At 29.7% G+C, this 57671-nt stretch carries 52 protein-coding genes and 1 riboswitch (2 of these 53 cut by a window edge); of the genes, 26 read left to right on the forward strand and 26 right to left on the reverse strand.

The window, feature by feature from the left end; translation table 11 throughout:
- A protein-coding gene (locus MPF19_RS10380; RefSeq protein WP_203392317.1) for a DEAD/DEAH box helicase crosses the window boundary here: on the forward strand, nt 1–488 show its final stretch. It extends 1063 nt beyond the left edge of the window; only the last 488 of its 1551 coding nucleotides appear in the window; its start codon lies off the left edge, out of view; its stop codon occupies nt 486–488.
- A 224-nt stretch (nt 489–712) separates the two neighbouring features.
- Here MPF19_RS10380 and MPF19_RS10385 read toward each other — a convergent pair whose 3' ends face one another.
- Nucleotides 713–1543, reverse strand: a complete 831-nt coding sequence (locus MPF19_RS10385; RefSeq protein WP_249988185.1) for a hypothetical protein — start codon at nt 1541–1543, stop codon at nt 713–715.
- Nucleotides 1528–2256: a hypothetical protein gene (locus MPF19_RS10390; protein ID WP_249988186.1), complete on the reverse strand. Its 729-nt coding sequence runs from the start codon at nt 2254–2256 to the stop codon at nt 1528–1530. The genes MPF19_RS10385 and MPF19_RS10390 overlap by 16 nt, the downstream gene beginning before the upstream one ends.
- A gap of 937 nt (nt 2257–3193) precedes the next feature.
- On the opposite strand from MPF19_RS10390, the gene MPF19_RS10395 reads away from it, so the two are divergent.
- The 5 genes from MPF19_RS10395 (at nt 3194) to MPF19_RS10415 (ending at nt 8499) form a co-directional block, all read left to right on the forward strand.
- Complete coding sequence (locus tag MPF19_RS10395; RefSeq protein WP_203392319.1) at nt 3194–4585, forward strand: type III PLP-dependent enzyme domain-containing protein; 1392 nt, start codon at nt 3194–3196, stop codon at nt 4583–4585.
- A gap of 50 nt (nt 4586–4635) precedes the next feature.
- Complete coding sequence (gene speB, locus MPF19_RS10400) at nt 4636–5577, forward strand: agmatinase (RefSeq protein ID WP_203392320.1); 942 nt, start codon at nt 4636–4638, stop codon at nt 5575–5577.
- Between the two features lie 9 nt (nt 5578–5586).
- Nucleotides 5587–7119, forward strand: coding sequence for a bifunctional GNAT family N-acetyltransferase/carbon-nitrogen hydrolase family protein (locus tag MPF19_RS10405; protein WP_203392321.1), 1533 nt, complete (start codon nt 5587–5589; stop codon nt 7117–7119).
- Between the two features lie 66 nt (nt 7120–7185).
- Nucleotides 7186–8154, forward strand: coding sequence for a deoxyhypusine synthase family protein (locus MPF19_RS10410; protein ID WP_249988187.1), 969 nt, complete (start codon nt 7186–7188; stop codon nt 8152–8154).
- A gap of 66 nt (nt 8155–8220) precedes the next feature.
- Nucleotides 8221–8499, forward strand: coding sequence for a hypothetical protein (locus MPF19_RS10415; protein ID WP_203392323.1), 279 nt, complete (start codon nt 8221–8223; stop codon nt 8497–8499).
- A gap of 114 nt (nt 8500–8613) precedes the next feature.
- Here the strand turns inward: MPF19_RS10415 and MPF19_RS10420 are convergent, their stop codons facing one another.
- Both MPF19_RS10420 and MPF19_RS10425 read right to left on the reverse strand, forming a co-directional pair.
- The gene (locus MPF19_RS10420; RefSeq protein WP_249988188.1) at nt 8614–9270 is read right to left on the reverse strand and encodes an HAD family hydrolase; all 657 of its coding nucleotides are present in this window, start codon (nt 9268–9270) and stop codon (nt 8614–8616) included.
- 30 nt (nt 9271–9300) lie between these two features.
- The gene (locus MPF19_RS10425; protein ID WP_249988189.1) at nt 9301–9714 is read right to left on the reverse strand and encodes a thiol-disulfide oxidoreductase DCC family protein; all 414 of its coding nucleotides are present in this window, start codon (nt 9712–9714) and stop codon (nt 9301–9303) included.
- A 269-nt stretch (nt 9715–9983) separates the two neighbouring features.
- Between MPF19_RS10425 and MPF19_RS10430 the strand changes: the two genes are divergently transcribed.
- From MPF19_RS10430 to mqo, 5 genes are all read left to right on the forward strand, one after another.
- Nucleotides 9984–10676, forward strand: coding sequence for an ABC transporter ATP-binding protein (locus MPF19_RS10430; protein ID WP_249988190.1), 693 nt, complete (start codon nt 9984–9986; stop codon nt 10674–10676).
- Nucleotides 10677–10678: 2 nt separating this feature from the next.
- A complete protein-coding gene (locus MPF19_RS10435) occupies nt 10679–11908 on the forward strand; it encodes an ABC transporter permease (protein ID WP_249988191.1) in 1230 nt (409 codons plus the stop codon).
- A gap of 2 nt (nt 11909–11910) precedes the next feature.
- On the forward strand, nt 11911–13131 hold the full coding sequence (locus MPF19_RS10440; RefSeq protein WP_203392328.1) for an ABC transporter permease: 1221 nt from the start codon (nt 11911–11913) through the stop codon (nt 13129–13131).
- Between the two features lie 34 nt (nt 13132–13165).
- Nucleotides 13166–14272 (forward strand): efflux RND transporter periplasmic adaptor subunit, encoded by a 1107-nt coding sequence (locus tag MPF19_RS10445; protein ID WP_203392329.1) that lies wholly within the window; start codon nt 13166–13168, stop codon nt 14270–14272.
- A 123-nt stretch (nt 14273–14395) separates the two neighbouring features.
- Nucleotides 14396–15871 carry a malate dehydrogenase (quinone) gene (gene mqo, locus MPF19_RS10450; protein ID WP_249988192.1) on the forward strand — a complete coding sequence of 492 codons (1476 nt, stop codon included), beginning with the start codon at nt 14396–14398 and terminating at the stop codon, nt 15869–15871.
- On the opposite strand, the gene MPF19_RS10455 is transcribed toward mqo, so the two are convergent.
- Entirely contained in the window at nt 15868–16824 is a 957-nt protein-coding gene (locus MPF19_RS10455) for a hypothetical protein (protein ID WP_249988193.1), read from the reverse strand. The two genes, mqo and MPF19_RS10455, sit on opposite strands and share 4 nt — an antisense overlap.
- Before the next feature lie 450 nt (nt 16825–17274).
- Here MPF19_RS10455 and ald point away from each other — a divergent pair, with 450 nt between their 5' ends.
- The 6 genes from ald (at nt 17275) to MPF19_RS10485 (ending at nt 23562) form a co-directional block, all read left to right on the forward strand.
- On the forward strand, nt 17275–18375 hold the full coding sequence (gene ald, locus MPF19_RS10460) for an alanine dehydrogenase (protein WP_203392332.1): 1101 nt from the start codon (nt 17275–17277) through the stop codon (nt 18373–18375).
- A 290-nt stretch (nt 18376–18665) separates the two neighbouring features.
- Nucleotides 18666–19007, forward strand: coding sequence for a 30S ribosomal protein S6 (gene rpsF / locus MPF19_RS10465; RefSeq protein WP_068452449.1), 342 nt, complete (start codon nt 18666–18668; stop codon nt 19005–19007).
- Nucleotides 19008–19010: 3 nt separating this feature from the next.
- Nucleotides 19011–19307: a 30S ribosomal protein S18 gene (gene rpsR / locus MPF19_RS10470; RefSeq protein WP_068452452.1), complete on the forward strand. Its 297-nt coding sequence runs from the start codon at nt 19011–19013 to the stop codon at nt 19305–19307.
- Nucleotides 19308–19321: 14 nt separating this feature from the next.
- Complete coding sequence (rplI, locus tag MPF19_RS10475) at nt 19322–19768, forward strand: 50S ribosomal protein L9 (protein ID WP_249988194.1); 447 nt, start codon at nt 19322–19324, stop codon at nt 19766–19768.
- Nucleotides 19769–19867: 99 nt separating this feature from the next.
- Nucleotides 19868–23029: a TonB-dependent receptor gene (locus MPF19_RS10480; RefSeq protein ID WP_249988195.1), complete on the forward strand. Its 3162-nt coding sequence runs from the start codon at nt 19868–19870 to the stop codon at nt 23027–23029.
- A gap of 62 nt (nt 23030–23091) precedes the next feature.
- Nucleotides 23092–23562, forward strand: a complete 471-nt coding sequence (locus tag MPF19_RS10485; RefSeq protein WP_203392335.1) for a DUF6495 family protein — start codon at nt 23092–23094, stop codon at nt 23560–23562.
- Between the two features lie 186 nt (nt 23563–23748).
- Here MPF19_RS10485 and MPF19_RS10490 read toward each other — a convergent pair whose 3' ends face one another.
- Nucleotides 23749–24675, reverse strand: a complete 927-nt coding sequence (locus MPF19_RS10490) for a sterol desaturase family protein (RefSeq protein WP_203392336.1) — start codon at nt 24673–24675, stop codon at nt 23749–23751.
- A gap of 272 nt (nt 24676–24947) precedes the next feature.
- Between MPF19_RS10490 and MPF19_RS10495 the strand changes: the two genes are divergently transcribed.
- Nucleotides 24948–26744, forward strand: a complete 1797-nt coding sequence (locus MPF19_RS10495) for an AMP-dependent synthetase/ligase (RefSeq protein ID WP_203392337.1) — start codon at nt 24948–24950, stop codon at nt 26742–26744.
- Between the two features lie 205 nt (nt 26745–26949).
- On the opposite strand, the gene MPF19_RS10500 is transcribed toward MPF19_RS10495, so the two are convergent.
- The 9 genes from MPF19_RS10500 to lysA form a co-directional block, all read right to left on the reverse strand.
- Nucleotides 26950–29277 (reverse strand): type IA DNA topoisomerase, encoded by a 2328-nt coding sequence (locus MPF19_RS10500; protein WP_203392338.1) that lies wholly within the window; start codon nt 29275–29277, stop codon nt 26950–26952.
- Between the two features lie 249 nt (nt 29278–29526).
- Complete coding sequence (locus MPF19_RS10505; protein ID WP_203392339.1) at nt 29527–29829, reverse strand: type II toxin-antitoxin system RelE/ParE family toxin; 303 nt, start codon at nt 29827–29829, stop codon at nt 29527–29529.
- Complete coding sequence (locus tag MPF19_RS10510; RefSeq protein WP_203392340.1) at nt 29829–30197, reverse strand: hypothetical protein; 369 nt, start codon at nt 30195–30197, stop codon at nt 29829–29831. Before MPF19_RS10510 ends, MPF19_RS10505 begins: the two co-directional genes overlap by 1 nt.
- A gap of 196 nt (nt 30198–30393) precedes the next feature.
- Nucleotides 30394–30540, reverse strand: coding sequence for a hypothetical protein (locus MPF19_RS10515; RefSeq protein WP_203392341.1), 147 nt, complete (start codon nt 30538–30540; stop codon nt 30394–30396).
- Nucleotides 30541–30565: 25 nt separating this feature from the next.
- Entirely contained in the window at nt 30566–32689 is a 2124-nt protein-coding gene (locus tag MPF19_RS10520) for a Tex family protein (RefSeq protein ID WP_249988196.1), read from the reverse strand.
- A gap of 104 nt (nt 32690–32793) precedes the next feature.
- Nucleotides 32794–33363, reverse strand: coding sequence for a porin family protein (locus tag MPF19_RS10525; RefSeq protein WP_203392343.1), 570 nt, complete (start codon nt 33361–33363; stop codon nt 32794–32796).
- 289 nt (nt 33364–33652) lie between these two features.
- Nucleotides 33653–34165: a GNAT family N-acetyltransferase gene (locus tag MPF19_RS10530; RefSeq protein WP_249988197.1), complete on the reverse strand. Its 513-nt coding sequence runs from the start codon at nt 34163–34165 to the stop codon at nt 33653–33655.
- Between the two features lie 92 nt (nt 34166–34257).
- Nucleotides 34258–34869, reverse strand: a complete 612-nt coding sequence (locus MPF19_RS10535; RefSeq protein WP_249988198.1) for a fumarylacetoacetate hydrolase family protein — start codon at nt 34867–34869, stop codon at nt 34258–34260.
- 90 nt (nt 34870–34959) lie between these two features.
- On the reverse strand, nt 34960–36207 hold the full coding sequence (gene lysA, locus MPF19_RS10540) for a diaminopimelate decarboxylase (protein ID WP_203392346.1): 1248 nt from the start codon (nt 36205–36207) through the stop codon (nt 34960–34962).
- A gap of 302 nt (nt 36208–36509) precedes the next feature.
- On the opposite strand from lysA, the gene MPF19_RS10545 reads away from it, so the two are divergent.
- From MPF19_RS10545 to MPF19_RS10565, 5 genes are all read left to right on the forward strand, one after another.
- Entirely contained in the window at nt 36510–38378 is a 1869-nt protein-coding gene (locus MPF19_RS10545; protein WP_203392347.1) for a DNA topoisomerase IV subunit B, read from the forward strand.
- Nucleotides 38379–38746: 368 nt separating this feature from the next.
- Nucleotides 38747–39289: an ORF6N domain-containing protein gene (locus MPF19_RS10550; RefSeq protein WP_249988199.1), complete on the forward strand. Its 543-nt coding sequence runs from the start codon at nt 38747–38749 to the stop codon at nt 39287–39289.
- Nucleotides 39290–39434: 145 nt separating this feature from the next.
- The gene (locus MPF19_RS10555; protein ID WP_203392348.1) at nt 39435–42188 is read left to right on the forward strand and encodes a DNA gyrase/topoisomerase IV subunit A; all 2754 of its coding nucleotides are present in this window, start codon (nt 39435–39437) and stop codon (nt 42186–42188) included.
- A 45-nt stretch (nt 42189–42233) separates the two neighbouring features.
- Complete coding sequence (locus tag MPF19_RS10560; RefSeq protein ID WP_249988200.1) at nt 42234–42971, forward strand: aspartate/glutamate racemase family protein; 738 nt, start codon at nt 42234–42236, stop codon at nt 42969–42971.
- A gap of 15 nt (nt 42972–42986) precedes the next feature.
- Nucleotides 42987–44306, forward strand: a complete 1320-nt coding sequence (locus MPF19_RS10565; protein WP_249988201.1) for a LuxR C-terminal-related transcriptional regulator — start codon at nt 42987–42989, stop codon at nt 44304–44306.
- A gap of 147 nt (nt 44307–44453) precedes the next feature.
- Here MPF19_RS10565 and MPF19_RS10570 read toward each other — a convergent pair whose 3' ends face one another.
- The 8 genes from MPF19_RS10570 to MPF19_RS10605 form a co-directional block, all read right to left on the reverse strand.
- Nucleotides 44454–45584, reverse strand: a complete 1131-nt coding sequence (locus MPF19_RS10570; RefSeq protein WP_249988202.1) for an ABC transporter substrate-binding protein — start codon at nt 45582–45584, stop codon at nt 44454–44456.
- Entirely contained in the window at nt 45584–46621 is a 1038-nt protein-coding gene (locus MPF19_RS10575) for a GMP reductase (protein WP_249988203.1), read from the reverse strand. The genes MPF19_RS10570 and MPF19_RS10575 overlap by 1 nt, the downstream gene beginning before the upstream one ends.
- 112 nt (nt 46622–46733) lie before the next feature.
- The gene (locus tag MPF19_RS10580) at nt 46734–47294 is read right to left on the reverse strand and encodes a cobalamin adenosyltransferase family protein (protein ID WP_249988204.1); all 561 of its coding nucleotides are present in this window, start codon (nt 47292–47294) and stop codon (nt 46734–46736) included.
- A gap of 29 nt (nt 47295–47323) precedes the next feature.
- Nucleotides 47324–48436 carry an ABC transporter substrate-binding protein gene (locus MPF19_RS10585; RefSeq protein WP_249988205.1) on the reverse strand — a complete coding sequence of 371 codons (1113 nt, stop codon included), beginning with the start codon at nt 48434–48436 and terminating at the stop codon, nt 47324–47326.
- A 1-nt stretch (nt 48437) separates the two neighbouring features.
- On the reverse strand, nt 48438–48965 hold the full coding sequence (cobC, locus tag MPF19_RS10590; RefSeq protein WP_249988206.1) for an alpha-ribazole phosphatase: 528 nt from the start codon (nt 48963–48965) through the stop codon (nt 48438–48440).
- Nucleotides 48950–49717 (reverse strand): adenosylcobinamide-GDP ribazoletransferase, encoded by a 768-nt coding sequence (locus MPF19_RS10595; RefSeq protein WP_249988207.1) that lies wholly within the window; start codon nt 49715–49717, stop codon nt 48950–48952. The genes cobC and MPF19_RS10595 overlap by 16 nt, the downstream gene beginning before the upstream one ends.
- A 13-nt stretch (nt 49718–49730) precedes the next feature.
- Nucleotides 49731–50768 (reverse strand): nicotinate-nucleotide--dimethylbenzimidazole phosphoribosyltransferase, encoded by a 1038-nt coding sequence (gene cobT / locus MPF19_RS10600; protein WP_249988208.1) that lies wholly within the window; start codon nt 50766–50768, stop codon nt 49731–49733.
- A 3-nt stretch (nt 50769–50771) separates the two neighbouring features.
- Nucleotides 50772–51275 carry a bifunctional adenosylcobinamide kinase/adenosylcobinamide-phosphate guanylyltransferase gene (locus MPF19_RS10605; protein ID WP_249988209.1) on the reverse strand — a complete coding sequence of 168 codons (504 nt, stop codon included), beginning with the start codon at nt 51273–51275 and terminating at the stop codon, nt 50772–50774.
- A gap of 298 nt (nt 51276–51573) precedes the next feature.
- Nucleotides 51574–51793: riboswitch (cobalamin riboswitch) on the forward strand.
- A 30-nt stretch (nt 51794–51823) separates the two neighbouring features.
- Here MPF19_RS10605 and MPF19_RS10610 point away from each other — a divergent pair.
- Together MPF19_RS10610 and MPF19_RS10615 are read left to right on the forward strand one after the other, a co-directional pair.
- Nucleotides 51824–53701 carry a TonB-dependent receptor plug domain-containing protein gene (locus MPF19_RS10610; protein WP_249988210.1) on the forward strand — a complete coding sequence of 626 codons (1878 nt, stop codon included), beginning with the start codon at nt 51824–51826 and terminating at the stop codon, nt 53699–53701.
- 5 nt (nt 53702–53706) lie between these two features.
- Nucleotides 53707–54792: a YncE family protein gene (locus tag MPF19_RS10615; protein WP_249988211.1), complete on the forward strand. Its 1086-nt coding sequence runs from the start codon at nt 53707–53709 to the stop codon at nt 54790–54792.
- Between the two features lie 76 nt (nt 54793–54868).
- Here the strand turns inward: MPF19_RS10615 and MPF19_RS10620 are convergent, their stop codons facing one another.
- The 3 genes from MPF19_RS10620 to MPF19_RS10630 are packed head-to-tail and all read right to left on the reverse strand — an operon-like array spanning nt 54869 to nt 56720.
- Entirely contained in the window at nt 54869–55381 is a 513-nt protein-coding gene (locus MPF19_RS10620) for a DUF7935 family protein (RefSeq protein ID WP_249988212.1), read from the reverse strand.
- A gap of 3 nt (nt 55382–55384) precedes the next feature.
- Nucleotides 55385–56104 carry a DUF3307 domain-containing protein gene (locus MPF19_RS10625; RefSeq protein WP_249988213.1) on the reverse strand — a complete coding sequence of 240 codons (720 nt, stop codon included), beginning with the start codon at nt 56102–56104 and terminating at the stop codon, nt 55385–55387.
- Nucleotide 56105: 1 nt separating this feature from the next.
- Entirely contained in the window at nt 56106–56720 is a 615-nt protein-coding gene (locus MPF19_RS10630; RefSeq protein ID WP_203392363.1) for a SatD family protein, read from the reverse strand.
- Between the two features lie 238 nt (nt 56721–56958).
- Between MPF19_RS10630 and MPF19_RS10635 the strand changes: the two genes are divergently transcribed.
- On the forward strand, nt 56959–57671 hold the beginning of the coding sequence (locus MPF19_RS10635; RefSeq protein WP_249988214.1) for an ATP-dependent helicase. 1609 nt of this gene lie beyond the right edge of the window; 713 of the gene's 2322 nt are visible here — the first part of the coding sequence; the start codon lies at nt 56959–56961; the stop codon falls past the right edge of the window.

Here is a 57671-nt window from a genome sequence, read left to right on the forward strand (position 1 = left end):
TTCATAGATTTGGTCCTTGGGGAGCAGATTTAGATTGGGAAAAAATGTTTAGAGCACCAGACTATTATTTAAATGCAATTCTTTCTGATGAAGATATAGAAAGTACTTTTAGATATGAGTTAACTGCGGATGTAAAAAAAGAATTTGAAAAATCTACAGATACTTATTTCGACATGAAAAAAGTATATATAGATACTATTAGACAAGGAGAATCTTCTAAAAGGGTGTTAGAGAAATCTATTGTGCATCATGCAAAAATGTGTATAGAAAATAGTGAAGATGTTTTTGATGCATTAATTTTAGCAAAATTATTAGGTGAAGAAATTGATGATAGAATTAATAGATATGCAAAATGTATCTCTAAAAGTACACACAATTTTGTAACCTGGTTAAAAGATGATTATAGAAAGAAATTAAATGCTTATTTAAGAACTAATTTTGATGAAGATTACGAAGAAATTCATGGTCATCCGCCAATTGAAGAATAAAATATAAAACAAAAAAAGCTTGAATATTATTCAAGCTTTTTTTTTGCTTATTACTGAAGTAGTTTTTTTGCTTATTATGAGATTGAAAGATTAAATATACTTATTGTTTTACGGTTTTTAAAAATGATTTGGTTAATAAGTAGTAAATACTAAAATAACCATCATAAAAACCCAGATAGCTTTATAACTATCGGGGTTTTTGTATTTATGTTGTAGTCTATAATTTATAAACCAGGAGTAGTTGTTGTTGGTATTGCTCCATATGCATTACCAGTACAAGCTTCTGGAGTGTTGTGTAATATATTTCTTTGGTTAGATCCAAAACCTGTAGCGCTACCGTTTACTGTAATTACATAGTTACCGTTAGACGTGCTTCCGTCAGTATTATCAGATCTTAATCCCATAGAAGGACCATAATATTCGAAACCATTAGGCATTGCTATATCAGTTGGTCTTTTAACTTTTGTGTTCCATTCTGCACAAGGAATAAATGGTAAAAACGATTGCTTTAATTTCGCATTGGTAGGCTTATATATAGCAGTTACACCTGTAAAAGTAGAGTTAGAAAACTTTCCGTTTTTTAAACTACCAATTTGATCTGTTATATAGGTTTGTAAATTACCATTAACAGCCGCATCAGACAATCTTATAGCCCATTGAGTACCGTTAGCTCTTTTGTATTGTACACCTACAAATTTATTATTACTTCCGGTTCCTGTAATTTTACCTGCTATAAAGTTCTTAAATTGATTTCCTCCACTAGTAGTTAAAGCATACGTTTTATTTGTATCAAATACTTCTACAAAACCATGTTCTACTCTAACTGCAAAAGCACATCCTGTAGCTGTAATATTTTTTGCATTTATTTTTCCATTTTGTGTAAAGTGAGGAGAAAGCATTATAGGGCATATTCCTGAAGTACATTTAATTCCGTCTGCATAAATATTACTAAGTCCATATGCTTTTCCGCCACCTTTAACAGCATCTTTCATTGTTTTATCATCCGTTTCAAATCTAAGAGTAACACCACCTTTGCAGTTTAAGGTTTTAAACAAAACATTTTTGCAGAATAACCTTGTATTAAACCATAACCAGTATGAGAAATACCTGTTTGGTTAATTTTTTCGATAACGCCATCTTTAGGAAAAGGCTCATTATCTGAATTAGACTTAATATAGTTTAATAAGATAGAGGCTAAAGAGGTTCTTCTATCTTTTATATTAAAATTAGAAATTTTAAAATTAGATACACGTCCCATTTTTATAGCTGCAATATTCTTGTTTAAATTTGCATTTGCAGATAAGTCTATGGTAAATTTACCTCCAACACCAACAATACTTACATCTGTTACTCTAGCTCCATTACCAGAAGTACCAATACTAAAAATTCGTTTAACATTATTGTTTAAAGGTTTAATTGTAGTACCTTTTTCTATTTCTAATTGTATTTTAGATTTTAAAGTTATCTCACTCCAATTATACGTTTTTTTAGGAATATTAATAATAGCACCATTTGTTTGATTGTTGTTAATTAGGGTTTGTAATTGTGAACTTGTAGTACCTGTAAAGTTTTTTACTGGCAGCCCTGTGGGTTTGTTAAAATAGCTTGAAGAATCGTAGGCGGATCCGGAACGTCGTTCTTGCGCTATTTCTGTTTTTGTATCAGAAGATACGTTAGACTCTAGTTCTTGCTCTATCTCATCAGAACAACTAAAAGCTAAAGCTACTGTTAATAATAAACTAATTTTTCTTAAGGGTGTAGTCATCATTTTTAATTGTTTTTAGTTAAAATTAATATTAGTTATTTTTCAATTATAAAGAATTTTACTAGTATTTCTTTAAAATTTTATACTTAAAAGGAACTAAATAAAACGAAAGAAACTTAATTAAAATAAGCTTAAGTCTTTTTATATATTAAGTTATTCACTTTTAAAACCACAAATTAAATACAACATGTAACCACATTTTTATAGAATATTATCTTAAATGTGTTCTATATTATCTTAAAAGTATTCTATATTGTTTTATTAGTTTTCTTTCGGATGTTAAAAACTATAGAGGATCTGTTTCTGTAGAAAAAGAATATACAAAACAATTAAATAAAAAGAGTTTACAATAAATTGATTATATACCGTGTAAAAATGTGTGTTTACAATAGTGAAAACGTTTTAAAAGCTATTTTAGTAAATGCTTATTTATGCGGAGATGATTTAGTTTTTTTTAAGTAAATTAAATTTATCCTTTTGACCATTATAAGGTGATTTTAGACAACTTTATTTTTATATTTTTTTACTATTGTATAAAAATAAAAACTATTTTTTGATGTAAACAACTCTAAGACCAATGTTTATAAGGGTGGTTTAAATGAAAAAATAATTTCTTTTTTTTTTGATTTTTGTTTTTCATATTCAAAAAAAATATACATTTGCTTAACTTATTTAAGTAAAATGTTTAGTTTTTCTTATTTCGGAAATAACGTTCTATCGGAGAATGATCGTTATATCGCATTTTGGAAATGCAACGAAAAAATTAAGGTATCTCCATTTTCAATTCTTCAAGAATTGCAGCTTTTCTCAAAGTTGCATGTGGTTTACTTGCAAATATTACAGTGATAACATCCTTTTTTTTAAGGTTATAATTTCTATTCTAAAAGATTCATTTTTTTAGTTCAGACGGATTTATCATACAATTAATTTAAAAACACAAGTGAACACAAAATACATAGATTTAATCGAGCAAACGTTCGATTTCCCACAGGAAGAATTTAAAACTGAAAATAACAAATTGTTTTGGCACGGAATTAACTTAATGGAATTAATAGAACAATATGGTTCTCCATTAAAATTTACGTATTTGCCAAAAATCTCAGAAAACATCAACAAGGCAAAGGGGTGGTTTCAAAAGAGTATTGAAAAACATGACTATAAAGGGAAATACTTTTATAGCTACTGTACCAAAAGTTCTCATTTTAAACATATTTTACATGAAGCTTTAAAAAATGATATCCACATAGAAACATCTTCTGCTTTTGATATAGATATTGTAAACAACCTTAAAAAAGAAGGGAAAATAAAAGACAATACGTATGTTATTTGTAACGGATTTAAACGCGATCAATACATTAAAAATATTGCTGGTTTAATAAATTCTGGTCATAAAAATGTAATACCTATTATAGATAATTACGAGGAGATTAATCTTTTATTAGATGAAACTGACAAACAAATAAATGTTGGTATTAGAATTGCTTCTGAGGAAGAGCCAAAGTTTGAGTTTTACACTTCTCGCTTAGGTATTGGTTACAAAAATATTGTGGCTTTTTATGAGCGAGAAATTGCTAGTAATACGCAAGTAGATTTAAAAATGTTACATTTTTTTATCAATACAGGTATTAAAGACAATGCTTATTATTGGAACGAGTTGATGAAATGTTTAAACGTTTATATCAACCTAAAAAAAGTATGCCCAACTTTAGATTGTTTAAATATTGGTGGTGGTTTTCCTATAAAAAACTCATTGGCTTTTGATTATGATTATGAATACATGATTGACGAAATTATCAATCAAATAAATGAAGTTTGTAAAGAAGCAGGTGTAGATGTACCAAATATTTTTACAGAATTTGGAAGTTTTACGGTTGGAGAATCTGGAGCTGCTATCTATCAAGTTTTATATCAGAAAAAACAAAACGACAGAGAGCGTTGGAATATGATAAACTCTTCATTTATAACAACTTTACCAGATGCATGGGCAATTAATAAACGTTTTGTGATGTTGCCTATTAACAAATGGAACAAGCAGTATGAACGGGTTTTATTAGGTGGTTTAACCTGCGATAGCGATGATTATTACAATTCTGAACAACACATAAACGGAATTTATTTACCTGTTTATGAAAAAGACAATCCGTTGTATATAGGATTTTTTAACACAGGTGCTTATCAAGAATCTATTGGTGGTTTTGGAGGTTTACAGCATTGCTTAATTCCGCATCCAAAGCATCTAATTTTAGATAGAGACGAAGAAGGAAACCTAACTTCTAGAGTGTTTAAAGAACAACAAAAAAGTAGCGAATTATTATCAATTTTAGGATACTAAAAAAATAAACAACACAGCAAGAGAATAGGTCTTTTGTAAAATAAAATAAAATGAACACAAATAAAACATATGCAGGAATTTCACAAGAGTTTGGAAACCTGTCAACGTCAAAAATAGTAATTATCCCTGTTCCTTATGATGGAACTAGTACATGGCAAAAAGGAGCTGATAAAGGGCCACAAGCTTTTTTAGAAGCGTCTGAAAACATGGAATTGTATGATATAGAAACAGATTCTGAAGTGTATAAAGAAGGTGTTTATTTAGCAGATGCAGTTACAGAAAACGCTTCACCAGAAGCGATGGTTGAAGAAGTGCATCAAATTACTAAAAAGTACATCAACAGAAATAAGTTTGTAACTGTTTTTGGTGGAGAGCATTCGGTTTCTATTGGAACCATTAGAGCTTTTAACGAGTGCTTTAACAGTTTAACTGTTTTACATATTGATGCACATGCAGATTTAAGAAAAGAATATGACGGTTCTAAATGCAACCACGCTTGTGCTGTTTATGAAGCAAACCAAAACACTAATTTGGTACAAGTTGGTATTAGAAGTATGGATATTTCTGAAAAAAGAAATATGAATTTAGATAAAGTTTTCTTTGCACATGATATGGCTGTAAATGAAGATTGGGTAGAAGATGTAATAGATCAATTAACAGAAAACGTTTTTATTACGTTTGATTTAGACGCTTTAGATCCTTCGATTATGCCTTCTACTGGAACTCCAGAACCAGGTGGATTGTTTTATTATGAAACGTTAGAATTCTTAAAACAAGTTTTCGCGCAAAAGAATGTAGTTGGTTTTGATATGGTAGAATTATGTCCGAATGCCAATGAGAAATCATCAGATTTTTTAGCAGCAAAATTATTCTACAAAATGTTAAGTTATAAGTTTGCTTCTAATGATGATACTTATGATAATGAAGAAACGAAAGCAAATCCGTTTAGCAAATTATCAAAGTTTAAAGATGATGAGAACGACGATTTTTAGTCTTATAAAATGATACATAATATAGAAAATATCGAACTTCATTATTTAACTTTAACTGATTATAAACAGTTAAAACAAGCAATGATTGAAGCATATTCTAGTATGCCAGATTCTTATTGGAGAGAAAATCAAATTAAATCTTTAATAGATAAATTTCCAGAAGGGCAGGCGGTTATAAAAATTAATGGAGATTTAGCAGGTTGTGCGTTATCCATTAAATTAGATTATGATAGTTTTGATGATAATCACACCTATGAAGATATTACGGGTAATTATACCTTTGATACGCATGATGAAGATGGAGATGTTTTATACGGAATAGATGTTTTTATAAAAAAAGAGTACAGAGGTTTACGTTTAGGTAGAAGGTTGTATGATTATAGAAAAGAACTAGCTGAAAAACAAAATTTAAGAGGAATAGCGTTTGGAGGACGAATTCCTAATTATCATAAATATGCAGCTACTTTATCGCCTAAAGAATACATTGCCAAAGTAAAACGTAAAGAAATTCATGACCCCGTTTTAAACTTTCAAATTTCGAATGATTTTCACCCTTCAAAAATTTTAAAAGGATATTTAGAAGGTGATAAAAATTCTGGAGAGTTTGCTGTTTTATTAGAATGGGATAATATTTATTACGAGAAAAAGTCTAAAAAAGCAGCAACTAAGAAAAAAGTAGTGCGTTTAGGATTAATTCAGTGGCAAATGCGTTTGTATAAAGATTTGGACGAATTAATGCAGCAAGCAGAATATTTTGTAGATGCAGTTGCAGCTTACAGATCTGATTTTGCATTGTTTCCAGAGTTTTTTAATGCGCCTTTAATGGCTGATAATAACCATTTACCAGAGTCGGAAGCGATTAGAGAATTGGCAAAGTTTACACCAAAAATTGTACAAAAATTTTCTGAATTGGCAATAGCATACAATATCAATATTATTACGGGTAGTATGCCAGAAATGCGAGAAGGTTTGTTATATAATGTAGGTTATATCTGTAAAAGAGATGGTTCTTTAGATCGTTATGAGAAATTGCATGTAACACCAGATGAAGCAAAAGTTTGGGGAATGCAAGGAGGTAGCGAACTAAAAACATTTGATACAGATTGTGGTAAAATAGGGGTGCTAATTTGTTATGATTCTGAGTTTCCAGAACTAAGTAGAATTTTAGCAGAAGAAGGTATGGATATTTTGTTTGTTCCGTTTTTAACGGATACGCAAAACGGGTATTCTAGAGTCCGGTATTGTGCGCAAGCAAGAGCTATAGAAAACGAGTGTTATGTGGCAATTGCAGGTAGCGTAGGGAATTTACCTAAAGTAAATAATATGGATATTCAATATGCGCAATCTATGGTGTTTACACCTTGTGATTTTTCTTTTCCTGCAAACGGAATAAAAGCAGAAGCAACCACAAATACAGAAATGATTTTAATTGCGGATGTAGATCTAGATTTATTAAAGGATTTAAATAAGTTTGGTAGTGTACGGAACTTAAAAGACAGAAGAAAAGACATTTTTGAAGTTAGAAAACTTCCAAAAAAATAATTAAAAATTAACAAATATCTCGGTATATAATTTCTGAAAAATTGTATCGAGAACAATAATAATAAAATGAGCAAACCAATTACAAATTTTATAGAAAAATATTTTTTACACTTTAACGCTGCAGCTTTGGTAGATGCTGCAAAAGGGTACGAAGCACAATTAAACAAAGGATCTAAAATGTTAGTTTCTTTAGCAGGAGCAATGAGTACTGCTGAATTAGGAAAGATTTTTGCAGAAATGATTCGTCAAGATAAAGTGCAAATTGTTTCTTGTACAGGCGCAAACTTAGAGGAAGATGTTATGAATTTAGTAGCACATTCTCACTATAAACGTGTACCTAATTATAGAGATTTAACGCCTCAAGATGAGTGGGATTTACTTGAAAAAGGGCTAAACCGTGTTACTGATACTTGTATACCAGAAGAAGAAGCTTTTAGAAGAATTCAAGAACATATTGTAAAAATTTGGAAAGAAGCAGAAGCTAACGGAGAGCGTTTTTTACCTCATGAATACATGTACAAATTATTGTTATCTGGAGTTTTGGAGCAATATTATGAAATAGACATTAAAGATTCTTGGATGTATGCAGCAGCAGAAAAAAACCTACCTATTATTTGTCCGGGTTGGGAAGATTCTACCATGGGTAATATTTTTGCTTCTTATGTTTTAAAAGGAGAGTTAAAAGCAAGCACTGTAAAATCAGGAATTGAATACATGACCTTTTTAGCAGATTGGTATACAAATAATTCTGAAAATGGAATTGGTTTCTTTCAAATAGGAGGAGGGATTGCAGGAGATTTCCCTATTTGTGTGGTGCCAATGTTGTACCAAGATATGGAAAAACCAGAAACACCATTTTGGAGTTATTTCTGTCAGATTTCAGATTCTACAACCAGTTATGGTTCGTATTCTGGAGCTGTGCCAAACGAAAAAATTACTTGGGGTAAATTAGATATTGACACTCCAAAGTTTATTATAGAAAGTGATGCAACGATTGTAGCACCATTAATTTTTGCTTATTTATTAGAAATGTAGCATCGCAGATGCTTTTATTATAAAAGCTGAATTGCTTATTTATAACTTATAATAAAAAATAAAAAAATGAAAAGAGTAATCGTAGAATACGCAAAATTAACTACGGACATATTAGATATGTTGGTAGAAAAATATCCTGACGGATATGATTATGAAGACATCATCTCGTTTAAAAATGCAAAAGGAGAAACTATAAAGGCAGTAGAGGTAAAAACAGAAGACACTGTCTATTTAGTGAAAATTAGCTCTAAATTAGAGCAAACAATGGAAGACTATGCTGAAGATGAAGATTCTTTTGATGAGGATGAAGATTTAGATGTTGATGATCTAGAAGATGAAATATAAGTAGTAAAACATAAAATAGCTTGGAGTTGTTCCAAGCTATTTTTATTTTTTACTTATGATTTGTTTTAGGTTAGTTGTAAAGTTAAGTCCTAATTAAGTAAATATCAATAATGGTTAGAGTAGTTTATGTAACCTTTTAAAATTATTGACAATAAAATCTGCATTTTCTAAAGATTGATCTTCTGCCATAGGGTTTTTATATCCAAAGACAAAAATGCCTGCATCATTGGCGGCTTTAACACCGTTATCAGAATCTTCGATAACTATACAATTTTCTTTAGGCGTATTTCCTAAAATGGCTGCTTTATTAAAAATTTCTGGGTTTGGTTTCGATTCTGTTAAATCTGCACCACTAATTTTAGCTGTAAAATATTGGTTTAAATCGAATCTATTAAAAACTCTATCGATATTTACCATCGCAGAAGAAGACGCTAAAATTAAGGTCAATCCTTTTTTATGACAATGTTTTATCAATTCTTCTACACCTTTTACTAAGTGCAAAGTAGGATCGTTTTCAAAGAAATTTACATACCTTTTTCTTTTATTTAAAACCAATTCTTCTGGGTCTAAATCTAAGTTAAAATGTGATACTAATTTCTGAAAAGCATTTATAGTAGAAGAACCTGTTAAGGTTTTATATAAATCATCAGAAACAGTAACTCCAATTGAATTAAAAGTTTCGTAATACGCTTTTTTATGGATTTCTTCAGAATCTATAATTACACCATCCATGTCAAAAATGACACATTTTATTTCTTTTGGTAATTTCATATATATAATTTTTCTCTATTCTTTATTTTATTATAAAAACTTCTTGTTTAATTCGGGCGTTGGTATCATGCAGTTTTCTTTTTTTCCAAACCATTTGTAGCGATTTTTAGCGATATAATCGTAGACATAATTTCTAAATCCTTCTGGTAAGAATAAAAAGATTCTACTCAGGTTCCAAATTCCACCAAAGTCACTCATTATTTTTAAAGCCGCTGTAGATTTTACTTCATAAGAAACACCAGGTTCATATAAAATAATAGAGTCAATTTTAGAAACATCAATACCTAATTGACAGATGATTTCTTTACCTTTATCAGACTGTAAGGCTGTAAATAAAAAGGTGTTTTTTGTGTCGTATTTAATTACTTTTAAAACAGAAGTATTGCACAAATTACAAACGCCATCAAATAAAATAATCTTTTTGTCTTTGGGTAAATCAATCATTCTAGTACTTCAAAAAAAGTTAAGGAACAAAGGTACTTTATCTTTTTTTCGAAACCGAAAGAAATCTACTTGGGTTTTTAAAGTAGTATCGTTTACGAGGTAAATCCTGCGAAAGCAGAAATATTTTAGAAAAATAATTATTTTATTGTAACATTTTTTTTAATTACTCGTCTTATGTTTGTATTCGAATAAAATGAATTTTGTTTTAACATAAAATTAGTAAAGGCAGGTCATCACTTTCAATATATTAGTTTAAAATTAACCAACCAATGATTAGAATAGAAAAACTACACAAATCTTACCCAATTGGTAAAGATTCTCTACATGTTTTAAAAGGTATAGATTTACATATAAAAGAAGGCGAGTTTGTTTCTATTATGGGGTCTTCTGGTTCGGGGAAATCTACATTATTAAATATTGTTGGTTTATTAGATGAACATGATGAAGGTGATTATTACCTAAATGGACAATTAATAAAGAACTTAAACGAGAAAAAAGCAGCTATTCTTAGAAATAAATTTTTAGGGTTTGTTTTTCAATCATTTAATCTTATTTCTTACAAAACAGCTTTAGAAAATGTAGCGCTTCCTTTGTATTATAAAGGAATTGCAAGAAAAGAACGCATGCAGATTGCTTTAGAGTATTTAGATAAAGTAGGTTTAAAAGATTGGGAAAACCATTTACCAAACGAACTTTCTGGAGGGCAAAAACAACGTGTTGCCATTGCAAGAGCTTTGGTTACAAAACCAAAAGTAGTTTTAGCAGATGAGCCAACCGGAGCATTAGATTCTACAACCACAGATTCTGTAATGCAATTATTAAAAGACATTAATAATGAAGGTATGACGGTGTTTGTTATTACGCATGAAGAGGAGGTTGCAGAACAAACCAAAAGAATTGTACGTTTAAAAGATGGTCTTATTATTAGTGATGAATATACAAATGCATCTAAAACTGTTTAATTATGTTTGATTTAGATCGTTGGAGAGAAATATTTCAAAGTATCAGTAAAAACAAGTTGCGTTCTGCATTATCTGGATTTACAGTTGCATTTGCTATCTTACTTTTTACCTTACTTTTTGGTATTGGTAATGGACTTCAAAATACCTTTAAAAATGAGTTTGCTAAAGACGCAATGAACTCTATTTATATTTGGACTAATAACACTACAAAAGCATATAAAGGAAATCAAATAGGTAGAAAAATTCAGTTTAAAAATGATGATTTCACCTTTATTAAAGACAATTTTGGAGATAAAATTCAAACGATAAGTCCTAGAATTCAAAGATCTGCAGATGTTGTTTATAAAGATGAAAAAGATACTTACACGGTAAGAGGTGTGTATCCAGAATATTATGTATTAGAATCTGCAGAAGTTACAGAAGGACGTTTTTTAAATTATAGAGATATACAAGAAAAAGGTAAAGTTGTAGTAATAGGTAGAATGGTAGAAAAAGATTTATTTGGTCAATTAAGTGCTTTTGGAAAACAATTGAATATTGGAGGAATCATGTATAAAGTAATAGGTGTTTTCTCTGATCCGGGAGGAGATAGTGATGAAAGATTTATTTATACGCCATTTACAACCATGCAAAAAATGTATGGCAATAATGATTATATAGATGATTTTGGTATTACCTATAATCCAGCTTTAAGTATTGATGAAGCCATTGCATTTAGTAGTAAAATGCACAGAGAATTAAAGAAAAAACATAATGTATCACCAAATGACCAAAGAGGAATTGGCTTAGATAATTACGCAACCAATAATAAAGAGGTATCTGGGATGATGTTTGGCTTAAGTATTTTAATTCTAGTAATAGGTTTAGGTACATTAATAGCAGGTGTTGTAGGTATAAGTAATATTATGGTTTACATAGTTAAAGAAAGAACTAAAGAATTAGGAATTAGAAAAGCAGTGGGTGCTACACCAAAAATGATTGTTGCTATGATTATGCAAGAAGCTGTTTTTATTACCGCAATTTCTGGTTATGTAGGTTTGTTAATAGGAATAGGTATTTTAGAAATTGCCGGACCTAGTTTAGAAAAATATTTTATTCTAAACCCAAGTGTTTCTCAACCTGTAGTTATTGGAGCAACATTAACACTAGTTTGTGCAGGTTTAATTGCAGGATATTTACCCGCCAAAAAAGCAGCAAGAATTAAACCAGTAGTAGCATTAAACTCAGATTAACTATGAGATTTTTATTTGAAAAAGATACTTGGCAAGAAATTTACGGTAGTATTCGAAAGAATAAAGGTAGAACTGCAATTACCATTTTTGGTGCATTTTGGGGAATACTTTTATTAGTAGGTTTATTAGGTGCAGCCAAGGGAATCGAAAACAGTTTTAACGGTATGTTTGGCGATTTTGCAACTAATAGTGTTTTTATGTCTGGTAGTAAAACTTCGATGCCTTTTAAAGGTTTTCAAGAAGGAAGGCAAATTAACTTAACGCTTAGCGATGTTGATAAAATTAGAACAGAAGTAGATGGTATTCAGTTTGTAGTGCCTAGAAATGCTACTGGAGGACAAGTAATACACGGTTTAAAAACAGGTAATTTTACCGTTTTTGGAGATTTTCCTTTAATAGACCAGGTTCAGAAAAAGAACTTAATAGAAGGTAGGTTTATCAACCAAAGTGACATGGATGAGAATAAAAAGATTTGTGTTATTAGTGAAGGAGTTTATAAAGAATTATACGACAAAAATGAAGAGTCTATAGGTACATACTTAAAAGTAAGTGGTATCAATTATAAAGTAGTTGGTGTTTATACAGCTGGTAGATTTGAAGGTAAAAATAACGTTCACATTCCTTTTAGTACATTTAAATTAGTTTATAATAAAGGCGATAAATTTGAATGGATGGTGGTTACTGGTAAAGATGGGGTTGATATTGTTCAGTTAGAGGCAGATGTAAAACTATTGCTTAAAAATTTACATAAAATTAACCCAGATGATAATAGAGCGTTTAGAGGCTTTAATTTAGGAGAACGAATTAAACAGGTTACAGGTTTTTTAACTGGTATGCAGTTTTTAACATGGTTTGTAGGTATAGCAACCTTAATTGCGGGTGTTTTTGCAATTGGTAATATTTTATTGATTACTGTAAAAGAACGTACAAAAGAAATAGGAATTAGAAGAGCTTTAGGAGCAACACCAAATAAGGTAAGACAACAAATTATATTAGAATCATTGTTTTTAACGTTGCTAGCTGGTTCTTTAGGAATTATTGGAGGCGGATTAATTTTAATGCTTCTAGATAATTTTGTAGACTTTCTTGTTAACCCAACCGTAGATATTCCAATTGTATTAATTGCGTATACAGTTTTAGTAGTTTTAGGAACATTAATAGGATTTATACCTGCATATATGGCAACAATTGTGAAACCAATAGACGCATTAAGAGAAGAATAAAAAAAATCAACTAACTAGAATAAATAGAAGATAAATGAAAAAAGTAATCATTTTTGGAGGAATAGCTGTTGCACTAATAGCAGTATTAATTTGGTTTGGTAAAAAGAACAGTGCGTCACCAATAGAATACAAAACAGAAAAAGCTTTTAAAGCAACAATCATTAGAAAAAGTGTTGCTACCGGTAAAGTAACCCCGTTAGAAGAAGTAGAGATAAAGCCACAAATAGCAGGTATTATAGATAAAATAGTTGTTGAGGAAGGTGCTATTGTAAAGGCAGGAGATTTGTTAGCTACTGTAAGAGTTGTACCTAATGAGCAATCTTTAACAAGTGCAAAAGGACGTATTAATTCTGTTCAAATTCAGTTAAATAATGCAAAAATACAATACAACAGAAATAAAAATTTATTTGATAAAGGCGTAATTTCTCGTCAAGAATTTGAAACCTTAGAGCTTTCTTATAATCAAGCACAAAACGATTTACGTAATGCACAAAATGATTATCAGATTATTAAAAAAGGATCTGCAGGTTCTTCTGGCGCAAATACAAATATTAGAGCAACAACTTCTGGTATGGTGGTAGAAATTCCTGTTAAAAAAGGGTATCAAGTTGTAGAAACGAATGGCTTTAGTGCAGGTACTACAATTGCTACAATTGCAGATATGACTAAAATGATTTTTGAAGGTAAAGTTGACGAATCTGAAGTTGGTAAATTAGTAAAAGGAACAAAAATAGAAATTTCTTTAGGTGCTATCGAAAACAAGAAATTTCCAGCAGTTTTAAACTTCATTGCTCCAAAAGGAACAGAAGAAGCAGGTGCTGTTCAGTTTAAAATAAAAGCAGATGTTTCTTTAGATGATGAGCATTTTATTAGAGCAGGTTATAGTGCAAATGCCGAAATTGTTTTAGAGAAAAAAGACAGTGTTTTATCTATTAAAGAGTCTTTATTACAGTTTGATAGAAAAACAGAATTACCTTACGTAGAAATTAAAAATGCAGAAGGAAAGTTTGATAAAAAAGATGTTAAGTTAGGTACTTCAGACGGTGTAAATGTAGAAATCTTAGAAGGTGTTACCAAAGATGATGATATTAAAGTTTGGAATAAAACTTCTAAAGAGGAGGATGAAAAAAACAATAATTAATAATTGTTGATATCATATTTAAAAAAAGGAACTCAATTTGAGTTCCTTTTTTTATTTTTATAAATTAAGAATATAATTAAGAACTAAAATATCAGTCCTAGCGTAGTCGAGGACTAAATATATATGAAATTAAAAAAAGAATACGATTTAATATGTGTTGGTGGTGGAATTATGAGTGCAACGTTAGCGTTGATCACAAAACTTCTAAAACCAGAAATGAATATTCTAATTTTAGAACGATTAGACAAAGTAGCGCAAGAAAGTTCTGCCGCATGGAATAATGCGGGTACGGGTCATTCAGCTTTGTGTGAATTAAATTACTGTCCGGAGAATAAAAACGGAAAAGTTTCTATTAAAAAAGCCATTGATATTTGTACGCAATACGAAATGTCTAAACAGTTTTGGTCTTATTTAACCAATCAAGGTTTTTTAGAAAATCCTGAAGATTTTATCACATCCGTAAAACATCATAGTTGGGTTTTGGGTAAAGAAAATGCCGATTATTTAGAAAGCAGATTTAATGAGATGAAAAAGCATTTTATGTTCGATTCTATTGAATTTACAAAAGAAGTTGAGACTATGAAAGAGTGGTTTCCTTTAATTGCAAATAATAGAAGAGATGATGAAATAATGGCGGCTTCTAGAATGGGTAGAGGAACAGAAATGAATTATGGTTCTTTAACTGAAAAGTTATTCGCTATTTTAAAAAATGAATTTGATATACCTGTTCACTGTAATATGGAAGTATTAGATATAGATCCAGATACCGACTTAGATTGGACGGTAGAAGTGCGGAATTTAAAAACGGAAGAGGAATATCAATTAGAAGCAGAACATGTTTTTATTGGAGCAGGAGGAGGAAGCTTATTGTTGCTTCAGAAAGTAGAAATAGACGAAAAAGAAGGATATGGAGGTTTTCCTGTCAGTGGAGAATGGTTGGTTTGTACTAATGAAGAAATTATAAAACAACACAATGCAAAGGTATACAGCAAAGCAGGAATAGGAGATCCGCCAATGTCTACACCACATTTAGATACCCGCTTTATTGATGGTAAACGTCAATTAATGTTTGGTCCTTTTGCAGGTTTTAGTCCTAAGTTTTTAAAAGAAGGTTCTAATTTAGATTTGTTTAAATCGATACAGTTCGATAATATTCCGTCTATGTTTGGTGCATTTTGGCACAATTTACCATTAACTCAATATTTAATTGAGCAGGTAATGATGAGTAAAGAAGACAGAATGGATTCGCTACGAAAGTTTGTAAAAGATGCAAATAGTGATGATTGGGAAGTTGTAAAAGCAGGACAAAGAGTTCAGATTATTAAAAAGGATGAATTTGAAGGTGGAAAACTACAATTTGGTACCGAAGTAATTTCTAGTAAAGACGGAAGTATTACCTGTTTATTAGGTGCTTCACCTGGAGCTTCTACGGCAACATCTATTATGTTAGAAGTAATCGAAAAAGCATTTCCAGAATTGGTAAATTCATCCGAAGGAAAAGAAAAACTAAAGCAAATGGTACCTTTTTATAAAACAGAAATTACAAAAGAATTGTTTGAAGAAGAGTTGGAGAAAAGTAAGGTTGCTTTAAAACTCTAATTTATAGTTTTTATAGTACTAACGTCTATAGATTCTTTTATGCTTCCATCATCGTTACAAAATATAATCATTCCTTGTTCCCAATCATTAAATATAGGTTTATGAATTTTATATTTATCTTCTGTTAAATTATTTAAGATAAGCTTAATCATAGATTTGTAAACAATTATTCTGTTGATTATTGTTTTTTTATCATCTTGAGTAAACGCAAAAACAGGATTGTGTTTACTTTCAACACAATCTCCAATACAAGAAAAGTGTATAATTTCACAGTCCAAAAAATCTTGACTTCCTTTTAGCTTCATAGAATTATTTAATTCTTCTATATTACCTTTTGGAAAAATGGTTGATTTTTTTAATCCATCATATGAATTATCCCATAACCTTTTAATTATTCTAAATTTACTAAATCTTGATATCTCATGGTTATTTAAGAAGAATGCTGGTAATAAATGTTCTGCGAAAATTATTTTTTGAATTTCTTTTGGAAATTCATATTTACAAACGTAATCAAAGACTAATGCTTGAATAAAGTAATTATAGAATTCCTTTTTTTTTAAAGGAGTTTCAATAAATATCTGTGCTGTTTTTGTTGCTTTTAAAGAAGTGTATTTTTTTTGATGTTTTACTTTTTTTAATAATTCTTCCGGTTGAATTGAGATTAAATCACAAAAATATTTTTTAGCTTCATCATTAATAAATCTAATGGCTTCGTTATATTTATAAGGCTTCTTTAAATCTAATGGAAATATTATTTTTTTATATGGAATTGTTATACCTAAAGCTTCCATTATTGTAAATGGAGTAAGGGAGTATTTAATGTTTTCTGAAGGAATATTTTTTATTATCCTATGATTTTTAATATCATAATTAAAGTTTTCAAATACTATTTCATTTCCAGATTTTACAATTTCTCTATAAATGTTATTATCCAATAGAAAGCTATATCTCATAACTATAAAGATACCAACAAAAACGTAATCATTAAATTTTTAAATAAAAATAAAAAAAAAATTGTATCCAAGTAACCTTTTTCAAACCTATGTAGTCTATAATCTTTGAAAGCAAGTTAAAACTAAATAAAGAAGCTTAAAAATTATACCAAGGAGTCTTTATGTTAAATAGGATTTGAATCTATTGTTTAAAGCACAGAAATTAGAAGTATTTCTTTAAGGATTTGTTTAGGTTTTGATTGAAACGTTCATAATTACATTAATAGATTTAGTGTTTTATGTTAATTATTAAGGATTTGATAAAAATTAAAGGCTTAAATTTCTATTAAGTAAGATTAAAATTGCAAAAGATAGCACATTTGTAAAAATAACATTTAAGGTGTTTTATGTTGAAATATAAACAAAAAAGGACCTAAATTTACTTGCTTAAAACATCTAAATTAAGCAACAATGAAAATTGGAATCCCTAAAGAAATTAAGAATAACGAGAGTAGAGTTGGTATGACACCCGCAGGTGTTTTTGAGTTGACTAAAAAAAATCATACTGTTTTTGTACAATCCACAGCAGGAGAAGGAAGTGGTTTTTTTGACGCAGATTATATTAACGTAGGTGCTACTATATTACCTACTATTGAAGACGTTTACAATCAGAGCGAAATGATTGTAAAAGTAAAAGAGCCAATTGCTTCTGAATATCCATTAATTAAAGAAGATCAAATTATTTTCACGTATTTTCATTTTGCATCATGTGAACCTTTAACAAAGGCCATGATAGAAAGTAAATCTATTTGTATTGCTTACGAAACGGTAGAAGATAGTGAGGGTACTTTGCCTTTATTAACACCTATGTCTGAGGTTGCTGGTAGAATGGCGATTCAGCAAGGTGCTAAATATTTAGAAAAACCAATTAAAGGTCGTGGTATTTTATTAGGAGGTGTACCAGGTGTTGCTCCAGGAAAAGTTTTAGTACTAGGAGCCGGAGTTGTTGGAGTACAAGCAGCAAAAATGGCAGCAGGTTTAGGAGCTCATGTTACTATTATGGATATTAATATGAAACGTTTACGTTATGTAAATGATGTGTTACCAAACCATGTTACTACAGCTTTTTCTAGTGAATACAGCATTAGACAGCTTATTAAAACACACGATTTAATAATTGGAGGCGTCTTGGTAAAAGGAGGAAAGGCTCCAAAATTAATTACTAGAGACATGCTTAAAGATATGCGTCCAGGAACAGTTATTGTAGATGTAGCAGTAGATCAAGGAGGTTGTTTTGAAACAACAAAAGCAACAACACATGAAGATCCTACTTATATTATAGATGATGTTGTGCATTATTGTGTGGCAAATATGCCAGGAGCTGTACCTTATACATCTACCATTGCTTTAACCAATGTAACATTACCATATATTAAAAATATAGCTAATAAAGGATGGGAAGAAGCTTGCGCTACAGATGCATCTTTAGAAAAAGGATTAAATATTATAAAAGGAAAAATTGTGTATAAAGAAATTAGTGAAGCATTTCATTTAGAAGCATTTGAAGTCTAAAGTTTAATTACAATATTCTTGATAAATCTCCAGTGTTGTTTTAGTGTTTCAACCTGGAGGTTTTATCATCTCTACTAATTTATAGGACGTTTGTGAAATTTGATTAATAGAATAAAATACAATTGCTTTTAAAGGTGTTTTAAAAGCAAAAAAATAGAAGAATTTATAATTCTTTGCATTAAACTTCTCTTTTTACTTTTTAAAAGTAAGAATAACTGCAATATATAACTCTAATTATAAAAAAGTTATTATATTTGCAGCCTTAAAAATAAACAATAAATATTTAATTTATGAATCATTACGAAACTGTTTTCATTTTGAATCCCGTTTTATCTGACACTCAGATAAAGGAGACAGTACAAAAATTCGAAGATTATTTAGTTTCCAAAGGAGCTGAAATGATCTCAAAAGAGAATTGGGGCCTTAAGAAATTAGCGTATCCAATCCAAAAGAAAAAAAGTGGTTTTTATCACTTATTAGAGTTTAAAATTGCTGGAGAAGAAATCTCTGCATATGAGTTAGAATTTAGAAGAGATGATAGCGTTATGCGTTACCTAACTGTTAAATTAGACAAACATGCTGCTGCTTGGGCAAAAATTAGAACTGAACGTGTTAAATCTACAAAAAAATAAGAAATGGCATCAATAGAACAACAAGCAAAAGGCGGTAAATCTGCTGACGTTAGATATTTAACGCCATTAGATATAGACACTAAAAAAGAAGCTAAATATTGTAGATTTAAGAAAAAAGATATCAAGTATATCGATTTTAAAGATGCAGACTTCTTAATGTATTTAGTAAACGAACAAGGTAAAATTTTACCAAGACGTTTAACAGGAACATCATTAAAATATCAACGTAAAGTTGCGCAAGCAATTAAAAGAGCGCGTCATTTAGCGTTAATGCCTTACGTTGGAGATATGTTAAAATAATAAAGAGGTAGAACATGGAATTGATATTAAGACAAGACGTAGAAAATTTAGGATTTAAAGACGATATCGTAGAAGTGAAAAACGGATATGGTAGAAACTTTTTAATCCCTACAAGACAAGCAGTTTTAGCTACTTCATCTGCAAAGAAAGTTTTAGCTGAGAATTTAAAACAACGTGCTTACAAAGAAGCTAAATTAATTGAAGATGCTACTACAATAGCAGAAGCAGTTAAAGGATATGAAATTAAAATTGCATCTAAAGTTGGTTCAGGAGACAAATTATTTGGTTCTGTAAACAACATCGATTTAGCTGCAGCTCTTGCAAAAGCAGGAACAGACTTAGATAAGAAATTTATTAAGGTTGTTGGTGGTTCTGTAAAAAGATTAGGTAAATATGATGCATCTGTAAGATTACACAGAGCAGTAGTTGCTGAAATTACTTTTGAAGTTGTTGCTGAATAAGTAACAATTGTTAAATAATTGTTAAGAACTAAAAGTCTACTCAAACGAGTAGGCTTTTTTTTTGTGCTATTTTTGGTTTTATAACTTAAAACCAGAAAAATGAAAAAAAAACTACTTTTATTATTATCATTTCTAATTTGGGGTTTAACACCTGTAAATGCACAGGTTACAACATCTAAAATTAAAGGAATTGTAACAGATGTTTCAGGAGAACCTTTGTTTGGTGCAACAATTTCTGTTTTGCACACTCCTACCGGAACTTTAACTGGTACTACAGCTCAAGAAAATGGTAGATTTACTGTTTTAAACTTAAGAGTTGGCGGACCTTATAAGATTACATTTAGTTATTTAGGATTTAAAACTCAAGAAGTAAATGGTGTTTTTTTATCATTAGGTAAAACAACCAATGTTAATGGTAAGTTAGCTGAAGAAGGAGAGTCTTTAGAGGAAATAGTTATTTCATCATCTAAAAATTCTACTTTTAATAGTGATAGAACAGGTGCACAAACAAGTGTATCTGCAACACAATTAAAAACATTACCAACAATTTCTAGGTCAGCAGCAGACTTTACAAGATTAGAACCTTCTGCAAGTGGAAATTCTTTTGGAGGTAAAAATGATCAGTTTAATAACTTTTCTTTAGACGGTGCTATTTTTACAAACCCTTTCGGTTTAGATTCTCCAACACCAGGAGGGCAAACAGGAGCACAACCAATATCTTTAGATGCAATTGAGCAAATTTCTGTTTCTATTGCTCCTTATGATGTTACTCAATCTGGTTTTACAGGAGCTTCTGTAAATGCAGTTACAAAGAGTGGAACAAACGAATTTAAAGGAACAGTTTACGGTTTCTTTAGAAATGAAGATTTAACAGGAGGTAAGGTTAAAGGAGAAGATGTTGTAAAACCAGACTTAAGTCAAAAACAATTTGGATTTAGTATTGGAGGTCCTATTATCAAAAATAAATTATTTTTCTTTGCAAATTACGAGAAAGATGATAGAACAGATTTAGGTACAGCAGGTTGGATACCTAATAACAACGATGGAACATTAGCTATTAATGAGTCTAGCGTTTTAGAATCAGACTTAGTAACAGTGCAAAATTCACTTTCTGGATTAGGTTATGACACGGGGAGATATCAAGGATTTAATTATGGATCTAAATCTTCTAAAGGTATTTTTAAATTAGATTTAAATATAAATCAAGATCATAGATTATCTTTAATTTATAACTTTTTAAATGCTTCTAAAGAAAATTCTGCACATCCTACAGCTTTAGGAACTAGAGGTCCTAATTTTCAAACATTACAATTCGAAAATTCAGGTTATGAAATTAACAATAATATAAATTCTTTTCAATTAGAATTAAATTCAACTTTTTCTGATAAAATTACAAATAAGTTTCAGACGGGTTATACTCATTTTGATGATTATAGAACGCCTTTATCAAGTCCAATTCCAGCTATTACAATTCAAGATGGTAATGGAAGTAACTATATAATTACTGGTCACGAACCTTTTTCGATTAATAATACTTTAGATCAAAAAGTATTTCAAATTTCAAATAATACAAACTTCTTATTAGAAAATCATACAATTACTGCAGGTGTATCTTTTGAAAAATTTCAGTTTGATAACTCATTTAATTTAGGAGCTTATGGATATGATGAAAATGGTGATTTTGTTCAAGAAGTTGGAGCTTTTGCTGCTTATGGTAGTTTAGCTGCTTTTATGACAGATGTTAATGATGGAACTTTAGCTTCTGCAATAGCAAATGCAGAATCACTAAATACTACAAATAATAGTTTACCTACAGGAGATGGATGGGCTTTAGCTGAAACAAATGTTGGTCAGTTTGCTCTTTATGTACAAGATGAATGGAATGTAAATGACAATTTTAAATTAACGTACGGTATTCGTTTTGATAAACCTTTGTATTTTGATACTCAAGATAAAATTGATGAAAACATTGCAAGAAAACCATTTACGTTTGACCCAAGTATCGATTATTTTAATCCTAATACAAATCAAACAACTAAAATAGATTCTAGAACATTACCAGATAATGGTTTCTTGTTCTCGCCAAGATTTGGTTTCAATTGGGATGCTAGTGGAGATGGAACAACACAAGTTAGAGGTGGAAGCGGTATTTTTACAGGACGTTTTCCTTTTGTATGGTTAGGTAATCAAGTACAAGGTTTAGATAGTTTCTTTTATCAAGTTGTAGATCCAGATTTTAAATGGCCACAAGTTTGGAGAACAAATATTGGTGTAGATCATAGATTTGATAACGGAATAATTGCTACTACAGATATTTCGTATACAAAAGATATTAATGGAGCTCATGTACAAAACTGGGGATTAAGAAATCCTTCTGGAACTTTAAATGCGCCAGGAGATGATAGACCAACTTATTTAGATGGAGATAAAGGAAACAATGCCTATGTATTTACAAATTCTAATAAAGGAAGAGTTTGGAATGCCTCTTTAAAATTACAAAAATCTTTTGATAATGGGTTATATGCAAGTGTAGCTTATAATTATTTAGATGCTAAAGATGTAAACTCAATAGAAGCAGAAATTACTGGAGATGCTTTTGATTTTAATCCAAATTTAGGAGACGCAAATCAAGATGTATTATCATATTCTAAATACGGAGATACACACAGATTTATTGGTGTAGCTTCTAAGAAGTTTAACTTCTTCGGAGAAAATGCTCCAACAACTTTTTCTACTTTCTTTGAATATGCAAGAGGTGGAAGATTTAATTATACATATGCTGGTAATATAAATGGAGATTCTTCTTTTCAGAACAATGATTTATTATATGTACCAACTGTATCAGAATTAAGTCAAATGCAATTTACAGGAATAGGACAAGCAGATGCTTTTGAAGCTTACATCAATCAAGATGATTATTTAAGTGATAGACGAGGAGAGTACGTAGAAGGTTATGGGGCATTATCTCCATGGAGGTCTCGTTGGGATTTTAAAATGTTACAAGACATTAACTTTAAAGTATCAGAAAGTAAAGAACACACAGTTCAAATTAGTTTAGATATTTTAAATATAGGTAACTTACTAAATTCAGATTGGGGAGTTGTACAAGAACCAAGAGATTTACAACCATTAGCTGTAACTGTAGATGCTACCAATACACCAATTTATACTTTTAATACAGACTTAACAGAAACATTTACACCCGTTTCAGATTTAAGATCTCGTTGGCAAGCACAAATTGGTTTACGTTATATTTTCTAAATCAGTTTTAAAATTAGATATTTGAACCGCCCATAATTGGGCGGTTTTTTTTACCATTAATTATGAAATATAGACAACTTACCAAAGAACAATTCGAAAGTTTACATGAAGATTTTGCTCGTTTTTTAGCAACACAAAGTATCGATGTAAAAGAATGGAATCAAATTAAAGAAGAAACACCAGAAGTGGCAGAAGAAGAAATGAATGTTTTTTCTGATGTGGTTTGGGACGATGTTCTAACAAAAACAAACTACGTAGAACATTTCTCTAAAACCTCTGTAAACCTATTTAAGTGCGATGCAGAAGAAATTCATAGAATTGCTATTAAAATTACTTGGGATATTAATTTACTTGAACAAAAAGGTTTCGAATGGTTAATGCAAAACCCGATGGATAATTCTGTAGAGATTTTTAAAGGCACAAAACCTTATAATAAAGACGAAAGAAATACCGAAATTTTCGACTTAATAGAAAAAGGAAGTGTTATTTCTAAAGGAGAAATCTTTGAGTATTTTAGTCAGTTAGTTTCTTAATTTTTTTAGAAGCTACTTCCTGCTTTCACTACTCGCTTTTTTCGTACCTCAAAAGAGCTCAAACAAACCGTTCAATCAGGGCTAACTGCCTTGTTAACTCTATGTTTTACTAAAAGTAAATAGCATATATAAGATCAAATAAAAAATCTGTTAGTTTTAATAACTGACAGATTTTTTATTTAAATACTATTCTTCACTCATAGCCTTTCGAGTCTGTTTAATGGTAAGCGTACTTCCATCATGGCTCCAGCCAGGAGCAGCAAAAGCATACATGAATTTATGATACCAGTTCTTAGATTTTTTCATATCACTCCAAATATCTTTATACTCATGTGTTAAAATTACTAATGGATTGTATGAATTAGGAGGTGCTGTTACTCCATATTTTATTTCAATGGTTTCATCAAGCTCTTTCCATGTTCCAAAAATTCTATCAAATACATTTAAAAAACCACCATGATTTTTATCCATATATTCCATATTTTGGGCATGATGCACTTGGTGCATTGTATGTGTATTAAATATTTTTTCAAAGAAACCTAATTTGGGTATATAAACAGTATGCAACTGAAATTGCCATAAAGCTTCAATACCCAAACATACGACCAGCATTTCTGGAGGAAACCCAATAGCGGTAATCCACATATAAAAAAAAGGTTTATAAAAAATTGTAAACCAACCATTTCTTACCGCAGTACCTAAATTAAAATTATCAGAAGAGTGATGTACAATATGCGCAGCCCAAAGAAAACGAACATTATGGTTCTGTCTATGAAACCAATAATAACTAAAATCATCTAAAAGTTGACAAATTATCCAAATATACCAAGCATAACCAAAAGATTCATACCCCATAATATTTGTACGAATTCCTTCAACCAAAGGGTTAAAAAGATCGTACACAAAATTAAACAGCACTATGGCAGCAATCGTTTTTGTTAAAGGAGCTAAAATAGCAGAGCCAATACCCATTGTAAGGCTTGCAGCTAAATCTTTCCATTTATAAAGTTTTTTGTTTTCTTCTTTTTTATGATGTTTGCTATACGCTAATTCTACTAAAATTAGTCCTAAAAAACAAGGAACACCATATACTAGAGGGTTTGTAAAATCCATTTATTATTTTAATATTTCGATAAAATTAGGTAAAAATAAGTGAATACCTTAACAACTATAACGTTAGGTTTTTTTTAAAATTATAAAATTTAAAAAAATGTAAATTATTGATTAATAATCTGTAAAACTAATTTTTTATCAATAAATATAATTGTAATTTTTTTTCTATTTATTACGAGTAATCTAAAAGGTTATTTGTATTTAAGTCTTCTAAATATTCGTAAATTTGTTAGTTATAATATTCTTAGTTTAAAATAATCTAAAGATTAATTATGAATTACACACATTTACTACAAGTAATTAAAGATAATACCAAGAGATTTACAACTAAAGAAGCTATTTTTTATAAAGATGAAGCCTCACAAAGTTGGAAAGGAATTACCTGGGATTCTTTTTACTTTCAAATTCAACAAGTTTCAAAAGCATTAATCAACTTTGGAATAAAAGAACAAAATAATATTGGTGTTTTTGCTCAAAATATGACCGAATGGATTATATCCGATTTGGGAATTATGGGAGTAAGAGCTGTAACCATTCCTATTTATGCAACCAATTCTACAAAAGAAGTGGAATACGTTGTAAACGATGCAGAAATTAGTGTTTTGTTTGTTGGGGATCAAGAAGAATTTGATAAAGTTGAACACATTTCGGAAAATAATAAATATCTGAAATTAATAGTTGCTTTAACTAAAACAGTTGATTTAAGAAATCATAAAAATGCTGTTTATTTTACTGATTTTATAAATGCAGAATTTCCAAAAAGCATTGATACTGAATTAGAAAAACGCCATTTTGACTCTAAATTAGATGATTTAGCAAGTATTATTTACACCTCTGGAACAACAGGAGAACCGAAAGGAGTGATGTTAGATCACAACAACTTTGGTTCCTCATTAAAAGCGCATGATGAAGAGATTGATGTGGATGAAAATGATGTTTCATTAAGTTTTTTACCGTTAAGCCATATTTACGAACGTAGTTGGGTGTTTTTCTGTTTGCACAAAGGAATTCAGGTGTATTTTAACCAAGATCCAAAGAAAATTGCAGATGTTCTAAAAGAGGTGAAACCAACTTTAATGTGTACCGTTCCTAGAATTTTTGAGAAAATTTTTACAGCCATTCAAGAAAAGAGAAAAGAAGCTTCACCAACTAAAATGAAATTAGCAAGTTGGGCATTGGGAGTTGGGAATAAATACCACAATAAGTACAAACGTCTTGAGAAAAAAGTGCCTTTATCACTAAAGTTAAAGTATAAAGTTGCAGACAAATTAGTATTGAGCAAATTACGAGATGTCTTTGGCGGAAATATAAAATTTATGCCTTGTGGAGGCGCTCCTTTAGGTCCAGATTTGGTTTCGTTTTTCCATTCGTTTGCATTAAATATAAAATGCGGGTATGGTTTAACAGAAACAACAGCTACAGTTACGTTGTTTGGTGATCACTATTTCGAATTTAATTCTGCAGGAAAACCAATTTCAGGAACAGAAATTAAAATAGGTCATAATAATGAAATTTTAGTAAAAGGACCTGGGGTTATGAAAGGCTATTATAAAAAACCAGAAGCAACAGCAGAAGTTTTTGAAAATGGTTGGTTTAAAACTGGTGATGCAGGAAAAATAGACAAATTAGGTAATTTAGTGATTACCGATAGAATTAAAGATTTAATGAAAACTTCTGGAGGAAAATATATTGCTCCTCAAAAACTTGAAATGGCCTTGGTAAGTGATTCTTTTATAGAGCAAATAGCAGTAATAGGAGATCAACAAAAATATGTTACGGCGTTAGCGGTGCCTAGTTTCGAGAATATTAAAAAATACGCAGAAGAACATAAAATTAGTTTTAAAGACATAGAAGATTTGATTAATAATAATCAGATTAAAGCCATGTTTGAAAAACGTTTTGAGGAATTACAAAAAGAGTTTTCAAAATTTGAGAAAATAAAGAAATTTACCCTATTGCCTAAAGAGTTTAGTTTAGAAGCAGGAGAAATAACAGCTACTTTAAAACTAAAACGTAAAGTAATTCAAAAAAAATATAAAGAACTGATTGATAAAATGTATGCAGATTAAGATATATATATTACTTGTTCTTAGTGTAAAGAGTATGTGAAATTTCTCAATTGCTGAGATGCTCGTTTTGGAATGACAGTAAGATTTGTTATAAAACTCACTGTTTGTCATTTCTAAGAATTGAGGAATCTTATGGTGAAAACTGAATATGAGATTTCTCAATCGCTTAAAAAAGTTCATTTCGAAATGATAACTCGTTAAAATTTTAAGCACTTATAATTTTTAGTACCAATTCTTTAGTCAACGGTTTTCCGTTGGCTATTTTTTTGATGTTTTCAAAGGTGAAAACAAAATCGCAACCATTTTTATAATTAGAACAACCGTAGGCAGTTTTTCCTTTTAAAATAGTTCCTTTTTTACATTTTGGACAGATAATTTTATCAGAACTCTTCTCAACGGAGCTAGAATTAGCAACTTTTTGTTTTGGTTCTAATTTTAAACTAAAATCATCATCAAATCTAATTAATCCTTCTACAGAACCATTGTTGGTCTTAAAACCTTTTAAATTGGTTGTACATCCTTTATCAATCAATCTAATTAATTGGTTTTCAGAAACCTTTTTTCCATAGATTTCAAAAGGAATTTTTAAATCGCAATTATTTTTATATTCAGAGCACCCAAAAGCAGAGGAGCCTTTTAAAATGTGTCCTTTTTTACATTTCGGACACGTTTTACCTGCAACCTGTTTTTTGGAAGATTTTGTTTTTGAACTAGCAGATTGCTTCTTTTCGCTCACAACGACAGAAGAGTTAGATGAAATTCGTTTTTTAGAAGTATTAGAACGGACCTCATAGACCAATTCATCTACCATTTTCTTCATATTATTTATGAAAGTTCCGGCATTAAATTCTCCTCGTTCAATTTCTTTTAAACGTTTTTCCCAACGCCCAGTTAATTCGGCAGATTTTAATAATTCGTTATCAATAATATTAATTAAATCGATTCCCGTTTGTGTTGGCAAAACCAATTTTTTCTTACGCTCAATATATTTTCTTCGGAACAAAGTTTCAATAATACTTGCTCTTGTAGACGGTCTACCAATTCCGTTTTCTTTCATGAGCTCGCGCATTTCGTCATCATCTACTTGCTTTCCGGCAGTTTCCATGGCGCGTAATAAACTTGCTTCGGTAAAGTTTCTTGGTGGTTTTGTTTCTTTTTCTAAAAACGAAGGTTCGTGAGGTCCTTTCTCTCCTTTTACAAAAGAAGGCAAAGTTGTTTTCTCATTCATTTCTTTTTTAATCTTGCTTTCTTCAGTTTCAAAAGCAACACGCCATCCTTTAGTTAAAATTTCTTTACCTGTAGTTTTAAAAGGAACGTCTGCCGCTTTACCAATTACAGAAGTGTTAGAAACATCAGAATCTGGATAAAAAACACCAATAAATCTACGTGTAATAATATCGTACACTTGTTGCTGATTGTATTGTAAATTTCCCTGAATTCCGGTAGGAATAATAGCGTGGTGATCTGTTACTTTTTTATCATCAAAAACACGTTTCGATTTTTTAATCTTTTTACCTAAAAGCGGTTCTGTAAGCTCGCTGTAATTAGTTAATTTCGATAAAATTCCTGCAATTTTAGGATACACATCATTTGGTAAAAAAGTAGTATCAACTCTTGGATATGTAACCACTTTCATCTCATATAACTTCTGAACCATTTTTAGTGTTTCATCTGCAGAAAAACCAAATTTATTATTACAATATACTTGTAAACCCGTTAAATCAAACAATTTAGGAGCGTATTCTTTTCCTTTTTTCTTGGTAACAGAAACAATTTCAAAATCAGATTCTTTAACTTTATTAGCAAGAACTTGTCCGTCTTCTTGTTTTAAAAATCGACCATCTTCATAATTAAAAAGCGTATTTCTATAGGTTGTTTGTAATTCCCAATACGGTTGTGGTTTAAAGTTTTCAATTTCAAAATAACGATTTACCAACATGGCTAGGGTAGGAGTTTGTACTCTACCTACCGATAAAACCTGTTTAAATCCGCCAAATTTTACGGTGTATAAACGAGTTGCATTTAAACCTAAAAGCCAATCTCCGATTGCTCTAGAATATCCTGCGTAATATAAATTGTCGTATTGTTCTGCTGGTTTTAAGTTGTTAAAACCTTCTTTAATAGCTTCTTCTGTTAAGGAGGAAATCCATAAACGGAGAACTTTTCCTTTATAGCCACATTGGTTAATTACCCAACGCTGAATCAATTCTCCTTCTGTTCCCGCATCCCCACAATTAATGATAACGTCTGCTTTTTCGAATAAAGATTTTACAATATTGAATTGTTTTTTTATTCCTGCATCTCCAGTAACTTTGGTATCAAAACGTTCTGGAAGCATGGGTAAGTTGTTTAAATCCCAACTTTTCCAATGCGGTTTGTAATCTTTAGGTTCTAAAAGGGTACATAAATGCCCGAATGTATACGTTACTGCATAACCGTTTCCTTCGTAATAACCATCACGTTTTGTGTTGGCTCCCAGAATACTAGCTATTTCTCTTGCTACAGATGGCTTTTCGGCAATACAGACTTTCATTGATTATTTTTGTGAGGTCGAAATTAAGGAAAAAAAGAAATATATCAAGTTTTTAAAATTGATGAAAGTTAAAATTTATAAACAATTCAATATTTTTTTTATGAATTTAATTGAAACTAAAAAGACCTCACAGGATTTTAAAACCTGTGAGGTCTAAAATTGGAATTTGTATATGGTTACTTAAGTGTTTTTATGTATCGCATTTGATTTATTCCTTATAAATTTAAGCTAAAAATTATTTGGGAAGTTTTACAAATCTTTATTTAACTTATTAGGATTTTGTCTGGTGTCAAAAATAGTAATGATTTCTATTTCTTGTTGATTTTGAAGAACTCTATAATAAAAAGTGGTTTGTTTTGTAACAACACATTTGTAAAGACCTTTATATTCAAATGATTCTAAGCAACTATAGGGATGTAATTTTATTTGTTGAATTTTTAAATCAAACTTTTTAATAAAATTGTTTTTGCTTTGTAAGCTCCAGGTTTCAAGTAGATAATTTGTTATTCTAATATATTTAAGTCTTGCTAGTTTGGAATAAAAAACTTGCATTAAGAGACTTCATTTAAAACAGACTCATAAGAAACTCTTTTACCTTCGTCTAATTCTTTAATACCTTGTTCAATTTCTTCTTTTTCTGAAAGACTTAAATCATTCCAAAAATCATTGTTTTGCGAAAGTGATTTTTCAAGTTTAGATATTGTTTCTTCATTCTCTAAATTGATGAAATCAGTAATAAATGCTAGTTTTCTTTTTTGTAGAGAAGGTTTTAAATTGTCATAATCTATATTATTTTCATTAACGGTATTTATATCAAAATTAGATTCATCAATTATATTTCTTATTTTTAAAAGAGTTTCCGGATTTTCAATATCTAAAATTTCTTTTATCAATGCTATTTTTGTTGTTTGAATATCCATTTTGTTTTCTTTTTATAAAGATAATAAATTATTAATTGACTTGATTAAAGTCAATTGAATTTGATTTCTAACTAGATCAACCTCTAAAAATTTAAAATTATTTGTTTTAGAAAAGCAAGAATTGTATTTATATTTTTTGCAAAAAATATTTTAAAAAAAAACTTTTTTACTTTCTAAAACATGAAGGAACTGCATTTTATTTCAATTTTGAAAGCTCTTTTTTAGCATCCTCCCAAGAGACTTTTTTCTTTTTATTTGATTCGTTAACTTCTTGTTGTATCTCATTCTTTTGAGAATCCGTTAAATTATCCCAAAGATCATTATTTTCTGTTTTATTGCTCATTTTATAAATATAAGAAATTATTATTTTACTTTACTAATGCCAATTGAATACGTTTTCTTACAACATCAACTTCTAAAACTTTTACAATTATTTGTTGTTGTAAATTAACGATGGCATTTACATCTTTTACAAAAGTATCCGATAAATTAGAAACGTGAATTAAGCCACTTTCTTTGATTCCAACATCTACAAAACAACCAAAATTGGTAATGTTATTTACAATTCCTGGTAATATTTGTCCGATTCTTAAATCTGCAATCGTTTTAATGTTTTTATCAAAAGAAAATACTTTTGCCTTTTCTCTTGGGTCTAAACCTGGTTTTTCTAATTCTTTAACAATGTCTTCTAAAGTAGGCAAACCAATAGTATCTGTAATATATTTTTTTAGGTCGATTTTTTGAATCAGTTCTTTATTACCAATAAATTCGGATACTTTTTTCTTATTGTCTTTGGCAATTTTATCAACCAACGCATAACTTTCTGGATGCACACCAGAATCATCTAACGGGTTTTTTCCATTTTTAATACGTAAAAAACCAGCAGCTTGTTCGTATGCTTTTCCACCTAAACGAGGTACTTTTTTTATAGCAGTTCTAGAAGTGAAAGAACCATTTTCGTTTCTGTAATTCACGATGTTTTCTGCCAATTTTGGACCAATTCCAGAAACGTAACTTAACAAAGATTCACTTGCTGTATTTATGTTTACACCAATGGTATTTACACAACTTTCTACTGTTGTATCTAAAGATTTTTTTAATTTTGTTTGATCTACATCGTGCTGGTATTGGCCAACTCCAATTGATTTTGCATCAATCTTTACCAATTCTGCCAAAGGGTCTTGTAAACGTCTTCCGATTGAAACAGAACCACGAACGGTAACATCAAAATTAGGGAATTCGTCTCTTGCAATTTTAGAAGCCGAATAAATAGACGCGCCAGCTTCACTCACAACAAAAACATCCACAGAATGTTTAAATTCAATTTTCTTAACCAATTGCTCGGTTTCTCTTGATGCAGTTCCGTTACCAATTGCAATGGCTTCAATTTTATGTACTTCTACTAAAGAGCTTATTTTTTTAATTGCTTCTATAGATTGATTTTGTGGCGCATGCGGATAAATGTTTTCGTTATGTTCTAATTCTCCTTGTTCATTTAAACACACAACTTTACAACCAGATTTAAAACCAGGATCGATAGCTAAAATTCTTTTTTCGCCCAAAGGAGCACCTAAAAGTAGTTGTTTTAGGTTTTTAGAAAAGACGGTAATGGCATCTTCATCTGCTTTTTCTTTAGCAATTGATAATCTTTCGTTAGATAAAGAAGGATACAACAAACGTTTAAAAGCATCTTTTATAGCGAGTTCAATTTGAGGAGCACAATCGTTTTGAGAATTGATAATTCGGTTTTCTATTCTTTCAAGAATTCTTTCGTTGTCAATTTCTATTTTAACACGAATAAAACCTTCGCTTTCTGCTCTTAAAATTGCTAATAATCTGTGAGATGGAATTTTACTTAAAGATTCACTCCAATCAAAATAATCTTTAAATTTCTGCGCTTTTTCATCGTCCTTTTTGGTTTTAATTACTTTTGATAAAATCGTTGCATGTCTTTCTAATTCTCGTCTAATTGTACCACGAATATCAGTACGTTCATTTATCCATTCTGCAATAATATAACGAGCGCCTTCTAGTGCATCTTCAATGGTTTCAACTTCGTTGGATGTGTATTTAGAAGCTGTATGTTCCAAATCATTTACACGCTGACTCATCATCATTTTTGCCAATGGTTCTAGACCTTGTAAGCGTGCAGTTTCTGCTTTGGTTTTTCGTTTTTTCTTAAAGGGTAAATACAAATCTTCTAATTCAATTAAATCTTTAGAAGTGTTTACTTTTTGTGCTAATTCATCAGATAAAACTCCTTGCTCTTCTAATGCTTTTAAAATAGTTTTTTTACGTTTTTCTAACGCTTCAAAAAGCTCTTTAAATTTTACAATATCACCAATTTCTACTTCATCTAAATTACCTGTAATTTCCTTTCTATATCTACTGATAAAAGGAATTGTAGCGTCTTCATTTAATAGTGAAATGGTGTTTTCTACAGATTTAGGAGAAAGTTGTGTTTGCTGAATTATATATTGAAGTAACTGCATTTTTTTATTTGAATTTTATCAGAAAAAAGAAACCTCATAAAAATGAATTTATGAGGTTGTAAATATAGTTTTATTTTGTGTTTTTCTTATATAATTTTGTTGTCTTAAAAAAAGAAGTAGCCAACAGAAACTTGAAACACACCGTTTCTGTTTTTATTTGAAAAACCATCTACATCATTAATGTTAGAGAGACCAACATTATAACGCGCACTAAAATTAAGTCCGTTATCTAGTTTATATCCTAATCCTAAATTAACACCAAAATCTAAGGTATTAAATGAACTTTTAACATCTAAATCATTTTCATTATTATTGGCTGAAAGTAAGAATCCTACTTGTGGTCCCGCTTCAAAACTTAATCCTTTTGTAATATAATATTTCCCCATTAATGGGATGTTTAAATAATTTAAAGCAATTACATCATCCGTACCTGGACCTGTACTATAACCTTGGCCAGAAAATAATACTTCAGGTTGAAAGGAAAATTTTTCTGTAAAAGGTATTTCTGCCATCAAACCAAAATTAAAAGAGGTGACAGTGCCTAAATCTTTGGTGTTATCTCCATTAACGGAAGCAAAATTTAATCCTGCTTTAGCACCAAATTCAATGTCCTGTGCATTCATGTTTGCAAAACCTAAAAAGGTTAATACAGCTACTAGTAATACTTTTTTCATAATTAAAAATTTAATTTGTTTGATACAAATAAATAACTTTTTCTAGAAAAAAATATTTTTTTAATTTATGTTTAACCTTTTTAACTTACTTTATCAAAACAGCTTGTTAATTAGTTGATTTTTAGATTATTTTAACAGAAATACTTTTTATACAGTTTCTATTTCTTTGTTAAAAAAATCACTTAAAGTAACAGTTTGTTCTTACTTTTATCGTAAAAATTACTGTTACATTGAGTGAAATTATTTTCAATAATTTTGTATCGAGAAGTTTTAATTTTGTACGTTTATTTTAAGAGATCACTTTCTCAAAGGCTAATCTTTTTGCTTTGTAATTGGTATAAATAATTCCGCAATAGCTGTAACCCAATTTTTTGAGTAAAGATTGCATTCCGAGATTATCTTCATGTGTATCAACCTTTAAACTTTGAATGTTATTCTTTTTTAATTGTTGATGAAATTCATCAAATAAAAATGTTGCTAAACCAAACTTTCTGAATTCTTTTTTAATAGCCATTCTATGGATAACTCCGTAAGTTTTAGTTTCATCAACCAACCAATTTCCATCAATAACTTTGTAGGTTGGCTCTGGATTTGTTGTGAACATGGAAGTTGCCATGACAGTATTTTTATCATTTACAACAACGTAACTTTCTTTATTATTGATGTCATTTTCTACTTGTGTAGTATTCGGATATCCGTTTTGCCATTGATCAATATTTAAGGAAGCCAAATAGTTTTTAGCATCATCAATAATCATCATGATTTCTGAAACATCTTCAATTTTGGAAAGTCGAATTTTCATAAAAAAAATAGTATACTATTTTGTCGGGTCGAACTTAGTCGAGAGCTCGTTATATAATAACTATTAGTTCTCGACTGGGCTCGAACAGACAATTATATCATTTTAAAATCTAAAAGCAATTCACCATTTACAGAACATTGTAGTTGATCTCCTTTGAAAATTTCTCCTTTTCCTAAAGCAGGTGTTCCTGTAAAAATTAAATCGCCAGGTTGTAAGGTCATATATTTAGAAATAAACACAATAATATCAGCAAAATCGTTAATCATAAATGCCGTATTACTTTTTTGTTTTTCTTCTCCATTTATTTTTAAATCGAAATCTATATCGCCTAAATTATAATTAGAAACTGGTTTAAAACTAGAAATAGGAGCAGCCCCATCAAAACCTTTTGCAAATTCCCAAGGATATTTACTTTCTCTAGCATCTTTTAAAATATCGGTTGCCGTATAATCGATTCCTACGGCAATTTCAGAAATGTAAGAGTTTGCTTCTTCTTTTGTAATATTTTTTCCTTCTTTACCTATTTTAACTACTAATTCTACTTCGTAAATTAATTGGTTGGTAATGGCACTTGGGTAAGCAACATCACAATTAATAGCCAAACTAGATTCTGGTTTTGAAAAGATAAACTTTTTGCCTTTCTTTTTATCTTCAATGTCTTTTATGTCAGTAACATAATTACTTCCGATTCCTAATATTTTCATTTTAAATTTTATTTGTGTAAGTAAATATAAAAAAAATCCACCAAAAAACAGAAGTTTAAAGGTGGATTTAGTACTATTTATAATTTGATATTATGCTTCTATTTTTTGATTTTTAGAAGCTTTACTTTCTTTAGGAAAATCAATAATTTCCTGATTGTTTAAAATATCCTCTATGGTTTGTCTTTTTCTAATTACGTAATCTTTTCCTTTGTGCACCATAACTTCTGCAGGTAAATAGCGAGAGTTGTAGTTAGATGCCATAGAAAAACAATATGCACCCGCATTGTGGAAGCATAAAATATCTTCTTCAGAAATTTCTGAAATTCTTCGGTTAGAGGCAAATGTATCTGTTTCACAAATATAACCAACTACAGAATAATAACGATCTCTTCCTTTAGGATTAGAAATGTTAGTAATATGATGATAAGAATCGTACATCATTGGTCTTACCAAATGATTAAAACCAGAATCTACATGTGCAAAAACAGTAGAAGTTGTTTGTTTTACAACATTTACTTTTGCTAAAAATACGCCAGCTTCAGAAACTAAGAATTTTCCAGGTTCAAACATTAACGTAATGTCTTTGCCATACTCTTTACAAAACCCATTAAAACGTTCGGAAAGTTGTATTCCTAATTGCTCTATATCTGTAGAAATATCTCCTACTTTATAAGGTACTTTAAATCCGCTTCCAAAATCGATAAAATCGATATTTTCGAATTGCTTAGCAACATCAAATAAAATATCGGATGCACGTAAAAAAGTATCAATATCTAAAATATCAGAACCCGTATGCATGTGAATTCCATTGATATTCATTCCTGTATTTTCCACCACACGTTTAATGTGAGGAACTTGGTGAATTGAAATACCAAATTTAGAATCGATATGACCTACGGAAATTTTAGAATTTCCACCAGCCATAATATGTGGGTTAATACGCACACAAACAGGAATATTTGGATGTTTTTGTCCAAATTGTTCTAAAATATTAAGGTTGTCAATATTAATTTGAACACCTAACTTAGCAACTGCCTCAATTTCATCTAAAGAAACTCCATTTGGAGTATAAATAATATCATGAGGTTCAATTCCGGTTGTTAAACACAATTGTACTTCTTGAAAAGAAACTGTATCTAAACCAGATCCTAAATTTTTAAAAAACTTTAAAATATTAATGTTAGAAAGTGCTTTTACAGCATAATTTAACTTTAAGTTTTTAACGCTACTAAAAGCATTTGTTAATCTATTGTACTGCGATTCAATTTTATCTGTATCGTAAACATATAAAGGACTTCCGTATTTATTTGCTAATTCTATTAATTGTGTGTTTTCCACTTTGTATAATTTTAATTCAGACTTCAAAAGTAATAAAAATGTTGTCTTAAAAACTACTTGTTTAAAAATATAACATATTGTTTTTTTTTGTGATTTTTATACGAAATCAGTTACATGATATTACTTTTAAATTTGTAAATTTATTACTTGCTTATTCTTAATTTTCTTTGAAAAAAATAGGTAAAATTTAACAAAAATAATCGTTAAAATCATGTTAATAACTAATTAATAAAGCTATTTCTTTTTTGCTATATTAATACTATTTTAGCAAGGCTTCAAACCTAATAACAGTAAGACATTTCATGAGTCAAGAAACAAAATATACAGAAGATAATATCAGGTCTTTAGATTGGAAAGAGCATATAAGAATGCGTCCGGGAATGTACATTGGTAAATTAGGAGATGGTTCTTCTGCAGATGACGGAATTTACATTCTTGTAAAAGAAGTTTTAGACAATTCTATTGACGAATATGTTATGGGAGCGGGTAAAACCATTGAGATTTCTATACATGGTAGTAAAGTTATTGTTAGAGATTATGGTCGTGGAATTCCTTTAGGGAAGGTCGTTGACGTGGTTTCTAAAATGAATACTGGAGGTAAATACGACTCTAAAGCGTTTAAAAAATCTGTAGGTTTAAATGGTGTTGGTACAAAGGCAGTAAATGCCCTTTCATCTTTTTTTAGAGTAGAATCTTCTAGAGATGGTAAATCTGCTTCTGCAGAATTTAGCCAAGGGAACTTAGAAAATCAAGATTTTTTAGAAGAATCATCTCGTAGAAAGGGAACTAAAGTTTCTTTTATTCCGGATGAAGAAATTTTTAAGAAGTACAAATTCAGAAATGAGTATGTAGCTAAAATGTTAAAATATTATGTGTATTTAAATCCAGGTTTAACCATAATTTTTAACGGCGAAAAATTTATTTCAGAAAACGGACTGAAAGATTTATTGGAAGATAATAACAATGTAGATGATATGTTGTATCCCATAATTCACTTAAAAGGAGATGATATAGAAGTTGCCATTACACATAGTAAAACGCAATATTCAGAAGAATATCATTCTTTTGTAAATGGGCAACATACTACACAAGGAGGTACGCATCAATCTGCGTTTAGAGAAGCTATTGTAAAAACCATTAGAGAGTTTTACGGAAAAGCTTTTGAAGCTTCAGATATTAGAAAATCTATTATTTCTGCAATAGCCATTAAAGTGATGGAACCTGTTTTTGAAAGTCAGACGAAAACAAAATTAGGTTCTACAGATATGGGAGGTGAGTTACCAACCGTAAGAACTTATATTAATGATTTCTTAAAAACGAAGTTAGATAATTACTTACACAGAAATACGGATGTTGCTGATGCGTTACATAGAAAAATTGTTCAGGCAGAGAAAGAACGAAAAGAACTTTCTGGAATTCGGAAATTAGCAAAAGACAGAGCTAAGAAATCTAGTTTACACAACAAAAAATTACGTGATTGTAGAATACATTTAGGAGATACAAAAAAAGAAGCATATTTAGAGTCTACACTTTTTATAACAGAGGGAGATTCTGCATCTGGTTCTATTACTAAATCTAGAAACGTAAATACACAAGCAGTTTTTAGTTTAAAAGGAAAACCTTTAAATTCTTACGGATTAAGTAAGAAAATTGTATACGAAAATGAAGAATTTAATCTTTTACAGGCCGCTTTAAATATAGAAGATGGTTTAGAAGATTTACGATATAACAATATTGTAATTGCTACCGATGCCGATGTAGATGGTATGCACATTCGTTTGTTATTGATTACCTTTTTCTTGCAATTTTTCCCTGAGTTGATAAAAGAAGGACATTTATATATTTTAGAAACTCCGTTGTTTAGAGTCCGAAATAAAAAACAAACGTTCTATTGTTATTCTGATGAAGAAAAAAGAGATGCTATTGCTCAATTAAGAGGAAAACCAGAAATAACTCGATTTAAAGGTTTGGGTGAGATTTCGCCAAACGAATTTGTACATTTTATTGGAAACGACATTCGTTTAGATCCTGTAATGTTAGATAAAGAAATGTCTATTGAGCAAATGCTAGAGTTTTATATGGGGAAAAATACCCCAGATAGACAGAAGTTTATTATCGAGAATTTAAAAGTTGAGTTGGATACTATTGAGGATGAAGAGAGTTTATCATAAAAAGCCTATCCTAAATCCTTTCCATTTCGACTCCGCTCAATGCAGGCTCTAGGAAAGGACTTTGATTAGTTTATGATGCGGGTAATTAGGGATTGAAATAATTTGGCTAAAGCCTTTGTATTGATGTAATTAAATTCCTATGGATAAATCCATAGGCAATTCAATAGGTAGAAAAAGAGTTAATTATGATTTTCAATTGTCACAGGCTTTAGCCTGTGTTAAATAAATAAAAGTAATAATGGCTTTAGCCAAACTATAGGAGTTAATGTGACCTCAAGAAAGAAAAAATTAAAATTGGAGATCACAATTTATGACCTCCAATCTAAAAAGTAACTTGAGGTCGCAATTTGTGACTTCAAGATAAAGAAATGAAAAAAGAAGAAGTAAGTATAATTCCGGATGAAATTATATCTAACAAAATCTATTTGATTCGTAATCAAAAGGTAATGTTAGATAGAGATTTAGCGGATTTATATCAAGTGGAAACGAAAAGATTAAAAGAAGCGGTAAGACGAAATATAAATCGTTTTCCTGATGATTTTATGTTTGAAATGACTAAAAAAGAGCTTGAAAATTGGAGGACGCAAATTGCGACCTCCAATTCTGATAAGATGGGTTTGCGTTATGCTCCAATGGTTTTCACAGAACAAGGAGTTGCCATGTTATCTAGTGTTTTAAAAAGCGATAGAGCAATTACTGTAAATATTAAAATTATTAGAATATTTACTAAAATGCGTAATTTATTAAGTGATCATTTAAGTCTACGATTGGAAATTGAAGACATTAAAAAGAAAATGAATAATCACGATAAAAATATAGAATTGGTGTTTTCTTATTTAGATGAATTGGTGGATAAAAAAGAGGATGAAAAAGAAAGAACCAAAATAGGATTTAAAAAAGAAGATAATTAAAATAGTTGGCAAGTACGCTGCGTTAGGGATTGAAGCGACATCCTTTTTGCTTTTTTGCAAAAAGATACAGCGTAAAGCCCGACCTTTAGGTAACGCCCAAAATAATAAACAGTTAAACGATTAAACAATTAAACGTTTAAAAAGAATGAGTGAAGAAATTAACGAGAACGAACACGAGGAAGAATTAACAACTCCAGAAAATGGATCTGAATCTTTAGAGAATCAGTCTGAATCTGTAGAAACTATTACCAAAGTTACAGGAATGTACAAGGAATGGTTTTTAGATTATGCTAGTTATGTAATTTTAGAAAGAGCGGTTCCGTCGTTAGAAGACGGGTTGAAACCGGTGCAGCGTAGAATTATGCATTCTATGAAAGATTTAGACGATGGCCGTTACAATAAAGTAGCGAATATTGTTGGGCATACCATGCAATATCACCCGCATGGTGATGCTTCTATTGCAGATGCTATGGTGCAAATTGGTCAGAAAGAATTGCTGATTGATATGCAAGGAAACTGGGGGAATATTTTAACAGGAGACCGTGCAGCGGCTTCTCGTTATATTGAGGCTCGTTTATCTAAGTTTGCGTTGGATGTTGTTTTTAATCCGAAAACGACGGAGTGGAAAATGTCTTATGATGGACGTAGAAGAGAGCCAATAGATTTACCTGTAAAGTTTCCGTTATTGTTAGCGCAAGGAGCAGAGGGAATTGCAGTTGGTTTATCTACAAAAATATTACCTCATAATTTTATTGAATTAATAGATGCTTCTATAAAGTATTTAAAAGGGAGAAGTTTTAAAATTGTTCCAGACTTTTTAACTGGAGGAATTGCAGACTTTTCACACTATAATGATGGAAAGCGTGGAGGAAAAGTACGTGTTCGTGCTAAAATTCATCAACTAGATAAAAAAACGTTGGTTATTACAGAAATTCCGTTTTCTACAACCACCACTACTTTAATTGATAGTATTTTAAAAGCCAATGATAAAGGTAAAATTAAGATAAAGAAGATTGAAGATAATACCGCAGCAGAAGTAGAAATTTTGGTGCATTTACCACCAAATGTATCGCCAGATAAATCTATTGATGCGTTATATGCTTTTACTAATTGTGAGAGTTCAATATCACCTTTGGCGTGTACTATTGAAGATAATAAACCCGTTTTTGTTGGGGTTTCTGAAATGCTAAAACATTCTACCGATTTAACGGTAGATTTATTAAAGAAAGAATTAGAAATTCAGTTAAACGAATTAGAAGAGCAGTGGCATTTTTCTTCTTTAGAGCGTATTTTTATTGAAAACAGAATCTACCGAGATATTGAAGAGGAAGAAACTTGGGATGGTGTAATTGAAGCTATTGACAAGGGATTAAAACCGTATATAAAACATTTAAAACGGGCAATTACTGTAGATGATATTACGCGTTTAACAGAGATTAGAATTAAGAAAATATCAAAATTTGATATTGACAAGGCAAAACAATTTATAGAAGGTTTAGAGGAGAAAATAGCGGTAGTTAAAGATCATTTAGCAAACCTTATAGAATTTGCAATTACTTATTTTAAGCGTTTAAAAGACACTTACGGAAAAGGAAAAGAGCGTAAAACTGAAATTAGAATTTTTGATGATATTGTAGCCTCGAAAGTAGCTATGAATAATGCCAAATTATATGTAAATAGAGCAGAAGGTTTTATTGGTACTTCTTTAAAAAGAGACGAATTTGTAACCGATTGTTCGGATATAGATGATGTTATTATTTTTAGAAAAGATGGAGTAATGATGGTTTCTAAAATAGATTCTAAAACCTTTGTAGGTAAAGATATTATATATGTTGCTATCTTTAAAAAGAAGGATAAAAGAACGGTATATAATTTTATGTATAGAGATGGTGCAAGAGGTCCGTCTTACATGAAACGTTTTAATGTGATGTCTGTTACTAGAGACAAAGAATACGATTTAACAAACGGAAATAAAGGTTCTATTGTTTATTATTTTACGGCCAATTTAAATGGAGAAGCGGAAGTGGTAACCATTAATTTACGTTCCGTTGGTAGTGTAAAAAAATTGAAATGGGATATAGATTTTGCAGATTTAGCTGTAAAAGGAAGAGCTGTAAGAGGGAATTTAATTACTAAACATTCTATTAAATCTGTAGATTTTAAATCTGAAGGGGTTTCTACTTTAAAACCTCGTAAAATTTGGTTTGATGATACTGTGCAACGTTTAAATGTTGATGAAAGAGGAGAATTGTTAGGTGAATTTAGAGCAGAAGATAAATTATTGATTATTACACAAAGTGGAAAAGCTAAAGCGGTAAAACCTAATTTAACGATGCATTTTGAAGATGATATGATTGTTTTAGAAAAATGGAAACCAAACAAGCCAATTTCTGCCATTTATTATGATGGTGAAAAAGAACGTTATTATGTAAAACGTTTTTTAATAGAAACAACAGAAAAAGAAGAAGAGTTTATTTCTGATCACGTAAAAAGTCAGTTAGAAATTGTAGCAACAGATTATAGACCTGTGGCCGAGGTGATTTATTCTAAAAGGAGTTTAGAAAATGAAGAAGTTAATTTTGAGGAATTTATTGCCGTAAAAGGAATTAAAGCTCAAGGAAATCAATTATCCATAGATAAAATAAAACAAGTTAATTTATTGGAGGCTTTGCCTTTTGAAGAACCTATAGAAGAAACGCCCGAAGAAATAGAGGTGGTTGATGAAGAAGTTGTAGAAAACGAATTGCCAATTGACATACCTATACCGGAAACTAAAAAACCTATTTTAGAAGAACTTTCTGCAGAGGAAAAAGCAAAAATAGCTTTACAGAAATCGATAGCAAGAAAAAAGGCAGAACAGAAGAAAATAGATGATGAAAACCAGACGAAGTTGTTTTAAATTATGAAGGGTTAAAAGTTACTTTTAAAGAATAAATTAATAAGAATGAAGAAAATAGGATTAATTGGAGGAATTACTCCGGAATCTACCATTTTATATTATCGAATTTTAAATGAATTGAATGCTAAAAATTTAGGTAAGGCTCATTCTGCAGAAGTAATTATTAGTTCTTTTGATTTTGGCAAAATAGAGAAACTTCTCAAAGAGAATCGGTGGGATTTGTTAGAGCTGTTAATGGCTGAAACTGGTAAAAGTTTAGAAAAAGCTGGAGCATCTTGTATTCTTATCTGTGCAAATACTATGCATTTGTGTATAGAAGCCGTTAAAAAAGTGGTTTCTATTCCTGTTATTCATATTGCCGAAGCAACTTCAAAAAAAATAATTGAAAAGAAAATAAAAAAGGTTGTTTTATTAGGAACAAAATATACCATGGAGAAAGATTTTTTTATTGATATTTTAACTTCTTTTGGTATAGAAACGATCATTCCTAATGTAGCAGAAAGAGATATTATACATAATGTAATATATGAAGAACTTGCTATTGGAGTTCTCAATCCAGTCTCAAAAGAAAAGTATTTGAAAATTATAAATAGATTGATTAAGAATGGTGCAGAAGGTGTTATTTTAGGTTGTACAGAAATTCCTTTATTGATTCATCAAAAAGATGTTTCTGTACCCGTTTTTGATACCACTACAATTCATGCTACTGCTGCTTTTAATTTCTCAACTAAACATAAGCAACAACAACAACAACAACAACAACAACAGCAACAGCAACAATAATCGGCAGTATTTTACATGAAGTTTACTTTACTATTACTATTTTTTGTGGGAAATATCTTTTCGCAATCGGAGGTTTATTATTACAAAGATTCAAACAATAATTTTACTTATAAAAATATTGATAAAGAAGAATTTAAACTATTAAAAAAACAGATTTTAGAACCAAATTCTAAGGCCACTTATTGGTTTAAAGTACCTGCAAGTTCAACTTATTTAAACTATATTTTTCGAATAAATAGCATAAGAGCTAATAATGTTCATGCATATCAGAATTTAAAAGAAGTTAAGAAATTAAGTAATCAAAGATATGTATCCTTTAAATTTTCAAGAAAATATCCAATATATATAAAAACGAATTCTAATTTTAGTTCTTATTATCCTGTAGTGCTGCAAAAAGAGGAAGCTTCTTTATTTCGAGAAAAATTACTGCTAATACTTAATGGTTTTTATTACGGTGCTGCATTTTTAGTAATACTTTTTAGTATTAGTTATTTTTACTTTTTTAAAGATATTGCTTTTTTATATCATGCTTTTTTACTTATCTGTATCTCTTTTAGTTTTGTAGTATTTGATGGATCATTAAATTTATTTAATGTGGATGCAAAAAATATAGAACTTTTAATCTTATTAGATTACATTTTACTGAGCTTTAGTTCATTAAAATTTGGGAATAGTTTTTTGATGTTAGATAAAAATTTCCCTACCGTTAAAAAGTATACTTTTTTTTTATTTTTTAATATTGTGTTATTTGTAATCTTATTTTATTTTTTAAAAATTAATGTACTTTATACCATACTAAGCATTTTAACACTACTATTTTTATTTCTTTATTGGTTTTTAGGTGTTTTACTTTTTAAAAGAAATAAGCATACTAAACTCTTTGTATTTTCATATGTATTCTTATTGTTTAGTGGTTTTGATTTTTTTGTTTTAAAAAACTTGGGAATTTCATTGTTTGAAAGTAATCCCACCAATTTAAAAATAGGGGGCTTTGTGCAAATTATAGTATTATCATTTGGGGTATTGTATAGAGAGAAAGATTTAAGAAAATATAATTTTTATATGAAGAATGAAATTATAAGGTATTCTAAAGAATTAAAAAAACTTATAAAACCAGAAGAGGAAGTTCCTTTAACAGAAAGTTTAGAAAACTTAAGTATTAGAGAAAGAGAAATTTTTGATTTAATTGTATCGGGGAAATCAAATAAAGAAATAGCAGAGGAAGTAAACATCTCTGTAAATACAGTTAAATTTCATGTAAAAAATATTTACTTAAAATTAGATATCAAAAATAGAAAAGAAGCATTAACCATTAAAAAATTCACAAAAACCTAGTGATTTAAGGGAAACCACCCAAATACTACCCAAATACTACCCCTAAAATAATTAGAATTATGTAATATTTATATTACTTTTGATATATAAAATTCCCCCAAAATTTTTAAGTATAAAGACCTTCAGTAGAAATACTGAAGGTTTTTTTTATTTCATTTTTTCAAAAAATGTCATTTCATAATTAGGTAACAAATCTGGATTTGTAATTTTTATAATATCTTTTAAAACTAAATCGGGTCTTGTTGCTGCTAACTCAAAATAAATGATGCCACCAGTTTTACCTTTTTTAGTGGTAGAGGTATAAATCTCACCATTTTTAAAGGCATTGAATTCAGTATAAATTTGATTGCTTTGTAATAGCTGTTCTTTTGTAGAAAAATAACCAGGAGATATCCAATAATCAGCATTTTGTCCCTTATCAAAAATACTTTCAAAACTTAAAGATAAACTTCCTTTTCCCTTAGTATTTTTCCATAAGTAGTTAAGATTTGCATCTTTAAAAAATTGAGCAACAAAACTTTCTCCGGCGGGTAAATTCCAAATGTCTTTACTCATGATAGCACCTGATAAAATAGTAGGCTTTTTTGTTGATTTTAGAGCGATATTTTTTGCTTCCAAATAATTTGTTTCAATTACTTTAAAAATACTGTCAGCCTGTTTTTCTTTATTAAAAAGAACGCCAAAAAATTTAATCCATTCGGCTCTTCCTAACGGTGTTTCTTCTAACCAATCTCCATTATAAATTACATTTATACCAGCTCTTTTAACGGTTGTCAAACTTTTATCCAAAGAAGAAACACTATAACCAACAACCAATTCTGGTTGCAGGTCAAGCAAAATTTCTGTATTTAAAGAACTTTCTTTACCAATTTCAGTTATTTTACCAGCATCAATTAACTGTCTTGTTTTTTCTGATGAAACATATTTAGTATACGGAAAACCAATAATTGAAGTTTCTTCATTTAACAACTCAACCATAGGAATATGAGTTGTAGATGTAACCACAATTTTTTGAATAGGAGTATAGATGGTGTCTTTTAATGAGGAACTATTTCCGGATTTGTTTTTAATAATATATTCAGAAACTTCTTTAGATTTTTGATAAGCAGATTTGATAATCAACTTTTTAAGACCATGATCATCAATAATATCAAACCCTTTAGCATATTTAATACTACTTTCGGATTGTGAGTTTTTATGAATGTTAACGATTTCTTTTTTACAAGAAATCGTTAACGTTAAAAAGAATAAAACAAGAATAAAATTTAAATTTTTCATTAAGAATATACTTGATTTTCTTGTTCTTGCACTCTAATAAAAGTAGTTCTTTTCGTCAATTCTTTTAATCTGCTTGCACCAACATAGGTACATGTAGATCTAATTCCGCCTAAAATATCTATAATGGTATCATCTACATTTCCTCTAAAAGGAACTTCAACCGTTTTTCCTTCCGAAGCTCTGTAATTAGCAACGCCACCAACATGTTTATTCATGGCAGTTGTAGAGCTCATTCCGTAAAAAGCTTTGAATTTTTTACCATTATTTTCGATCAATTCACCACCACTTTCTTCATGACCAGCAAGCATACCACCTAACATTACAAAATCTGCACTACCTCCAAAAGCTTTAGAAAGGTCTCCAGGAATTTTACAACCTCCATCAGAAATAATTTGACCGCCCATTCCGTGAGCAGCATCTGCACATTCTATGATAGCAGAAAGTTGCGGATAACCAACTCCGGTTTTTACACGCGTAGTACAAACAGAACCAGGTCCAATACCAACTTTTATAATATCTGCTCCAGCTAACAATAATTCTTCTACCATTTCACCTGTCACTACATTCCCTGCAATAATTACTTTTTTAGGGTGATTTTTACGCATTTTTTGAACAAAATTCACAAAATGTTCAGAATAACCGTTGGCAACATCAACACAAATAAAATTAATTTGAGGAAATTCAGATAAAATCTGCTTTACTTTTTCCGAATCTTCTTTTCCAGTTCCTGTACTAACGGCAATATTATTTAATGTTTTTTTATCCGTTTTTGCGGCAAAATTTCTCCACTCTTCAATAGTGTAATGTTTATGAATTGCGGTAAAAAGACCATGTTTTGCAAGCGCTTTTGCCATTTCAAAAGTACCTACGGTATCCATATTTGCAGCCATAATTGGTATTCCTGACCAAACAACATCACTATGTAAAAAAGTAAATGTTCTTTCTAAACTTACTTGCGAACGCGATTTTAGTGTAGATCGTTTAGGACGAATCATAACATCTTTAAAACCTAATTTTAATTCATTTTCTATTCTCATCTCTATCAAAATTGTTAAGTGATAAAGGTATTAAATTTGAAAATGGTTTTATTAGATTATTGATGGAAATCAGTTTAAATCGAATAAAAATGAAATGTAATTTTATTATAAATTAATAACTCTTACTAACAAAAGGTATTTCTTTAAAACCAGTTACTTTATTGATTAGAATAGTTGCTGTAAAAAAATAGTTACAAAGTAAATTTGCGAATTTTGGTAAAATATCTGCAACTTCTTTGTTTTCATTATTGTGTATCATTACCATTAATCTAACGGCCTTCTTTGAAAGTGAAGAACACTGATTCAAAATACCTACAGGAGATTTTCCTCCGGGTAAAACAAAACCAGAAATAGTATCTTCAACTATTAACTTCATCTTTCTATAATGATCTAATAATTGTTGATGATCATTTTCTGTAATAGCCAATTTCCCTCTTATAGAACCATTAAGATGGTAGCAAAGAGGTAATAACCAGTTCAATTCTTTTTCTAATTTTTTTAATTCTTCGCTATTAGGGTAATTTAAGATTAAAACAGAGAGTTCGTCAATAGCCCAAGCTACTGAACGAGTTAGTTGATCTGTTTCTATTTCGTAATCGCAAAGAGAAGAATCTTCATATATAAAAGGATAACAAAGCTCATCTATGTTAGATTTTGGACGTAATTTTTTCATTAAAATTATTGTTTTTATAGAAGCTTAATTTAGTTCATTTTTGCGAAGAAAGTTAAGTTATAATTTGGTAACAAATTTGGGTGCGTAATTTTTATAATGTCTTTTAAAAGTAAATCTGGTCTTACAGGAGCTTTTTCAAAGTAAATAAGTCCGCCCGTTATTCCTTTATTAGTGGCATAGGTATACACGTTTTTATTCTTAAAAGTATTAAAAGAATTGTAAGATTGATTAGATTTTATCATTTCTTCTCTGCTTTCAAATAAACCACAACCAATCCAAAAATCAGCATCTTTCCCCTTGTCTAAAACGCTTTCTATACTTAAAGGTAAACTACCATTTCCTTTTGTGTTTTTCCATATATAATTTGTGTTGGCATCTTTAAAATAAGTAGCAATAAAACTTTTACCAGCTGGCATATACCAGGTGTCTTTAAATAAATTACCAGAAATAATAGTGGGAATAGTTTTTGATTTTAAAGCTATTTTTTTCACTGCTAAATAATTAGATTCAATGACGTTAAAAATACTGTCTGCTTCTTTTTCTTTGTTGAATAAAACACCAAAAAACTTAATCCATTCTGCACGACCTAAAGGAGTGTCTTCTAACCAATCTCCATTATAAATAACGGGAATTCCGTTTCTCATAATCGTTTTATATGTTTTGTTATTTCCATTTAAGCCAAAACCAATGACGAGATTTGGTGCTAATTCTAGTAGTTTTTCTGTGTTCATAGATCGTTCACTACCTAACTCAACAATCTTACCTTCAGCAATACGTTTTCTAGTTTTTTCTGAAGAAATAAACTTTGTTTGAGGAAATCCGGTTAAAAATTTTTCTGCTCCAATTTGTTCTAACATTGATATATGGGTAGTACTAGTTACCACGATGTTTTTAATAGGAATTTTTAATTCATTTTTACTAAGATCCATTTTATCGCCAAGTAGGTAGGTAAATTCTTCTTTAGAGTTTTGATACGGTTTTTTTATGACTAATTTTTTCTGATTACCTATTGTAATTATATCAAAACCTTTAGCATACTTTATGTTACTTTTTAGCGTTCTTTTTACTGTTGTTTGATTTGCTTTTTTTTGACAAGAAAAGAAGAGACTATTTATAATTAAGAAAGCTAAAAGATGTTTCATTTTAATAATTTATTTCTAAAACTTGTGCGTATTGTAATTTTAAATCAAAAGATTTTTCTAAAGGGATTTTATTGATAAAAGAATGCAAACTTCTCATAACACCTGCATGCGTTATAATAACAACCTTTTTGTGTTTTTGCTGGCTTATTTCTAAAAGAAAATTTATAGTTCTAGCATGTAAATCTAAATATGATTCACCCTTTGTTACAGCAACCTTTACAAAGTCATTCATCCAAATATCTAATTCAGTTTTATTGATATCGTTCCAGTTTTGTAGTTCCCAATCTCCAAAATTTAACTCTTTTAAACGATCATCAAAAAGAACTTTATTTGAAAGTTTTTCGGCTAGCTTTTTACATCTTTTAAGTGGACTACTATAATAAACAGTTTCAGCATCATAAGTAGAAACTTTCTTTAAAATAGGTTTAATTTCCTCTAAAAAAGTATCAGTAACATCAATATCAGCTTGTCCGTAGCAAATTCCTTTTGCTATTTTGGGAGTTGTATGTCTAATTAATATAATCTCCATAAAACAAGTATAAAAAGATAAAAAACAACTTCTGCAACTTGTTGCAAAGCACCCGCACAATCTCCTGTTTGTCCGCCAATCCATTTCTTAAAAAAACGAGCTACATACCAATACGTTATTAATAAAGGTATAAGACATAGAAATACTCTGTAATTTTGGAAAAAGAAAAGTGGTAAAACTCCAAAAAAGCAAGAAATCACTAAAGATTTTGTACTCATTTGTGTTGTTGTCGGCTTTATTTTAGAAGTTTCAATATCTCTTACATACGGATGCGTGTAGAGTAGGATAGTAGCAATAAAACGGCTAATGGCATGACCAGAAATAATAAGTAATGGAATGTTTATAGTAGATGAACTAAGTGCTTGTATTGCTGAAAATTTTAATAAAAGAATTGAAAATAATCCAATAACTCCAAAAGTGCCTAATCTGGAATCTTTCATGATTAGTAAGATTTTTTCTTTGGTCCAGCCACCTCCAAAACCATCGCAAGAATCGGCAAAACCGTCTTCATGAAAAGCTCCAGTTGCCCAAATAGAAGAAATCATACTTAAAATAATAGAAATTTCTGGAGTAAAAAGAAACGTTGCCAAATAGTAAACCAAAGCAGCAATAGATCCTACTAAAATACCCACTAAAGAAAAGTAACGGTTACTTTTATTTAGCATTTCCGATGAATGCCCTACCCATTTTGGGCAAGGTATTCTGGTAAAAAATAATATGGCAGTTAAAAAATAATGGACTTCTTTTTTCATGGATTTTTAAAACTTAAGCTTCACTAATATTGGCACTTTCAAAAGTGGCCATTTCGTTTAAAAATAGCACCGAAGATTGAATAATAGGCAGTGCAACTGCAGCTCCTGTTCCTTCTCCTAAACGTAAACCTAAATTTAAAACAGGTTTTACCTTTAAGAAATTTAATATTTTTTGATGACCTTGTTCTCCGGAAGAATGTGTAAAAATACAATAATCTAATACATTTTTATCAATTGCATGAGCTGCCAACAAGGCAGAAGTTACAATAAAGCCGTCTATTAAAATAGTCATTTTTAAAGCAGCAGCTTCTAAAATTGCACCTGCAATCATTACAATTTCGAAACCTCCAAAAGTGGCGAGTGCATCAGTTGGTGCGTCTATATTTATGATGTGTTTTTGGTAAACTTTTTTTAAAATTGTCTTTTTTTCTTGAAGACCTTCATCATTTAAACCTGTTCCTTTTCCAACACAATCGTCAATACCAATCGCTGTAAAATAACTCATTAAAAGCGCTGCAGAAGAAGTATTTCCAATTCCCATTTCTCCAAAACCAATGGTATTACAGTTTTTTTGAAAAGATGTGTTTACAATTTCTTTTCCTTTTTCTAAAGCTAAATTACATTGTGCCATTGTCATGGCTTTTTCTATAGAGAAGTCTTTTGTTCCTTTTGCTATTTTAGCAGAAATTAATGCATCACTTTTATCAAAATCGGCATTTACACCAGCATCAATAATTTTTAAATTGATCTTATTTTGTTTACAAAAAACGTTAATTGCAGCACCTCCATTTAAAAAGTTAAACACCATTTGCTGTGTTACTTCTTGTGGATATGGACTAACACCTTTTGATTTTGAAATACCATGATCTCCTGCAAATACAATAATAGTTGGTTCTGTAATTTTTGGAGTTAGTGTATTTTGAATGCTTCCTATTTTAATAGCAATCGTTTCTAACAAACCTAAAGAACCTATAGGTTTTGTTTTAAAATCTATTTTTTTTTGGAGGGCTGTTTGCATTTCTTTAGAAAGTGCTGTAATTTTTGAAGTCATATGTTATTTTAATTTTAGTGGTAATCCAGAGACCATAAAAGTCGCTTTGTTCGCTTTTTTTGCAATAAATTGATTTACCCAACCTTGTAGTTCTGTGAATTTTCTTCCAGATTCTGTTGTAGCATGCAGTCCCATGCCAATTTCGTTAGAAATAATAATAATATTAGCATCTATTTCTGTAAGTTTTTCTATTTCTTGTTTGGCTAATTTTAAACATTCTTGCGTGTCATAATTGGTGTCAACATAAAAATTAGTAAGCCATAAAGTAACGCAGTCTATTACAACGGTTGTGTTTTTCGAAATAACGGAGCTAATGTTTTTTTCTTCTTCAATGGTGGTCCATCGTTCATCTCTATCAGAAATATGCCTTTCTACCCTTCGTTTAAAATCGTCATCCCAAATTCTAGAAGTTGCCAAATAAAAAGGTGTTTTAGAAATGTCTTCCGCCATTTTTTGAGCGTAACTACTTTTACCAGATCTTTCTCCTCCAGAAATATAATGAATCATAATTTTAAAATATATAAACACAAAGGTTGTAAACATTTTTTTAAAAAGGAAAGAATATCTAATGGAATTATCTTTAAATACTAACAACTAACTTTTCTTAAAAAGGCAAGTTGCCTCGTTATAAATTATATGTACTAATATTTATTGCCTCTTTTTATGAGAGTACAGTTTTTTTTAGAACGTTTTGCTAAATAGAATAGATTGTTTAGCTAAAATGTTATTTCCTAGCGTTTTTAGAGAGCTAAAGAATTAGCTTATAAATGACAAAATATTAGTTTTTAATACTTAAAAATATTCTACATTTGACAAAAATTAGGGTTTTGTTCTTTTTGGGAACAAATTAAAAGGGAATTCGGTTAAATACCGAAGCTGTTCCCGCAACTGTAAGTTTATGCTGAATTTATTTCAGTACCTTATTTAAGGATGTTATTAAGTCTTTTACCACTGACAGACGTATGTTGGGAAGGTATAGTAACATAAAAACAAGCCAGGAGACCTGCCTAGATTTTTGAAAAATTAAAACTTTCGGGATAAAGGTTAAACGGATTATGAAAAAACACTTATTTTTTACATTCTTTTTTATTATTACACAGGCTGTTTTAGCTCAAAATGATTCTATAAGAACTGTTTTGAAGGAAGTTGTTGTTGTAACTAAAAAAGAGCAAAAAAATAAAGTAATTGGCCAAAAAAAAATAGAAATAGGAACTATTCAAATTATTAAAAATCCTATAAATTTCACTAATTTATTAAGATATAACAGTCCCATTTCTTTTAGAGATTATGGAAACGGAGGTATAAGTACTGCGCGTTTTAGAGGTACGTCGGCATCTAATACTGCTGTTTTATGGAACGGAATTTCTATTAATGCAATGGGAAGCGGACAAACAGATTTTAACTCATTATCCGCAAGTATTTCAGATGAAATTGTTGTTAATAGTGGAGGAGGAAGTGTAGATTATGGTTCTGGAGCTATTGGTGGTACGGTGCATTTAAATGATAATTTATCGTTTAAAAAACATAAAGATTTTAATTTATTTTCTTCTTACGGTAGTTTTAATACTACTTCTAATTTCTTTAAAGCAAATGTTGGAACAGGAAAATGGGCCGTAAAATTTGCAGCAACTTTAAACTATTCTGATAACGATTATACGTTTATAGATACTCGTTATAAAAAGAGTGATGGAAGTTTATTAAAAAATGAAAATGGAGTTTATAAAAATTATGGAGTTAACTTTAGTTTAGGATATAAATTCTCTAACAAAAACAAACTTTACTTTTATACAACCGGCTATTATGGAGATCGTTTATTCTCTGACGGATTACCAAATCCTGCAGCAGGAAGTGAAAGAAATGAAGATTTTAACCAAAGAAATTTATTAAAATGGACATCTTATTTTTCTAATTTTACACAAACTGTAAACATAGCTTATTTAACACAAGAATATCTTTATTATGATGACAAAAATGCTACAGATTTTGTTTTTGGAAAATCAAAAAACTATAATATTAATTATAATTTAAAGTATCGTTTTTCTAATTATTTAAAACTGTCTACTTCTCTTATTTATGATGAAAACATAGGAACAACAAATGATATTTTATCAAAAAGTAGAACATTTTTTGCAGCCTTGGCAAAAGTCACCTACAAACCTACGGATAAATTAACAACAGCAATTAACTTTAGAAAAGAATCTAATTCAGATTTTAAAGTTCCTTTATTAGTTTATCTTGCTGCAGAACAAGAAATTACAGATAATTTATTGTTAAAAGCAAATCTATCTACTAATTATAGAATACCAACTTTTAATGAATTGTATTGGCCAGTGGTTGGTAATTTAGATTTAATACCAGAAGAGTCTGTTCAGGGAGAATTGGGTGCTACTTTTAAGAAAAAGAATATAGAAATTACTTCTTCACTTTTCTATATTCATTTAAAAAATAAGATTTTATGGTTGCCAACCGCAGCGTCTAATTTATGGAGACCCAGAAATGTAGGCGATGTTACACATAGTGGAGTTGAAACGGCTATAAAATTATCAAAAAAAATTAATAAGCATTCTTTTAATTTTTCTACCAATTATACATTTACGTTAGCAAAAAATAAAGAAACGGATACCTTTCTGCCTTATGCGCCTATACATCTGTTAAATTTCAACTTAGATTATGAGTATAAAAAAATCTCTTTTTTTATCCAGCATTTATATCAAAGTAAAGTTTATACAAATGAAATTAATATCGATTTTTACTCCTTAAATTCTTTAAATGTCTCTAATTTTGGTAGTGATTTTAAGGTGTTTGAAAATCAAAAAAATACAATAAAAATAGGTTTTAAAGTTAATAATATATTTAATAATGTGTATTATTTTTCAAATTTACGTCCTATGCCAGGAAGAAATTATAACATTAATTTAAACTATAAATTTTAATACAAATGAAGATTACAAAATCAATTTTTAAACTATTCGTACTTAGTTTAGTTTTTACATCATGTTCAAATAATGATGAAGAATTCCCAGAAATAACAGGTAATTATAAAGACGGAATTATTGTTAGTGCAGAAGGTAGTTTCAAAAGTAAAGATGGTTCTATTTCTTATGTAAATGAGAATTTAAATAGATTGGCAACAAATTTTATATACACAGGAGTAAATAATGCTCAATTAGGTGGCCTAATACAATCTATAGCTTTTTCAGATACAGAAGCTTATATTATTTTAAATGATGTGAATACAATTATTGTTGCAGATAGATATACTTTTAAGAAAATTACAGAAATTAATACAGGTTTAGCAAACCCTAGATACATGGCAATTTCTAATGGAAAAGGGTATGTTACTAATTGGGGGGCAACTACTTATACTGCAAATGATGATTATTTAGCTGTTATTGATTTATCTACAAATACGTTAGAAGCTTCAACGATTTCTTTAAGTTATGGTGTAGAACAAATAGTAGCTAGTAACAATAAGTTATATGTAACTCATACAGGAGCATATTCTTCTAATAATATTGTTTCTGTGGTAGATTTATCCGCAGGAAATACAGTTACTGAAATTGAAGTAAATGATAATCCAGATGAAATTATTGTAGATAATTCAGGTAATTTAATTGTTTTATGTGAGGGGAATACGATTTATGATACAACAGATTGGTCTGTTATAGGTAGAACTACTTCTTCAATTTCTTTCATCAACACATCAACAAAAACTGTTACAAATCAAATAGAGTTCGCTGATCAGGAAAAAGCATCTTTAATGTCTTATGAAAACGGTACTATATACTATTACAAAGGTGCTGATAGCACTTTATATTCTATTGATGAGTCTGCTACTGCTTTAGCAACATCTGGTATAAATACAGGTAGTATTTATGGTATGGCGGTTAAAGATAATAAGTTGTTTACCACAAGTTATAGCTTTACAGCTTTAAGTAAATTAATCGTTACAGATTTATCTACAAAAGAAGAAATTTACACTGCACCAGTAGGCTTAGGTGCTTCAAAAATATACTTTAATTAAGAAAGAATAGCATTAGAAAAAGGGAAGAAGAAAAGCTCTGTTTGTTTAAGAAATTTAAACAAATGGAGTTTTTTGATTATAATAATTTTTTTACTTCATTCTTAATAAAACTAATGGCAGTGTCGGTCGGTGGTAAGGTTTTAGAGTAATCTACAATCACTTTTTCACGCAATTCATTAGCTGTTTTTGCAGTTTCTGCTACTTGTCTTAATTTATTAATAATCGTATTTTTTGTAGCTACAACTGCTGTCCAGGTATCATCTGTAATATACATTTGCTGTACTAAATTATGTTCAAATTCTTGATCTATATTTGCAATCAATAATTGTAAATAATCTTGAGTATCTTCTGTTAGTGGTTTAATTCTAACCAACATTTTAACAGGATTCATACGCTCGCAAAACAACAACATACGCTCGTAGGCTTGTAATTTTATAGGTAAAGCTTCTTTTTTTATTTGTGATAAAAGCGCTATTTTATCATCAGAATTTTGCTTTATTATCAATCTGTTAAATATATAATAAGCAACCAAACCTGTAACGGCAGCAGGTAAAATATACACAATACTTTCTATGAATTTATCTCCCATAATTTAGATGAATTTTAAAGTGTACAAATATAATACTCCTAAAAAGATAGCAATACCAAAACTTAATAAAGTACCAATTAAAATATATTCGGTTAGTTTTCTGTCTTTAGATGACGTTAAATCTCCAAATCTAAAAACGGATTTTGCAGCCAATAAAAAACCAATAGCTTCCCAATGATTGGTAATTACAAAGGTAAATACAAACAATCGTTCTAAAATACCGATATAGCGTCCGGCTTTTGCTAGAGAATCATCGTTTTCTTTTTTATTTTCCGGATTCCATTGGGTAATAATTATTTTTATAACAATAGAAGAAACAAAAATTACCAACAGTAAAAATACGATCAATAATAAAATTGGATTTGTTATTAAGTTTTTTGGTGATAAAGAAAAATCAACATAAAAAGAAGTAGCAAAAGCTAATAATAGTAGATGTAGTATTTGATCTATAAAAAACCAAATCCGTTTTGTGTTCTTTTTTTGAAGATAGAGTTTTAAAAGATCTATTAAATAATGAGAACAGATAATTAACAGAAAAGCAAGCCAATACTTTTTAAAATTAAACTGAAGTATCAGTACTAAAAATAGGGCATGAAGTGCAATGTGATAATATAATTTTACAGATTTAACTTTCTTTTCTTCTTTGTTTTTAACCCATTTTTCTGGTTGAAAAACAAAATCTCCTAAAATATGTGCCAACAAAAATTTTAAAAATAAGAGCATTTTATAAATGTGTTTTTTGATTGATAATTTTTCTAAAACGTTTTTCTAGTTTCATAATAGGTTCAAATCCAGCACGTTTTTGGCGTTCGCTAACACGTCCTTGTGTAATTCCTAAAATAGCAGCAATTTCATTCTGCGTACTGTTTTCCGATTCTAAGGAAATTTTAAATACTTCAGCAGAGTTTTTTGTCCAAGAATCCATAGTTAATAAAGCTAAATCAAAAGCTATATTTAGTTCTGCATCAACTTCTTGCCAAGGTGTTTTTATAGCAATAGTTTGCTTTTTTAAATACGTATCAAACGCATAACCAGAGTTTATGAAGGCTTCACCGTTAGAGGCCGTAACTTCTGGAGTATTAAATTCTTTTTCTCCAATTCCAATTCCAATTCTAACATCTATATCTACAGTAGCTTTTAAATGAGATTTCAACTTTAAAGCTGCGTAAAAAGCATTTTCACAATTTTCTATTTCTAATTGAAAACTATCTCCTCTGTAAATCTGCCAATATTTTGGAGAATCACCAAAAGTACTTAACACTTCTTTTAGCGTTTCTAACCAAAAATTATCATCCTTCTTTCTAGAATTGATGATGTCACCTGTTAAAATACTAGTCATTTTTGAATCTTAATTTTTAGCTAATATATCATTTATTAGGCTAAATAACAAAATTATCTGTCTGTAAGCAGATATTTTAAATTATCTGTCTATAGGCAGATAATTGTGTTTATCTGTTCTTAGGCAGATATAGTTTGGATTCTTATGTAAAAATTGTGAATAAATAGTATTCGTCTTCTTTTATAGAAACGAATAGTTTGGTTAATTTCACACTTTCAAATTCCTTTAAAATAAACTATTGAGCACATATTTAGATTCTTTAAACGAAGCACAGAGACAAGCTGTCTTACAGAAAGATGGACCCATGATTATTATTGCGGGTGCGGGTTCTGGTAAAACACGTGTATTAACCTATAGAATTGCGCATTTAATGCAGCAAGGCGTAGATTCATTTAACATTTTATCGCTTACATTTACCAACAAAGCAGCCAAAGAAATGAAGGCAAGAATTGCTGGTGTTGTAGGTAACAGTGAATCTAGAAACCTGTGGATGGGAACTTTTCACTCCGTTTTTGCTAGAATTTTACGAACTGAAGCAGATAAATTAGGGTTTCCAACTAATTTTACAATTTACGATTCTCAAGATTCTGTTCGGTTGATATCAGCCATTATAAAAGAGAAGAATTTAAATAGGGAACAATACAAACCAAAACAGATTTTAGGAAGAATTTCTTCCTTTAAGAACAGTTTAATTACGGTAAAAGCCTATTTTAATAATCCAGATTTACAAGAAGCAGATTTACACGCAAGTAGACCAGAAGTTGGTAATATTTACAGAACTTATGTAGACAGATGCTTTAAAGCAGGAGCAATGGATTTTGATGATTTATTGTTAAGAACCAATGAGTTATTAGCCCGTTTTCCAGAAACTTTGGCAAAATATCAAGACCGTTTTAGATATATTATGGTAGATGAGTACCAAGATACCAATCACTCTCAATATATTATTGT

The sequence above is a fragment of the Polaribacter sp. Z014 genome, assembly GCF_023555435.1.
Taxonomy (GTDB): Bacteria; Bacteroidota; Bacteroidia; order Flavobacteriales; family Flavobacteriaceae; genus Polaribacter.

Coding starts and splice junctions, on each gene's coding strand:
- MPF19_RS10420 (WP_249988188.1), bottom strand. CDS start 9,270: ATGAAATTACCAAAAGAAATAAAATGTGTCATTTTTGACATGGATGGT.
- ald (WP_203392332.1), top strand. CDS start 17,275: ATGAAAATTGGAATCCCTAAAGAAATTAAGAATAACGAGAGTAGAGTT.
- MPF19_RS10595 (WP_249988207.1), bottom strand. CDS start 49,717: ATGAAAAAAGAAGTCCATTATTTTTTAACTGCCATATTATTTTTTACC.
- MPF19_RS10620 (WP_249988212.1), bottom strand. CDS start 55,381: ATGGGAGATAAATTCATAGAAAGTATTGTGTATATTTTACCTGCTGCC.
- MPF19_RS10530 (WP_249988197.1), bottom strand. CDS start 34,165: ATGAAAATTCGACTTTCCAAAATTGAAGATGTTTCAGAAATCATGATG.
- MPF19_RS10445 (WP_203392329.1), top strand. CDS start 13,166: ATGAAAAAAGTAATCATTTTTGGAGGAATAGCTGTTGCACTAATAGCA.
- cobC (WP_249988206.1), bottom strand. CDS start 48,965: ATGGAGATTATATTAATTAGACATACAACTCCCAAAATAGCAAAAGGA.
- rpsF (WP_068452449.1), top strand. CDS start 18,666: ATGAATCATTACGAAACTGTTTTCATTTTGAATCCCGTTTTATCTGAC.
- MPF19_RS10520 (WP_249988196.1), bottom strand. CDS start 32,689: ATGCAGTTACTTCAATATATAATTCAGCAAACACAACTTTCTCCTAAA.
- speB (WP_203392320.1), top strand. CDS start 4,636: ATGAACACAAATAAAACATATGCAGGAATTTCACAAGAGTTTGGAAAC.
- MPF19_RS10565 (WP_249988201.1), top strand. CDS start 42,987: ATGAAGTTTACTTTACTATTACTATTTTTTGTGGGAAATATCTTTTCG.
- MPF19_RS10575 (WP_249988203.1), bottom strand. CDS start 46,621: ATGAGAATAGAAAATGAATTAAAATTAGGTTTTAAAGATGTTATGATT.
- MPF19_RS10625 (WP_249988213.1), bottom strand. CDS start 56,104: ATGCTCTTATTTTTAAAATTTTTGTTGGCACATATTTTAGGAGATTTT.
- MPF19_RS10405 (WP_203392321.1), top strand. CDS start 5,587: ATGATACATAATATAGAAAATATCGAACTTCATTATTTAACTTTAACT.
- MPF19_RS10485 (WP_203392335.1), top strand. CDS start 23,092: ATGAAATATAGACAACTTACCAAAGAACAATTCGAAAGTTTACATGAA.
- cobT (WP_249988208.1), bottom strand. CDS start 50,768: ATGACTTCAAAAATTACAGCACTTTCTAAAGAAATGCAAACAGCCCTC.
- MPF19_RS10510 (WP_203392340.1), bottom strand. CDS start 30,197: ATGGATATTCAAACAACAAAAATAGCATTGATAAAAGAAATTTTAGAT.
- MPF19_RS10555 (WP_203392348.1), top strand. CDS start 39,435: ATGAGTGAAGAAATTAACGAGAACGAACACGAGGAAGAATTAACAACT.
- MPF19_RS10550 (WP_249988199.1), top strand. CDS start 38,747: ATGAAAAAAGAAGAAGTAAGTATAATTCCGGATGAAATTATATCTAAC.
- MPF19_RS10480 (WP_249988195.1), top strand. CDS start 19,868: ATGAAAAAAAAACTACTTTTATTATTATCATTTCTAATTTGGGGTTTA.
- MPF19_RS10545 (WP_203392347.1), top strand. CDS start 36,510: ATGAGTCAAGAAACAAAATATACAGAAGATAATATCAGGTCTTTAGAT.
- MPF19_RS10615 (WP_249988211.1), top strand. CDS start 53,707: ATGAAGATTACAAAATCAATTTTTAAACTATTCGTACTTAGTTTAGTT.
- MPF19_RS10425 (WP_249988189.1), bottom strand. CDS start 9,714: ATGATTGATTTACCCAAAGACAAAAAGATTATTTTATTTGATGGCGTT.
- MPF19_RS10430 (WP_249988190.1), top strand. CDS start 9,984: ATGATTAGAATAGAAAAACTACACAAATCTTACCCAATTGGTAAAGAT.
- MPF19_RS10455 (WP_249988193.1), bottom strand. CDS start 16,824: ATGAGATATAGCTTTCTATTGGATAATAACATTTATAGAGAAATTGTA.
- MPF19_RS10410 (WP_249988187.1), top strand. CDS start 7,186: ATGAGCAAACCAATTACAAATTTTATAGAAAAATATTTTTTACACTTT.
- MPF19_RS10535 (WP_249988198.1), bottom strand. CDS start 34,869: ATGAAAATATTAGGAATCGGAAGTAATTATGTTACTGACATAAAAGAC.
- MPF19_RS10585 (WP_249988205.1), bottom strand. CDS start 48,436: ATGAAACATCTTTTAGCTTTCTTAATTATAAATAGTCTCTTCTTTTCT.
- MPF19_RS10495 (WP_203392337.1), top strand. CDS start 24,948: ATGAATTACACACATTTACTACAAGTAATTAAAGATAATACCAAGAGA.
- MPF19_RS10435 (WP_249988191.1), top strand. CDS start 10,679: ATGTTTGATTTAGATCGTTGGAGAGAAATATTTCAAAGTATCAGTAAA.
- rpsR (WP_068452452.1), top strand. CDS start 19,011: ATGGCATCAATAGAACAACAAGCAAAAGGCGGTAAATCTGCTGACGTT.
- mqo (WP_249988192.1), top strand. CDS start 14,396: ATGAAATTAAAAAAAGAATACGATTTAATATGTGTTGGTGGTGGAATT.
- MPF19_RS10390 (WP_249988186.1), bottom strand. CDS start 2,256: ATGATGACTACACCCTTAAGAAAAATTAGTTTATTATTAACAGTAGCT.
- MPF19_RS10570 (WP_249988202.1), bottom strand. CDS start 45,584: ATGAAAAATTTAAATTTTATTCTTGTTTTATTCTTTTTAACGTTAACG.
- MPF19_RS10415 (WP_203392323.1), top strand. CDS start 8,221: ATGAAAAGAGTAATCGTAGAATACGCAAAATTAACTACGGACATATTA.
- MPF19_RS10515 (WP_203392341.1), bottom strand. CDS start 30,540: ATGAGCAATAAAACAGAAAATAATGATCTTTGGGATAATTTAACGGAT.
- MPF19_RS10440 (WP_203392328.1), top strand. CDS start 11,911: ATGAGATTTTTATTTGAAAAAGATACTTGGCAAGAAATTTACGGTAGT.
- MPF19_RS10630 (WP_203392363.1), bottom strand. CDS start 56,720: ATGACTAGTATTTTAACAGGTGACATCATCAATTCTAGAAAGAAGGAT.
- rplI (WP_249988194.1), top strand. CDS start 19,322: ATGGAATTGATATTAAGACAAGACGTAGAAAATTTAGGATTTAAAGAC.
- MPF19_RS10605 (WP_249988209.1), bottom strand. CDS start 51,275: ATGATTCATTATATTTCTGGAGGAGAAAGATCTGGTAAAAGTAGTTAC.
- MPF19_RS10525 (WP_203392343.1), bottom strand. CDS start 33,363: ATGAAAAAAGTATTACTAGTAGCTGTATTAACCTTTTTAGGTTTTGCA.
- MPF19_RS10505 (WP_203392339.1), bottom strand. CDS start 29,829: ATGCAAGTTTTTTATTCCAAACTAGCAAGACTTAAATATATTAGAATA.
- MPF19_RS10490 (WP_203392336.1), bottom strand. CDS start 24,675: ATGGATTTTACAAACCCTCTAGTATATGGTGTTCCTTGTTTTTTAGGA.
- MPF19_RS10610 (WP_249988210.1), top strand. CDS start 51,824: ATGAAAAAACACTTATTTTTTACATTCTTTTTTATTATTACACAGGCT.
- MPF19_RS10500 (WP_203392338.1), bottom strand. CDS start 29,277: ATGAAAGTCTGTATTGCCGAAAAGCCATCTGTAGCAAGAGAAATAGCT.
- MPF19_RS10580 (WP_249988204.1), bottom strand. CDS start 47,294: ATGAAAAAATTACGTCCAAAATCTAACATAGATGAGCTTTGTTATCCT.
- MPF19_RS10560 (WP_249988200.1), top strand. CDS start 42,234: ATGAAGAAAATAGGATTAATTGGAGGAATTACTCCGGAATCTACCATT.